The following is a 57671-nucleotide window of genomic DNA, read 5'->3' as shown; positions in this document are numbered from 1 at the left end:
CGACCCGGTCGATCACGTGCGCCAGCGCGTCCAGCGTGTCCGCCGCCGCGCCATAGCCGGCGAGGTCGAGCACGCGACGGTACCAGCCCTCGTCGTCGGTCGGGGTCGCATCCACCGCTGGCGCCACGAACACGTCGCTGCGGATCGGCACGTCGTAACGCTCGCCGGCCGTCTTCCGTGCGAACTGCAGGCGCTGCGCGTGATTGTCGGTGCCGTCGCGCTCGTCGAACCGCACGCCGATCCGCTCCGCCGCGGCCCAGGCGGCCGCCGCGAGCTCGGCGGCGGACCATGCCACGCCGTCCGCGTCGTCGTGCGCGCCGAAGAAGCGCTCCAGGTCGGGGGAGCCGGCTCCGCGCACGGGTGTCGCGCCGTGGCCTGCCGCCGTGACCGCGTCGAGAGCGGTGCCGATCGCGGTGAGCATCCCGAAGTGGCCCTGCGCATTCAGCGGGTCGTGGGCGAGCCAGGGGAGGTGCCGCTCGATGAGGGTGAGCGCACGGGCCTCGTTGCCGCTCAGCGCGCAGAACCGGATGCTGTTCGCGATCGCGGTGAGCAGATCGGGGTTGTCCTTCGCGAGCCGGTAGCTGCGCAGATGCGCCGCACGCGCCTGCTCGCCGCGGCCGAGACGCAGGTACGGCAGCAGCGACATCGAGAGGGCGTGCTCTGGCTCCTCGCCGCAGGAGAAGCCACCCTCGAGCATCTCCTCGACGAGCCGGATCGCGTCCTCGTCGCGGTCCGTGTCGGCGAAGAACCCGGCGACCTGGCTCCGGCCGCACGCGTCGCAGTGGCTGTGCGAATCGCGCGGCGTCGCCTCCAGCTGCACGCGCAGTCGTTCCGCATCATCCATCCGCCCTGCCGCGTGCGCATCCTCGAAGCGCGCCATCAGCACGCCGCTCATCCCGAGCCCCGCGGTGCGGTAGTGCGCCTCCATGTCGTCCAGGACAGCCGTGATCTGCTCCGGGGAGAACGCGGGCGAGCTGCGCAGCGACGACGCCATCCACTTGAACTGCCACATCAGGTCGGCCGCGCCGTTGTCGATGTCGGCGGGGAAGCGGGCCGGATCCGCGTCGTGGTGCGTGAGGCACCAGGCGAACGAGCTCAGCATCAGGTCGGTGAGCCCGCCCATGTTCGCCGACGCGGTCTGCCGCATCCGGGCCTGGTACTCGAGCTGCTCATCTCCGATCTCCTGCGCGAGCGCGACGGCCTCGGCGACGAGAGCCTGCTCCTGGGGCCCCCAGGGCGTGCGGTCGATCTCTTCGAGGAGCCGGTCCAGCTCCGCGTTCTGTCCTGCCATGTCTTCCTCCGGATGTGCGGACCCGCCGGGAGCGGGTGAGGTGCTGTCCCGCCGTCGGCGGGAGGTGCGCCCCGCCGTCAGGACGGGGTGAGGGGATCGGGCTCGTCGGCCAGTGGGGGCAGCTCGAGGCCGGTCACTCCGGCCGAGAGGGCGAGGAGGTCGGACAGTGCGCCGGTCATCAGCGTCCGGTCGGCGTCGCCGAGTGGGCGGTGTCCGGCGAGCAGCGCCTGGATGTAAAGCAGCTGCACGGTCCGTGCGAACACCGCGTCGTCGGCGACAGCCCTGAGCGATCGCACCACGCGGTTGCCCCAGTTCAGGCACAGCCTGGCGGCGAGGTCGTCGTCCCGGACCTCGCCGACGGCGCCGTCGATGCGGTCCAGCACCCCGCCCCAGAGCGCCCCCGCGATGCCCTTGGTCCTGGTGCGGTCGATGCGGCGCAGCACGGTGGGATCCGCGACGTACAGCGACGGAAGCTCCGGCTGGTCGATGGTCCGCACCACGACGGCGCAACCGACCTCTGCCAGCACCGCGGCCGCACGGTCCTCCAGCGCGATCGCCGCGGCCCTGTCGTCGAGCGGCGGCGGATCCAGCCGGTCCAGCTCGTTCACGACGTCGACCCGCTCGATCGTCACGGCCGGGTACAGCTCAGGGAGGCGACGGATCAGATCCGCGTCGTACAGGTAGCCGCCGTTCACCAGGATCTGCTCGGTACGGCTGATCCCGGCGACCTGGCGGAACTCGTCGACGGTCTCCGCGTAGCGGATCCGCTCATAGCGCTCGACGAGGTCCCCGACGCTCATCGTGCCGTGCGTGGTCTCGACGGTCAGCCAGCGCGTGATGAACCGGGCGAGCTCGTCGTCGTGCCGGATGAGCGACTTCAGCCCCACCTCGTGCACCGCGACGAACTGGGCGAGCCGGTGCGGCGCGCTCAGTCCCAGCTCGAGCACCCAGCGCCTGAGCGTCCCTCCGAGCTGCTGCCGCACGAGGGCGAGCGCCTCGTCGTCGACCAGCGACTCCCGACTCGCGGTGGGGTTCAGGCCCGTCGAGTCGATCACGGCCCGCACGAAGAACGCCCACTCCGGCAGCACGTCGTCGGCGCGTTCGGAGAGCAGCATGCGGCCGAGGTACATCCGCGTCGCCTGGCGTGCGCCGGGCGGGGGAGCGAAGGGCAGCACGTACGCGACGCCGCGCGTGCCGGTGGCGGGCTCGGCGAGCTCGATGACGTCGAGGGGAGCGGATCCGATCAACTCCCGGCCGTACGCGGCCGTCCCGGCCGGATCCCGCCGCGGGTCCAGGAACGGCGCGTCGTGCGTGATCTGCACGTCGCCGCCGGGCAGCTCCAGCAGCACGGTCGTGGGCAGGAACTCGGCGAAGGTCGTGGCGAGCTCGCGCACGGCGTCCGCCCGGAGCAGATCGCCGGCGTCGAACCGCGGCACGAGGTGCACGCTCGTGCCGAGGGGCAGGTCTTCGTCGAGCTCGCGCACCCGGAAGGTGCCGTCGGCGGATCCGACCCACTCGACTCCGCGGCCGCCGCGGGCGCTGCGGGAGCGGATCACGATCTCGTCCGCCACCATGAAGCAGCTGAGCAGGCCGATGCCGAACTGACCGAGATAGTCGCTGCGGGGCAGGTCGAAGATGTCGCGCTTGGAGCTGCGCCCGACGGTCGCGAGCAACTCGGCGACCTCGCTCGCCGTGAGTCCGACGCCGTCATCGGTCAGGACGAACTCGCCGCCCTCGGCCGGGAGCGGCCTGATCCGTATCGTGCCGCCGAGTCCGTCGACCTCGCGCCGTGCGGCGATCGCGTCGCGGGCGTTCTGCAACAGCTCTCGCAGGTAGACGCGGGGCCCGGAATAGATGTGCCGGCTGAGCAGGTCGACGACGCCGCGCAGATCCACCTGGAACTGCTGTGATTCCRCGCGTGCCGGATCGTCCGCCGCCATCGATTCTCCCTCCGCGGCCGCAGTGTCCAGGAGGGATGAGCGGCCTTGAGGCGAGCCTAACAACCATGCGTCGGACCTCGCCGTGCGGTGCGGGCGCGGAGGCCTCGGGGACGGGCGTGCCGCGCCCGGGATGCGGCCCCGGTTCGGAGGGTCGGTGCGGATGCCGTACACTGGACCAGCAGTTGTTGTCTGCATTCTTTCGCCGTGCCCCGGGTCTCCCGGAGCGTGGACAGGATGCGGACAGAGATCTCCGGATCTCTAGGGCGGTAGCTCAATTGGCAGAGCAGCGGTCTCCAAAACCGCAGGTTGCAGGTTCGATTCCTGTCCGCCCTGCGCGTCGGCGTGCAGCCGGCACACGAAAGGTACTCGAGGATGGTTCAGGACGCATCGGGCGCTGTGGTTCCCACGGCGAACGGCGGCGCGAGCCGTGACAAGAAGCTCGGCTTCTTCGGTCGCATCGCGCTGTTCTTCCGTCAGGTGATCGCCGAGCTCCGCAAAGTGGTCACCCCCACGCGCAAGGAGCTCGTCAAGTACACCCTGGTCGTGCTGGGGTTCGTCATCGTGATGATGGCCCTCGTGTACGGGCTCGACATGGCCTTCTCGTGGCTGACGACGCAAGTCTTCGGGGTTCCCGGGAAAACCGCGTGATCCCGCGGCCCGGCGGCATCTGACCCCTGGCCGAACCTGAAGGAGAGAAGAACCAGTGTCCGAACGCGAACGATACCTCGGAGACGACGTCGACTGGGCGACCGCCGCTGAGCAGTCCAGCGAGGACGACGAGGCCCAGGAGGGCGACATCCTCGCCTCCGAAGAACGAGCCGTCACGCCTGCGGAGCACGTGGCCCTGCACATCGAGGGCGACGAGGACGACGACGTGGACGAAGAAGACATCGACATCGACGAAGACCCGGAGGCAGACGCGATCGTGAACGACGCTCTCAACCTGGACGAAGCAGCCGAATCAGAGGCTGCCGCAGAGGTTCTCAACGACTCCGTGGCCGAGGAAGCCGCCGATCGTGAGGCCGCGGCCGCAGACGAGGTCGCCCCCTACGACGGTCCCGACCTGAACGCCGACGAGGATCAGGCGGACGACGAGGCCGTGGAGGAGGACCCGTACGAGTCCTTCCGCATGGACCTGCGCATGCTCCCCGGCAAGTGGTACGTCCTGCACTCCTACGCCGGCTTCGAGCGCAAGGTGAAGGCCAACATCGAGCAGCGCAAGTCGACGCTCGAGGTCGAGGACGACATCTACCAGATCGAGGTCCCGATGGAGGACGTCGTCGAGATCAAGAACGGTCAGCGCAAGATGGTCACGCGCGTCCGGATCCCCGGCTACGTGCTCGTGCGCATGGAACTCAACGAGGACACCTGGTCCGTCGTGCGGCACACGCCCGGCGTCACCGGCTTCGTCGGCAACGCGCACAACCCGACTCCGCTCCGCTTCGAAGAGGCCTTCAACATGCTGAAGTCCCTCGTCGAGGTCAAGGACGTCCCGACCGCCAAGGCCGTCACGGCCAAGGGCGGCGTCGCCGTGGCCCGCCCGCTCGCGGCCGAGGTCGACTTCGAGATCGGCGAGACCATCACGATCAAGGAGGGCTCGTTCGCGGGTCTTCCCGGTTCGATCTCCGAGATCAAGCCGGAGAGCGGCAAGCTCACCGTGCTCGTCTCGCTGTTCGAGCGCGAGACCCCGGTCGAGCTGTCGTTCGACCAGGTCACCAAGATGATCTGACGCTTCTCCGGAAGCGCATTGCGGAACGGCCGTCCCTCGGGGCGGCCGTTCTCGTGTGTCCCGCGGGCTCGGTGACCGCGGCCTCCGTGGCACGCTTGCACGACCCCGCAACGGATGCACGACGGATCCGCCGGAACGGTCGTGCATCCGTATCCGGATCGTGCAGCCGCCAGGCTCGGGGCTGCGATGCGAGAAGGCCCGGGATCCGGTAGACTTCTATGGTTTGTGCGTCGCCTCGGTCGGTTCCTGAGCTTGTCGAAGGACGCGCGAACATCACCGCGATCCGGAGATGCCGGATCCGCGGGAGAGGGATGTCCCCAGGGCATCCGCTCGAGAAAGGAACAACTATGGCACCTAAGAAGAAGGTGACCGGCCTGATCAAGCTTCAGATCAACGCCGGTGCAGCCAACCCGGCGCCGCCGATCGGCCCCGCGCTCGGTCAGCATGGCGTCAACATCATGGAGTTCTGCAAGGCGTACAACGCCGCGACCGAGTCGCAGCGCGGCAACGTCATCCCCGTGGAGATCACCGTCTACGAGGACCGCAGCTTCACCTTCGTCCTGAAGACCCCGCCGGCGGCCGAGCTGATCAAGAAGGCTGCGGGCGTGCAGAAGGGCTCCGCCACTCCGCACACCGTCAAGGTCGCGAAGATCAGCGCCGAGCAGGTCCGTCAGATCGCCGAGCAGAAGCAGGCCGACCTGAACGCGAACGACATCGACGCCGCGTCCAAGATCATCGCCGGAACCGCCCGTTCCATGGGCATCACGGTCGAGGGCTGAGGGAGATAAAAATGGCTACCAAGTCCAAGGCTTACAACGCCGCCGTCGCGAAGATCGACGCGGACCGTTTCTACACCCCGACCGAGGCTGTCACCCTGGCGAAGGAGACCGGCTCTGCGAAGTTCGACTCCACCGTCGAGGTCGCGCTGAAGCTCTCCGTCGACCCGCGCAAGGCGGACCAGATGGTGCGCGGCACCGTCATCCTCCCGCACGGCACCGGCAAGACCGCCCGCGTCATCGTGTTCGCGACGGGTCCGGCCGCTGAGGCCGCGATCGCCGCGGGTGCGGACGAGGTCGGCGGCGCCGAGCTCATCGAGAAGGTCGCCGGCGGCTGGACCAACTTCGACGCGGCTGTCTCCACGCCGGAGCTCATGGGCCAGGTCGGCCGTCTCGGCAAGGTGCTGGGCCCCCGTGGTCTGATGCCGAACCCGAAGACCGGCACCGTGACCCCGAACCCGGCCAAGGCCGTCGAGGAGATCAAGGGCGGAAAGATCGAGTTCCGCGTCGACAAGCACGCCAACGTGCACTTCGTCGTCGGCAAGGCCTCGTTCTCGGCCGAGCAGCTCGACGAGAACATCAAGACCGCTCTCGAGGAGATCGTTCGCCTCAAGCCGTCCAGCTCCAAGGGCCGCTACATCCAGAAGGGTGCGGTGTCGACCACGTTCGGCCCCGGCATCCCGCTGGACGTCAACGCCATCTGAGCCCTTCGACAGGCTCAGGAGACGCTCTTCGGAAGACCCTCACCCCTCGGGGTGGGGGTCTTCCGCATTCCCGGGCGGGTGCGGCCGTGGTGATCGCCGCTCAGCGCACCACCAGGGCGACGCACAGCAGCACCAGCGCGAGTCCCTGCAGCGTGGCGCGCAGGGGGATGATCGACTCCCACCGATCCTGCAGCGCCCGGGCGTCGGCGGGCACGGTACCGTCGAGCGCGGCGGCGGTGAGGGTGGCGTTGATCGGCTTCGCGACGCGGGCGAACAGCAGCAGCCAGAGGAGCAGCACGGCGAGTGCGGCGGCGGCGAGAACTGCGGCGAGCACGCTTCCCCAGAACAGCGAGAGCGCGGCTGCCGCCGCGGTGAGCACGACGCTTGCGATGCCGACGATCGGCAGGCGGCGGTCGCCGTAATGGTGCCCGCGGCCGACCACCTGCACGAGCGTCTGCTCGTCGACTTCGGCATAGACGGGGCGCAGCACCACAGCGGCGAGCACATCGGTGCCGAAGATGACGGCGATGGCGGCGATCGCGCCGATGGCGGCGACGATGATGGCGATGGACATGGCTTCTCCTCACGGTTAGCGGCGCTAACAGTTAGCGATGCTAACATCACCGTATGAGCCCGTCAACGCCTCCACGCGCCGACTCCGGCGACCGTTCCCGCGCGATCGTCGCCGCCGCGCGTCGTGTCGCTGAGACCGAGGGGTGGCCGGCGGTGACCGTCCGGCGTCTGGCAACCGAGATCGGCTTCAGCCAGCCGATCCTGTACCGCTCCTTCCCTGGCGGGAGGGATGAGATCGTCGAGCAGGTGATGATCGAAGGGTTCATCGCGATGGCGGATCAGCTCGCGGATCCGAGCGACGCGGATCCGCTCGCATACCTCGTCTCCGCCTACCTCGCGTTCGCTCGCGCCCACCCTGCCCTGTACGAGGCGATGTTCGAAGCGCGCACTCGCATCGCCTTCGCTTCCGAGCAGACGCCCGCGCCGCTGCGTGCTGCATTCGATCCGTTCCTGCGCGCGGTTTCGGCGGACGGGATCGATGAGCGGACCGCGGTCGTGCGGGCGGAGCTGCTGTGGAGCATGCTGCATGGGGTCGCGCGGCTGGCGGCGTCGGAGCGGCTCGACCTCGCGCTGGAACAGGCGCGCCTCGAGACCATCCTCGCGCTGTTCCGACGCTGAAGGCGTCGGCGTGGTCGCGGCGCATCGGGTGCCGCATGCGCAGTGCGGCCGGTGACCGGTGCCGGCACGCAAGAGGCTCAGGACGCCGCGCCCCCGAGGACCGCCCACCAGGCCAGAAGCATCGTGGCCAGGAAGCCGCACACGTAGTTCAGGGCGAGGAAGCGATGCCACCCGCGATTCGTCGTCGCGGACCCGGCGTCCGTCACGGAGCGGAACGGCCACGCCGCGGCGATGTAAGGCAGCGCGAGCATCGCGGCCAGTGGGCCGGGCCAGGTCGTGAACAGCATGAGCGTGCCGGAGAGCATCCACATCGACAGCGCGAAACGCACGGTCCTCCTGGCGCCCAGGACGGTCGCGATCGAGGCGATCCCCGCCTCCCGATCGGGCAGCACGTCCTGCACCGCGCCGAACGCGTGGCTCGCGACGCCCCACGCGAAGAAGGCGAGCAGTAACATCACGAGCGCGGGGGTCGGCGTCGCGCCCGCGAGGACGAGCCCGTACACGGCCGGTGAGACGAAGTGGACGCTCGAGGTGATCGAGTCGAGGAACGGAATCTCCTTGAACCGCAGCGTGGGGACCGAGTAGGCGACGACCGCGAACAAGCTGACCGCCAGTACGAGCCAGGACAGCGGGTCCCCCAGCGCGACGAGTATGACGAGGAAAGGCACGGGCAGCAGCAGAGACCACGCCATCACGAGGCGGTGCCTGGCGGGGGAGAGCACCGCCCCCTCGGCCCCGCCCTTACGTGGATTCGCGAGATCCGAGGCGTAGTCGAAGACGTCGTTGATCCCGTACATCGTGAGGTTGTACGGAACGAGGAAGAACAGTGTGCCGATCACGAGGGCAGCGTCCACGCGGCCGGTCGTCAGGAGATAGGCGGCCGCGAAACCGAAGGCGGTGTTGATCCAGCTCAGCGGGCGGGAGGCGAGCAGGAGGTCGCGGGGCAGAGATCGAGCGGCGCTCGTGCTCATCGACGGGGCTCCTCGGACGTTGGGGCGGTGGGATCCGACTCGCCCCGACCCCGCCGGCTCTCGGGCGAGCTGCGACGGTGGTTCCATACGGCCGAGCCGAGCAGGGCAGCGGCGATCGGGTAGGCGAGGTCCTCGACGGGGGCCAGGCCGATCCTGATGCCGCTGATCCGATCGGAGGCGTAAGTGAAGAGTCCGCCCGCGATCATCAGGGAGTCGAAGACGGCCGTCAGCGCCACGAGACCGAGGATCGCGACCACCAGCGCCGGACCGTGCCGCGGAGGGCGCCGACGCCACGTGAGCGTCTGCACGAGCGCGCACGGCGCGAGGAAGGCCGCGTCGACGATCAGGTACGTGGCGTTCACCGACGCCGCTCCTCGCGGGGCTGCAGGATCCGCCGCGCTCCGGTGTAGAGCACCATCGTCACCTGCACGAGGAACAGCAGGAAGACCGGCTCCTCGATCGGCAGATGGGGAGCGAGGAGTGCGCCCGTCGAGAGGGGGTTGGTGTCACGCGAGAAGATGCCCGTCGCGATCCCCACGACATCCCAGAGCAGGAGCATCGTGAAGCCCGCGAGGAGGACGAGCAGCGCCCGTTTCGGTGCGGCCCAGAGGAACAGTCGCCAGCGCGCATCGACGAGACCCACGCAGATCATCGAGACGAGCAGCAGGCCGAGGTAGAGGAAGTTCATCGCGGCTCCGCCGGGACGGGCAGCGGGCCGCTCGTGCGGTCGCCGCGGAAGGCCTTCAGGACGAGCTCGGCGCTGATCAGGCACATCGGAAGGCCGATGCCCGGAAGCGTGGTCGCGCCGGCGTAGAAGAGCCCGCGCGTCGTGCGGGAGCGGGTCCGTCCGCGCAGGAACGCGCTCTGCCGCAGCGTGTGCGCCGGGCCGAGGGCCGACCCCCGGAACGAGTGCAGGTCGCGCGCGAAGTCGGCAGGCCCCACCGTGCGCCGCACGACGATGCGTTCGGGGAGGTCCGGGGCGCCGGCGTGCGCCGCGAGCGCGGTGATCGCCCGGTCGGCGACGCGCTCGACCGCCGAGGCCCCCCGTCCGTCGAGGCCCCCTGCGCCGATCGTGGGATCCGCCGGCACCGGGATGAGCAGGAACAGGTTCTCATGGCCGTCCGGAGTGACCGTCGGGTCGGTCGCGCTGGGCATACACGCGTAGAACGACGCCGGCTCCGGCACCCGCGGTGCGGATCCGAAGATCGCGTCGAAATTGGCGTCCCAATCGTCGGTGAAGACCAGGTTGTGGTGTGTGAGCCCTGGCAGCCGTCCGCGGATGCCGAGCATCGCGAGCACGGCTCCCGTGCCGGGGTTCATCCGCTTCCAGCGCGCCGCGGACCGCTCTCGGGCAGTCGACGGCAGCAGGGCGGTGTCGCTGTGGTGCATGTCCACCGTGCTCACGACGCGGTCGAAAGCCTCCTCGTGCAGGACGCCGTTCCTGGAGACTGCGATGCCGTGCACCGCGCCATGTTCGACGAGGATCCTGTGTACGCGTGCACTCGTGTGCAGTTGTGCACCCGCGGCACGAGCCCTCCGGGCGAAGGCATCGATGACCGTGGTGAAGCCGCCCCGGGGGTACTGGACTCCGTCCTCGAGGTCGAACGTGCTCATGAGATGGAACAGTGCAGGGGCGAGCGCGGGCGCCCCGCCGAGGAAGACGGCGGGGTACTGCAGGATCTGTCGTAGCCGGCGATCCGAGAACGATGCCTCGACCATGTTCTGCAGCGAGGTCCCCAGCAGCGTCGCCAGTCGCGGGAGCTCTCCCAGGTCGCGCCCCGGCAGGAAGGCCCGCGGATGCGAGAAGTCCGTGTACAGGAACCGGTCGTTCGCGATCCGTGCGGTGCGCGCCGCCGAATCGAGATGCCGGGCCAGTGCAGCCCCGGCGCCGGCCTCGACCGCCTCGAACAGTGCGAGCGAGCGCTCGCGCGCGGAATGCACGTCGAGGGGAGCGTCATCCTCGGAGAAGACCCGATAGGCGGGTTCGAGACGTACGAGGTCGAGTTCGGCCGCGGCACTCGTGCCCAGGAGGCGGAAGCAGTGGTCGAACACCTCGGGCATCAGGTACCACGATGGGCCCGTGTCGAAGCGGAATCCCTCCTGCTCCCAGAGTCCCGCACGGCCACCGAGCCGATCGGACTGCTCGAAGAGGGACACGTCGTGACCGTCCGCGGCGAGCAGCGCGGCCGAAGCGATCCCGGAGATGCCGCCCCCGAGCACGGCGACCCGGCTCACTGCGGGCCTTCGCCGCGGAGCATCGCCCGCACGAGCAGCGCGGCCTTGCGCGACGCCGGCACACGGATGCGCCGCGCGACGAGCACGGGCGCCGGCGTGCGCCGCAGTCGCGCGGCGAGCTCTGCGTACAGCAGATGTGCGGCGGCCACGGCGCGGCGGGACGACGTCGGCAGCTCGCCGATCACGGCGTCGGCGATCGAGAGCTCCGCCTCGACGCGGTCCAGGATGCGATCGCGTTGGGCATCGGTGAAGCCGTGCGGATCGATGCCGGGGAAGTAGCGCCGCCCGAGTCCGTCGGCGTCCTCGCCGAGGTCGCGGAGGAAGTTCACCCGCTGGAACGCCGAGCCGAGCGCGATCGCGCCGCGATCCCAGCGGGCGTCTCGCACGGGCTCCGGTGTCAGCCCTCGGCGGAAGGAGGCGAGGCACATGAGCCCGACGACCTCGGCGGATCCGTGCACGTACTCGTCGAGCTCGCTCTCCTCCGTGAACACGAGAGGAGAGAGATCGCGGCGCATCGAGGCGAAGAACGGTCGGGTCAGGGCTGTCCCGATGCCCGTCGCGCGGGCGGTGGCGGCGAACGCATGCACGACGAGGTTGGCGCTGTAGCCCGACTGCAGCGCCGTCTCGACCTCTCTCTCGAGCCCGTCCAGCACCTCGCGGCACTGCGCGGAGGAGAGCCCCGCCCGCGCGGCGCACCCGTCGACGATCTCGTCGGCCACCCGGACGAGCGCGTAGATGGCGGCGAGGTCGGCGCGCACGGCCGGCGAGCACAGCCGGCTCGAGAGCCGGAACGACGTCGAGTAACTGTCCAGGACCTGAACGGACCCGCGGGCTGCGGTGCGATCGTAGAGCGCGAGGCCGGCGTCGGCGGTCATCGGTGGCGCTCCGTCGCGCCGGCGATGACGTGCTCCAGGTCTTCGATCAGTCCTGAGGGGAGGGCGGTGAGCCGCATCGAAGCACGAGCCTCGGCGACGAGGCCCGAGATCACGGCCTCCGTGCGGGCGAGCCCGCCCGAGCGCTCGATCGCGGTGCGGAGCATGTCCGCCTCTGCCTCGCCGAGATCGGGATCGCCGAAGTGCGCCGCCGCGGCTTTCCAGGCGGGATGGTTCCTCGCGTGCGCGATGAGCAGCGTGACTTTGCCCTCGCGCAGATCGGAGAGGACGGATTTTCCGGTCTGCTGCGGATCGCCGAAGACGCCGAGCACGTCATCTCGCGCCTGGTACGCGATGCCGATCGTCGTGCCGATGAAGCCCAGCGATTCGACCGCGCTCGGAGAGGCGCCGCCGAGCAGCGCACCGATCCGCAGGGGAGCGCTGAACGAGTAGCGGGCCGTCTTGAACTCCATGGTGCGCAGGATCGCCTCCTCGCCCGCCTCGCCGCGGACGCCCGTCAGGATGTCCGCATGCTCGCCGACCACGGCCGCGTCGATCGCATCGCCCAGGATCCTCCTCAGCGCGGCCCGGTGCTCCCGCGGCGGTTCGAGATCGGCGATGAGCCGGTGCGCGGCGGAGAGGAGCAGATCGCCCGCCAGGATCGCACAGCTCTCGCCGTAGCGGAGCGCGGTGGCCTCGTCGGCGCCGGCGGCGCGGGCCGCATCTCGGCGCAGGGCGACCAGGTTGGGCCCGCCGCGCCGGACGAGGTCTCGGTCGATGACGTCGTCGTGCAGCAGGAACGCCAGATGCAGCAGCTCGAGTGCGGCCGCGGCGCGCACCGCGCTCTCGGAGGGTTCGTCCGCGAACGCGCGACACGCGGCGAGCAGCAGCCGCGGGCGCAGCAGCTTGCCGCCTTCGGCGCCGCGACGGGCGTGATCCCAGACCGCGTCGAAGCCCTCGACGTCTCCGATCCGGTCCGACACCTCGCGGAAGCACTCATCGATGACGGCCTCGACGTCGGCGAGCACATCGGCCGAGAGCACGCGGTCGATCATGAGGCCAGCTCCTCGAGCCCGGTGCCTCCGCCCAGGAACGGCAGCAGCTGCGCCTGCAGCACGAGCCAGGGGCTGAACGCCCACGGGGCACGGCGCACCGCCTGCTCGAGGTCCTCCGCATCCACCCAGCGATACTCGATCACCTCGTCCGGGTGCGGGCGAGGCTGGTGCGCGGTCGTGGCGATGTACACGGGGCAGATCTCGTTCTCGACGATTCCTGCGGCGTCGGTCGCGCGGTAGCGGAAGAACGGGAGCACCGGCTCGACCGTGGCGAGCGTGAGTCCGAGCTCGTGCTCGGCCCGGCGCCGGACGGCGGCCAGGAGGTGTTCGCCGGGGGTCGGGTGTCCGCAGAACGAGTTGGTCCAGACGCCCGGCCACGCGGTCTTGGTCAGCGCGCGCCGGGTCACCAGCAGGCGACCCCGGGGATCGAACACGTGGCAGGAGAAGGCGAGATGGAGTCTGGTGTCGGCGCCATGGACGCTGTGTTTGGGCGCAGCGCCGATCTCGGCACCGTCGGCGTCCAGAAGCACGACCATATCGGCGTCAAGGGTCACGATCATCCTTTAGCTAACTAAGAAACTTACTTACCTGGTTAGCGATAACCATATGGCATAGAGTCCTCCCGTGGAAGTTCCCGAATCCGAACGCCGCATCGATCGGGCGATGATCGACCCCCGTCTCATCGACCCCGCCGTCGAACTCGTTCGGCGCGCGCACCTCTCGGATAGCGAGATCGACGAGATCGTCGAGCTGATGGCGGCCCTGCACGCCTGGCACGCGGCGGCCGCCCGGATGAGTGCGGCATCCCGGCGGTACATGAATCTGAATCAGAACGACATGCGTGCCGTGCGCTTCATGATCGCGGCGGAGAACGCGGGAGAGGTCGCGACGGCCCGGGCTCTCGCGGATCACCTCGGTATCAGCACCGCGGCGACGACGAAGATGCTCGATCGGCTCGAGCGCGGAGGGCATGTCATCCGCCGCCCGCATCCGGTGGATCGGCGTGCGATCGCGCTGACCGTCACTCCGTCGACGCGTCAGGCCGCGCGCGAGGGCGTGGGGCGTCTGCACGCGCTGCGCTTCGACGTCGCCGCCCGGATGTCCGCAGACGAACGCCGTATCGTCACAGGGTTCCTGCACGAGCTGGCCGCAACCGAGGAGGACGGCACGGGCGGCCCCGAGAGGACCGTCGCGGGATAGCGCGCTGCTCGCGTTCGGGCGGCGATCGCCGTCGAGACCGCGGCGGCGCGGCGGTCGGCGTAGGGCGGGTCTCAGCCGAAGAAGACCGGCAGCACCAGACTGATCCCCATCACGACCAGCAGTGCGGCGATCGCGGTGTCGAGGATCCGCCACGCGCGCGGGGTGCGCAGCCAGCGTCCGAGGTGGCGCGCCCCGAACCCCAGGGCGAAGAACCAGGTGATGCTGGCGATGACGGCACCGGCCGCGAACAGCCAGCGGCCGTCGCCGTGCGTGGCTGCGACCCCGCCGATGAGCAGCACCGTGTCGAGATAGACGTTCGGGTTCAGCCAGGTGAAGGCGAGCGTCGCCAGGATCACGGGCGCGAGCGGAGCCGTGCGGGTCAGCGTCCCGGTGCCGGCGGGGGCGTCCGGGCCGCTCGACGGATGGGTGTCATCCGCGCGGTCCGCCGCGCTCGGGTCGGCGAGCAGCGCCTCGCCGCCGGCCTTCCATGCGCGGCGGGCCGCCAGCGCGCCGTAGGCGACGAGCGAGATCGCGCCCGCCCAGCGCGCCACCACGATGAGCCAGGGCAGGGATTTCACGAGGTAGCCGAGCCCCGCGGTTCCCGCGAGCACCAGCGCGGCATCGGAGGCGGCGCAGATCAGGACGACCGGCAGCACGTGCTCGCGGCGCAGCCCCTGGCGCAGCACGTACACGTTCTGCGCGCCGACGGCGATGATGAGCGAGAACATGAGGCCGAGGCCGGAGAGCAGGATGAGCACGGATCGAGAATAGAGTCYGGGGCGGATTCAGCACCAGCGAAGATTCCTTAAGACAGATTAGAATCACTCATGTGCAGGTGGATCCGGAATCCGCGCGTACCGTCGCCGCGGTGCTCGACGAGGGCAGCTTCGACGCGGCCGCCCGAAGGCTGCTCCTGACCCCGTCGGCCGTGAGCCAGCGGATCAAGACCCTGGAGCAGCAGCTCGGCCGGATCCTACTGGTGCGCAGCAAACCGGCGAGGGCGACCGAGGCGGGAGAGGCCGTCGCGCGGTTCGGTCGGCAGATCGCCCTCCTGGAGCGCGATGCGATCGCCGGCTTCGGTCTGTCCGCGGAGGGTGGGGGAACGCGGATCAGGATCCCTCTCGCCGTCAACGCAGACTCGATGGCGACCTGGTTCCTGGCACCGCTCGCCCGGCTCTCCGAGCAGTACGACGTCGAGTTCGATCTGCACCGCGACGACCAGAACTTCACCGCACGACTGCTGGAATCGGGCACGGTGATGGCAGCCGTGACGAGCGAGTCGGAGCCGGTCGGAGGGTGCCGGGTCGAGCCGCTCGGCGCGCTGCGTTATGTCGCTGCGGCATCTCCGGGCTTCGCACGGCGCTGGTTCCCCGATGGCGCGTCGGCGGAGGCGCTGGCGCGGGCACCGTTCGTGGACTTCGACCGGCGCGACGTGCTGCAGCAGGACTGGCTGCGTGAACGCGGCATCGATCCGTGGCCGGTTCCGCGGCATCACGTGCCAGCCTCGGCCGACTTCTCTGTCGCTGTGGAGCTGGGGCTGGGGTGGGCGCTGCTTCCCGTCCCTCATGCGGAGGCCGGCCTCGCCGACGGACGCCTGGTGCGGCTCGACGACGAGGAGGTCGCCTCGCCGCTGTTCTGGCAGCAGTGGAACCTGCGCTCCGAGCTACTGGACGCGATCGCGGCGGAGATCCGCGCCGAGGCCGATCGCGTGCTGCGCTGAGGGTGTTCGGGTTATGGTCCTCTGCGACACCTGCACGACCGAACGACGGATGCACGACAGAATCCGGGATCCCGTCGTGCATCCGTCACCTTGGCGTGCAGGCGTCGCGCCATGCCGCCGCGCCCGGGGGAGCGCTGGCGCGCCGTCGGCGCCGCGTCCTAGGGTCGAGTCATGGCATCCGAGCGCATCACGCTGACCGTCCCCGGCCCCGACGGCGACCGTTCGCTGGACATCTCCAGTCCGAACCGTGCGGTCTGGCCGGACGCGGAGGGCGGCCCCATCACCAAGGCTGAGCTCGCCGAATACGTGCAGACGGTGTCGACGCCGTTCCTCGCCTCGACCGGCGACAGGCCCGTCTCGCTCGAGCGCTACCGCGACGGCATCGACGGCGAGAGCTTCTTCTCGAAGAACCCGCCCAAGGGCACCCCCGACTTCGTGCAGAGCGTGATGTGCACCTACAACAGCGGGCGCAAGCACCCGCAGATCGTGCTCACCGAGGCGGCGGCGATCGTCTGGGCCGTGCAGATGAACACGGTCGTGTTCCACCCCTGGGCCTCGCTCGCATCGAATACGGACAACCCGGTGGAACTGCGCATCGACCTCGATCCGCAGCCGGGCACGGGTATCGCGGAGGCCGTCCCCGCGGCGCACGAGCTGCGCGCCGTGCTGCGCGAGGCGGGGCTCGCGGCGTTCATCAAGACCAGCGGCAACCGAGGACTGCACGTCTTCTGCCCGATCGTGCCGGAGTGGGAGTTCCTCACCGTGCGGCATGCCGTGATCGCGGCGGGGCGCGAGCTGGAACGGCGGATGCCCGATCGCGTCACCACGGCGTGGTGGAAGGAAGAACGAGGTGAGCGCATCTTCGTCGACTTCAACCAGGCCAACCGCGACCGCACGATGGCGGGCGCCTACAGCCCGCGGGCGCTGCCCTCGGCGACCGTTTCGACCCCGATCTCGTGGGATGAGCTGGACGAGGTGGATCCGAAGCGCTTCACGGTGCGCACCGTGCCGCAGCGCCTCGCCGACCTCGGCGATCCGTGGGCGCGGATGCAGGAGGATCCCGGACGCATCGACACGCTGCTGGGCTGGTGGGACCGCGACGTCGAGAACGGACTCGGCGAGATGCCGTTCCCGCCGGAGTTCCCCAAGATGCCCGGCGAGCCGCCGCGCGTGCAGCCCTCGAAGAAGGTCGCCGCGAACTGGGACGAGAACGGCGATCGCGTCGAGGAGTGACGGATGGCGGTCGCGGGGCGTCCTTCGTCTCGTCGCTGCGCTCCTCGCTCAGGAACCGGTGCGTCGGTCCCTGAGCGAGCGGAGCGAGACGAAGGGCGCTCAGGAACCGGTGGTATCGGTCCCTGAGCGAGCGGAGCGAGACGAAGGGCGCGTCGTCGGGGTCAGTCGATGACGTCGGCGAGGTCGTAGCCGTCGACCGTCTCCAGCTGCTCGTACGTGCAGGAGCGGGGATCCCGGTCGTCGCGCCAGCGTTCGAACTGCACGGTGTGCCGGAAGCGCCAGCCCTCGAGCTGGTCGTAGCGCACCTCGAGCGCGCGCTCGGGGCGCAGACGTACGAACGAGGTGTCCTTCGACGCGCTGAAGCGTGAGCGCTCGCCGTCGCCCGTCACTGCGGCGCCCGACTCGTCCCGCTCCACGAGGGGCGCGAGGTCCTCGACCAGCTGCCGGCGCATCGCGTCGCTCCACGCGGCGACGCCGCCCACCTGGCGCAGCACGCCGTCCTCGCCGTACAGGCCGACGAGAAGGGATCCCACTCCGGATCCGCTCTTGTGGACGCGGTAGCCGAGCGCGACGACGTCGGCCGTGCGGGCGTGCTTGACCTTGAACAGGGTGCGCTTGTTGGGCGCGTACGGCTGGTCCAGTGGCTTGGCGACGATGCCGTCGAGCCCCGCGCCCTCGAACTCGGCGAGCCAGCGGCGGGCGGTGTCCGGATCCGTCGTCGTGCGCGTGAGATGCAGGGGGTGCGGCACGTCGGCGAGCAGGCGCTCGAGCCGAGCGCGGCGCTCGCCGAAGGGCAGCGCCTGCAGATCGTCGTCGCCGGCCGCGAGCAGATCGAACGCGATGAACATCGCGGGCGTCTCCGCGGAGAGCTTCTGCACCCGTGAGGCGGCGGGGTGGATGCGCTGGCTCAGCGCCTCCCAGTCCAGCCGCTGCGAGCCCTCCGGTCCGGTGGCGACCACGATCTCGCCATCGAGAAGGCACGGACCGGACAGCAGTCGCGGGATCGCTTCGACGAGCTCGGGGAAGTATCGGGTCAACGGCTTCGCCCCGCGGGATCCGATCTCGACGTTCTCGCCGTCCCACGACACGAGTCCGCGGAAGCCGTCCCACTTCGGCTCGTAGAGCAGGCCGTCGGGGAACTTCGCCGGATCCGGCACGGTGGTGGCGGCCTTCGCGAGCATCGGTGCAGGGATCTCGTAGCGCATGGATCCCATCCTGCCGCCCGGATCAGGATCCGAACAGGTCCCCGAGGTCGACACGCTCTCCGGTATCGGCCAGCGCGGTGCGCGCGGCGTGCCAGCCCGCCATGAAGTTCACCCCGGGGCCGGGCGGCGTCGCGGCCGACGCGAGGTAGACCCCGGGCATCGGGGTGCGCCACGGCGTGGGGGAGAGGACCGGCCGCACCACGGCCTGGCGCATCGTGAACGCGCCGCCGAAGATGTCGCCGCCGATCTCGGCCGGATTGAGATGCGCGCGCTCGCGCGGCGTGACGGCATGGCTCGCGAGGATGCGGTCGCGGAATCCGGCGGCGTATCGCTCGATCTGCCGGATGACGAGCTCTGTCGCGTCGACGTCGGAGTTCGCAGGTGCGTGGATGTAGGCCCACAGCACCTGCTTCCCGGCGGGTGCCCTGCTGTCGTCGAGCACGGAGGGCTGCGACACGAGCACGTACGGACGCTCCGACACCCGGCCCTGGGCGACGGCGTTCTCGCTCGCCCACACCTCGGCACGCGTGCCGCCGATGTGCACGGTCGGGGCGAGGGCGACGCCGGGGTTCGTCCAGGGCACCGGCCCGTCCAGCGCGAAGTCCACCTTCGCCGCCGCCGCGCCGTAGCGGTACGCGCGGACCGCCTTCGCATAGTGCGGAGGCACGTCGCGGAGCGTCAGCGCCAGCCGCGGGGAGGTGTTGAGCAGCAGCAGGTCGCCGCGCTGCGGATCCCCCCAGTCCAGCGCGGACAGGTCGACCACACGCGTGCCGGTGCGGATCGTGCCGCCGTGCGCCCGCAGATCCTCGGCGAGCACGTCGGCGATCCGCTGGGCGCCGCCGCGGGGGTACGCCCAGCCTCCCGCGTGCGCCTGGGCCATGAGCAGCAGGCCCGCCGCGGCGCCGCTCAATGCGGGCAGAGCGGAGTTCGCGTGCGCGACCACCCCCGCCACGAGTGCGGCCGCCTCCGGGGTGCGGAAGGTGCGCTTCGCCATCGCCGAACCCTGCTCGAGCGCGCGCAGCCCGTAGCGCACCGCGATGACAGGATCGCGGGGGATCCGCAGCAGGGATCCGCCCGTGAAGTCCAGGACGCCGTCGATGTGCGAGCTCAGCGGCCGCAGCATCGCGCGCCAGGCGCGGGCGTCGGGGCCGAGCGCATCGGCCGTGCGCTCCAGGTCGTGCCACGCGATCCCGGCGCGTCCGTCGTCGAGCGGATGCGCATATGCCGCTTCGGGAATGATCCAGTCGATCCGGTCGCGGCCGAATGCGCGGAGGAACGGCGAGGAGTAGGCGGCGGGGTGCACGGCCGAGCACACATCGTGCATGAATCCGGGCCGTGTGACTTCGGCGCTGCGCACGCCGCCACCGATCGTCGCGCCGGCTTCGAGCACCTCGACGGCGTAGCCGGCTCGGGCGAGCGAGACGGCCGCGGCGAGCCCGTTCGGCCCGCTTCCGATGACGGTGGCGCGGGGCATGCGGCCAGTCTTTCACGCACGCAGGCTGCGCCGAGCAGAACGTGGGATCCTTGAAGCAATATGAACGAAGTTCAGGGTCCCACCCCCACTGGCAGTTCCCGTCCCTACAAGTCGCTCGCCGAGGCACTGCGCGGTCAGCGCATCGACCCGGTGAACCACGACTTCATCCGTGCGATCGTCGAGGCCGTCGACATCAGCACGCTCATCGACCGCGGCCGCTACATCGAGGCGGTCCGGCGCGGCGAGGGCGCGGCCCTGCACATCGGGCGCACCTACACCAACGGCTTCACCGAGGAGGAGCAGGTCATCGTGGCCGGGCGCGTGCTGCCCCTGTCTCCGAGCGAGGGGCGGGCGCCGTACTTCTACGTCACGCACCCCAGCGAGCTGATCGATGCGCCGGCCGGCGCGCCGCGTTCGGTGCGCGCTGCCGGTACCCGTGCCCCGGCGAAGCCGAAGCCGGAGCCGCGCGCTCCCAAGGCGACCCCGCGCGAAGAGCGCGACTACGGCATCTGCAACGTGTGCTTCATGGTGAAGACGCCGTCCGGAGGCTGCGGCTGCGACTGAGCCTCATCACGGGCCCGCCCTTCGTCTCGTCGCTGCGCTCCTCGCTCAGGGACCGACGAGGGGCGACCGGGGCCCTCGTTGCGCTCCTCGCTCAGGGACCGATGAAGGGCGACCGTCAGGCGAAAGCGCTCATCCCGGTGATGTCGCGGCCGATCAGCAGGGCCTGCATGCTCTCGGTGCCCTCGTACGTGTGGATCGCCTCGATGTCGGCCATGTGCTGCATGACGCCGTTCTCGAGCAGGATCCCGTTGCCGCCGAGGAGATCGCGGGCGATCTGGGCGACCCGCCGCGCGGCACGGGTGTTGTGGAACTTCGCGAGTGACGCCTGTGTCGGGCGGAGCGTGCCCGCCTCGTCCATGTCGGCCATCCGGCGGCAGTACAGCTGCATCGCGGTGAGCTCCTCGAGCATGTGCGTGAGGCGCTCCTGGACCATCTGGAACTTCGCGAGCGGCTTGCCGAACTGCACGCGCGTCTTCGCGTAGGCGAGGGCAGCCTCGTAGCACGCGGTCGCGTGCCCGAGCGCGGACCAGGCGACGCCGGAACGCGTCGCGTACAGCACGGTCGAGGCGTCCTTGAAGCTGCGCGTGCCCGGCAGCACGGCGTCGAGGGGCACGCGCACATCGTCGAGGCGGATCAGCGCCTGGTGGATCCCGCGCAGCGACACCTTCCCGGTGATGACGGTGCCCTGATATCCGGGGCGCTCCTGCTCGACGAGGAAGCAGCGCACGGTGCCGTGCTCGGCGGCGCCTTCGTCGTCCACGCGTGCCCAGACGAAGGTGATGYCGCCGGAGGCGCCGTTGCCGATCCACTTCTTCGCGCCGCGCAGCACCCACTCCTCCCCGTCGCGGCGCGCGACGGTCTCGAGCGAGACGGAGTCGGATCCGTGATCGGGTTCGGTGAGCGCGAAGGATCCGAGCACGGAGCCGTCGGCGAGCGGGACGAGCCAGCGCTCCTGCTGCTCCGGGCTGCCGAACAGGGCGAGCGTGCGCAGGGCGAGTCCGCCCTGCACGGCGAGGACGGTGCCGAGGGAGCCGTCGCCGCGGGAGATCTCCATGTTCACGAGGCCCGCCGCGAGGGGGCTCATCAGGGTGAGCGCGGGGTGGACGATGCCGTCCACGACGAGGTCCATCTCGCCCATCCGGTGCGCGACCGCGAGCGGGTACTCCGCACGGTCCCACGCGTCCAGCATCTGCGGGCCGACCTCGTCGATGTAGGCCTGCGCGCGCTCCCAGTGCGCCCGGTCGGCGGCGGGGATGTCGGAGAAGACCTCGTAGTAATCGGTGCCGCAGCGTCCTGTCACGTCGTAGGAGGTGACGGCTTCGCCGGGGAAGACGGCGTCGTTGCTCATGGGGTCTCCATCCGGGGAGTGAGACTCAGTCTCAAGATTCATGAGACAGCGTACCGCCAATCGTCTGAATCCCGCGCACGCGGGAGCGCACGCGGGAGCGCACGCATGAGCGCACGCCGACGGGACCCGCCGCGGCTGCGGGCGGTCGGTCGGGGCGCGGGATCAGTCCAGTTGGTCGCGGAGGCGGCGGGTGATCTCGGCCATCGGCATCGAGCGGGGGAACACCGCCACGACGACCGCGTCCTCGCCCGGATCCGCCGCGGTGTCGGGATGGACCCCATAGCGGCGCAGCACGTCGTCGAGGGCGCGGCGCAGGGCGGCGGCCGACGTGCGGGATCCGCGGAGCAGCCGGCGCAGCACGTGGTTGTGCACGGCCGTCACGAGCGCGGCGAACCCGACCGCGTCGAGGGGATCCAGGTCCGGCATCGAGCGGCGCAGGTACTCGTCGAACAGGCGCTCGTAGCGGAACACGGTCACGATCTCGCGGTCGCGCAGTGTGGGCACCTCGCGCACCACCTGGTAGCGCAGACGCGCCATGTCCGGGTCGGCGGCGAAGGCGCGGAACACCATCAGCGACGCGTCGCACACGGCCGTCCACGGGTTCGCGTGCGGACGCTCCAGGTAGCGGCGCAGCCCGCCGAGGAGCTCCTCATGGTCGGCGAAGACGACATCGTCCTTGCCGCCGAACTGACGGAAGAACGTGGAGCGGGAGATGCCTGCGGCCTTGGCGATCTGCTCGACCGAGGTCGAGTCGAAGCCCTGGGCGGAGAACAGCTCGAGCGCAGCGCGCACCACGGCGGTGCGAGCGGGGGACACGTCGGCGTGCTCGGTCATAGGAGGAGCCTAGTTGTCCGGATCCTGCGCGGGGGCGTCGAGTCATCCGACGTCTCGGTGGCCAGACAGGCGGCGGTACACACGGTCAGGAAGCGTGATTCCGCGGTAGTAGGCTGGCCTATCGGGTCGACTCACATCGACACCCGACAGCATTTCCTGTCGCGTCCCATTCGTCGCAACCAGCGAAGGACTGCACGTGGATCTCTACGAGTACCAGGCACGAGACCTTTTCGAGAAGTACGGAGTGCCGGTCCTCGCCGGCATCGTCGCCGACACCCCCGAGGAGGTGAAGGCAGCGGCGGAGAAGCTCGGTGGTGTGGTCGTCGTCAAGGCGCAGGTCAAGACCGGCGGCCGCGGCAAGGCCGGTGGCGTGAAGGTCGCCAAGAACCCCGACGAGGCGTACGAGGCCGCCAAGGCGATCCTGGGTCTCGACATCAAGGGCCACGTCGTCAAGCGCGTCATGGTCGCCGCCGGCGCCCGCATCGCCCGCGAGTTCTACTTCTCCGTGCTGCTGGACCGCTCCAACCGCTCCTACCTGAGCCTCGCCTCGGTCGAGGGCGGCATGGAGATCGAGCAGCTCGCCGTCGAGAAGCCCGAGGCGCTCGCCCGCGTCGAGGTCAACCCGCTCGAGGGGATCACCCCCGAGAAGGCGCTCGAGATCGCCAAGGCCGGAGGCTTCGAGCCGGGCCTTGCCGAGAAGGTCGCCGACGTCTTCGTGAAGCTGTACGAGGTCTACAAGGGCGAGGACGCGACTCTGGTCGAGGTCAACCCGCTCGTGCAGACCGAGGAGGGCGACATCATCGCCCTGGACGGCAAGGTCACGCTCGACGACAACGCCTCCGAGGTGCGTCACCCCGAGCACGAGGAGCTCGCCGACAAGGCGACCGAGAACCCGCTCGAGGCCAAGGCCAAGGAGTCGGGCCTGAACTACGTCAAGCTCGACGGCCAGGTCGGCATCATCGGCAACGGCGCGGGTCTGGTCATGTCGACCCTCGACGTCGTCGCCTACGCGGGCGAGAACCACGGCGGCGTGAAGCCGGCGAACTTCCTCGACATCGGCGGCGGCGCGAACGCGCAGGTCATGGCTTCGGGCCTCGACGTGATCCTCGGCGACGAGCAGGTCAAGAGCGTCTTCGTCAACGTCTTCGGCGGCATCACCAGCTGCGTGGCCGTGGCGGAGGGCATCGTCAAGGCCCTCGAGATCCTCGGCGACGCGGCCACCAAGCCGCTGGTCGTTCGCCTCGACGGCAACCAGGTCGAGGAGGGTCGCGCGATCCTCACGGCCGCCGCCCACCCGCTCGTCACGCTCGCCGCCACCATGGACGAGGGCGCCGACAAGGCCGCCGAGCTGGCGAACGCCTGACCTTTCGACAGGCTCAAGGACCGGAAAAGGAACAAGGAACATGTCGATCTACCTCAACAAGGACTCCAAGGTCATCGTCCAGGGCATCACCGGCGGCGAGGGCACCAARCACACCGCGCTCATGCTGAAGGCGGGCACGGACGTCGTCGGCGGCGTCAACGCGCGCAAGGCCGGCACCACGGTCTCGCACACCGACAAGGACGGCAACACCGTCGAGCTGCCGGTGTTCGGATCCGTCGCCGAGGCCATCGAGAAGACCGGCGCGAACGTCTCGGTCGCCTTCGTGCCGCCGGCGTTCACGAAGGACGCCATGATCGAGGCCATCGACAGCGAGATCCCGCTGCTCGTGGTCATCACCGAGGGCGTTCCGGTCGGCGACTCCGCCGAGGCGTGGGCGTACGCGACCGCCAAGGGCAACAAGACCCGCATCATCGGTCCGAACTGCCCCGGCATCATCACCCCGGGCGAGGCTCTCGCGGGCATCACCCCGGCGAACATCACCGGCAAGGGCCCGATCGGCCTCGTCTCGAAGTCGGGCACCCTGACCTACCAGATGATGTTCGAACTGCGCGACCTGGGCTTCTCCACCGCGATCGGCATCGGTGGCGACCCGGTCATCGGCACCACGCACATCGATGCGCTCGCCGCGTTCGAGGCCGACCCCGAGACCAAGGCGATCGTCATGATCGGCGAGATCGGCGGCGACGCCGAGGAGCGTGCGGCGGAGTTCATCAAGGCCAACGTCACCAAGCCGGTCGTCGGCTACGTCGCGGGCTTCACCGCTCCCGAGGGCAAGACCATGGGCCACGCCGGTGCCATCGTCTCCGGCTCCGGTCCCTGTCAGCGCACCCTGGAGCGTGCGCTGACAGGGACGACTCCGTTCAGGACGGATCCGCGAAAGCTCGGCGGTGGGTGCCGGGGGTCGTGCCGTAGCGCGCCCGGAAGTGGTGTCGCAGCGTCACGGCGCTGCCGAACCCCGTGCGATGCGCGACGGCGTCGACGGGCAGGGCGGACGTCTCGAGCAGCCTGCGCGCCTCGTCGAGGCGCCGCTGCAGCAGCCAATCCCCGGGGCTCGTGCCCGTGCGATCGCGGAAGCGTCGGGTGAACGTCCGGCGCGAGAGGTGCACGGCCCCGGCCCAGGTGTCGATCGGGGTGGGCTCGGAGAGCCTCCCCAGTGCCCAGGCGATGGCCTGGTCGATCTCGTCGCCGTTCCGGTCGGCAGCGAGCGGACGGGAGAGGAACTGCGCCTGCGAACCCTCCCGGTGCGGGGCCATCACGAGGAAGCGCGCGAGGTCGGCGGCGACCGCACTGCCCAGCTCGGTGCGGACCATGTGCAGGCAGCAGTCCAGGGCCGCGGCGACTCCGGCCGACGTGACGACGTCGCCGAGATCCGTCCACAGCGCCTCGCAGCGCACGGTGACCTCGGGATGCCGCGCGGCGAGCCGTGGCCCCGCGGACCAGTGCGTGGAGACCTCCCTGCCGTCGGCGATGCCGCTCGCGGCCACGACGAACGCGCCGAGGCACAGGCCCAGGATCCGCGCGCCGCGGGCATGCGCCGCGCGCACCGCGTCGAGGAGGGCGGGGCTGGGCGCGACCTCGGGGTCCCAGCTCGGGATCACGACGAGGTCCGCGGTCGCGACAGCGTCGAGCCCGTCGACCACGACGAGGTCCAGGCCGGCCGCCGTACGCACCGGTCCAGGGACCTCCGCCACGGTCACCGTCCGGTAGGCGGCCTCGACCGAGCGCACGCCGACGCCGCCGAAGACCATGAGCGGCACGGACAGATGAAAGGGGCTGATCCCGGGGAAGGCGAGGACGGCGGCGGTGCGCATGGCCCGATCTTATCGAAAGGTGTCATCAGGGCCACTCTTACCAGGAGAGAGATGCGGACACGATGGATGCATGACCGAGAACTCCGTGACCCTCACCCTCATCGGCGGCCCGACCGCGATCATCGAATACGCGGGCCTGCGCTTGCTGACGGATCCGACGTTCGACGCGCCGCGCAGTTACGAGGGCGGCATCGCGCTGCACAAGCTGAGCGGGCCCGCGCTCGGCGCGGACCAGGTGGGCGCGATCGATGCCGTGCTGCTCTCGCACGACCAGCACCCCGACAACCTCGACGAGGCGGGGCGCGCCTTCCTGCCCCGGGCCGGCGCGGTGCTGTCCACGCCGGAGGCGGCCGGACGCGTCGACGGGGTGACCGGCCTCGCGCCGTGGCAGGCGCTTCGGCTCGGCGCCGTCGAGGTGACCGCGGTGCCGGCGCTGCACGGGCCGGAGGGCGCGGAGGAGCTCTCCGGCACCGTGACCGGCTTCGTGCTGAGCGCGCCGGGGGCTCCCGTGCTCTACGTCTCTGGCGACAACGCCTCGGTCGAGGTCGTCGCGGCCATCGCGGAGCGGATCGGGCGGATCGACCTCGCCGTGCTGTTCGCCGGAGCGGCCAACGTCGGACGCTTCGGCGACGCGGATCTCACGCTCAACGCGCGCACCGCGGTCGCTGCGGCGCGGGAACTGGGCGATGCCGTGATCGTGCCCGTGCACGCCGAAGGCTGGCACCACTTCTCCGAGACCCGCGAGCGCCTCGTGCGCGAGTTCGGCTATGCGGGCCTCGCGGATCGGCTGCGCGTGCCGGAGGCCGGAGTGCTCCTCGCGCTCTGACGGCGCGGGCCGTCCGTGCCGGTCGAGGCCGTCGGTGCACGTCGAGGCCCCCTCTGCGCGTCGAGGCCCCCTCGCCGTCGCGCCTCCCTGAGGGGGCTTCGACGGTGCGAGGGGGCCTCGACGTGTTGTGGGCGCGGCTCAGCGCAGCAGTGCCTCGATCGGGCCGCGCACGAAGTAGATCACGAAGCCCAGCGTCACGATCCAGAGCAGCGGGCTGATCTCGCGGAGCTTCCCGGAGAACGCGCGCACGAGCACCCAGCTGATGAAGCCGGCGCCGATGCCGTTCGCGATCGAGTAGGTCATCGGCATCACCGCAACCGTGACGAAGACGGGGAACAGCGCCGAGAAGTCAGTGAGGTCGATGTGCCGGATCTGGCTCATCATGAGCGCCCCGACGATCACCAGGGCGGCGGCGGCGACCTCGGTCGGCACGATCGAGACCAGCGGTGTGAAGAACATCGCGACGAGGAACAGCAGACCGGTCACCATGTTCGCGAGCCCCGTGCGCGCCCCCTCGCCGATGCCCGCGCCCGACTCGATGAACACGGTGTTGGACGAGCCGGATGTGAGACCGCCCGCGACCGCGCCGACGCCCTCGACGATGAGCGCAGAGCGCAGCCGTGGGAACTCGCCCTTCTCATCGGCGAGCCCTGCCTCCTTGGAGAGCCCGGTCATCGTCCCCATGGCGTCGAAGAAGTTCGTGAACACCAGCGTGAACACCAGCATGAGCGCGGCGACGGCCCCGATCCTGCCGAAGGCGCCGAACAGGTCGACGTGCCCGATCAAGGACAGATCGGGGATCGCGATGAGGTTCTTCGGCAGCGTCGGCTCGGTCAGCCCCCAGCCGCCGGGGTTGATGGTGTCCCCGTTCACCTTCGGTCCGAGGTGCCAGATCGCCTCGACGATCACCGAGATGACGGTGCCGGTCACGAGGCCGATCAGGATCCCGCCCTTGACCCGCATCGCGACCAGGATCGCGGTCAGCAGCAGCGTGATCACGAAGATCAGGGTCGGCACGGTCGCGACCGAACCGCCGATGCCCAGCCCTACCGGCGGGGAGTCGCTCTTGGTGGAGGTCACGAAGCCGGCGTTCACGAAACCGATGAACGCGATGAACAGGCCGATGCCGACCGTGATCGCGATCTTCAGCTGCATCGGCACGGCCGTGAAGATCATCCGGCGCAGGCCCGTCGCGCTCAGCAGCACGATGACGAGGCCGTTGATGACGACCAGGCCCATCGCCTCGGGCCAGGTGACCTCGCCGACGACCGAGAACGCGAGGAACGCGTTGATGCCCAGCCCGGCGGCGAAGCCGAACGGGAGGCGGGCGATGAGGCCGAACAGGATCGTCATGACGGCGGCGGTGAGGCCGGTGACGGCGCTCAGCTGCGCGAAGCCGAGCTGCGTGCCGGCGATGTCCTTCGACGTGGACAGGATGATCGGGTTGAGGATCACGATGTAGGCCATCGTCACGAAGGTGACGACGCCGCCGCGGACCTCGGCGCCGACGGTGGATCCGCGCTTCGTGATCTCGAAGAAGCGATCGACCGCGTTCTTCGGCTCGGGAGTGGTCTGGTCGGACACGGGCGGGGGGACTGTTGTCATGGGGGACCTCCGCGGAAAACCGTATCGCCCGGAAGACCCTCCTGTCCTCACCGCGCCGATCCGCGTGCCCCGCCGGGCCCTCGGGTGTTGAGCACGTAGGCTCGAAGCCGTCATGCAACGCCTCCTCATCGTGCTCCTGGCGGCGGTCGATGCGATCGTCGCGGCGGCCATCGGCCTCGCCGTGCTACTCGCGCCCCTCGCGGTGATCTGGGCGGTCGCCTTCGGCACGAACGCCGACTGGGGCGCGCTCTGGCCGAGCGCCGCGACGCTGTGGCAGTTCGGCCACGGCGTCCCGCTCTCCGTCGCCCTTCCCGACGCGCTGGTGAGCGCGGTCGGTCTGGATCGGTCCGCGGCGTCCTTCGCCCTCTCCGTGCCACCGCTGCTGTTCCTCGGCTTCACCGCGATCTTCGCGGCGCGCTCCGGGCGCAGGGCAGCGCTCGCCGGATCCTGGATCGCCGGCGTCCTGAGCGGAACGGCGACGTTCATGGTGATCTCCGCGCTCGCGGCGCTGACCGGCGGACTCGGAGTGCTGAAGGCGCCGCTCTGGCTCGCGATCCTGTTCCCGCCGCTGGTGTTCCTCTGCGGCGCACTCGCCGGGGCCGTCGCGACGGCATGGAGTGAGGGCGACGGCGGCGTCATCGACCGCGTCCAGGACGCGCTGGACCGCTGGCCCGACTGGGCCCACGTGCCGGGCGAGATCGTGCGCGGAGCTGCGGCCGCCGTGGCCGGCGTCCTCGGAGCCGCGGGTCTCGCGGTGGCCATCGCCGGAATCGTCCGCGGCGGGCAGAGCGTGGCGCTGTTCGAGTCGCTCCGTGCCGACGGCCTCGGCGTGATCGTGATCGGCCTGGCTCAGCTCGCGTACCTGCCGACGCTCGTGGCCTGGGCGGTGGCGTGGATCGCGGGCCCCGGCTTCGCGATCGGCGCGGGCACCGCCGTCTCGCCCGCGGGTACCGTGCTCGGCGTCGTGCCAGGGGTGCCGCTGCTGGGTCTCGTGCCGGACAGCCCCTCGCCGTGGGCGCTCATCGTCGTGCTGGTGCCGATCGCCGCAGGGGCGTTCGCGGGATGGGTGATCCGCTCGCGTCAGGTGTCGGCGGGAGCGGAGGCCGGGATCGGATCCCGCGCGGCGACCGCCGTCGGGATCGCTGCGCTCGCCGGCGGATTCGGAGCGCTGCTCGCGGCGCTGTCGCATGGATCCCTCGGCCCGGGACGGCTCGCCGTCGCCGGACCTGATCCGGGTCCTGTGGCGCTCGCCCTCGGCCTCGAGGTCCTCGTCGGCGCCGCGATCCTGCTGCTCGCACCGCGCCGCCACGGCCACGTCGACGCGGCCTGGATCGACGACGAGCAGCACCGATCGGCGGACCGTCTCGCGTGATCGGCGGCCGGGGCCTCCCGGCTAGACTGTCTGGGTGCTGACGGTCGCCGTACTCATCTCGGGCACCGGCTCGAATCTTCGTGCCCTCCTCGACGCGGCCGCCGACCCCGGATTCCCGGCGCGCATCATCGTGATCGGGGCCGATCGCGAAGCCGACGGGCTCGCGCACGCCGAGGCCTTCGGGATCCCCTCCTTCGTGGTCCCGTGGGAAGCGTTCGACAGCCGTGGGGCATGGGGCGCGGAGCTCGACGCGCAGTTGAAGGTCTGGCGACCCGACCTCATCGTGCTCAGCGGGCTCATGCGCCTGCTGCCGCGCGACGTCGTGGCGGCTTGGACTCCGAACATCATCAACACGCACCCGGCGTTCCTGCCCGAGTTCCCCGGAGCGCACGGCGTGCGCGACGCGCTCGCGGCCGGCGCGAGCGAGACCGGCGCCAGCGTGATCGTGGTCGACGACGGCGTCGACAGCGGACCGATCCTCGCGCAGGAGCGCGTGCCGGTGCAGCAGGGCGACACCGAGTCCTCCCTGCACGAGCGCATCAAGCCCGTCGAGCGACGTCTGCTGATCGACGTCGTCCGCCGTATCGCCGAAGGTTCCCTCGAACTCGGCGCCCGCCCCCACGATCTCGGATCCCCGCGGCCGCTGGCCGCCGACGAGAACTGACGCCTACCCGGAAGGAAACCCGATGGCCGGTCCCGCCCACGACCCGTCCCTCTACCGCCCCCGCGATGCCGTGCGCATCCGTCGTGCACTGGTGTCCGTCAGCGACAAGACCGGCCTCGTGCCGCTCGCGCAGTCGCTCGCCGACAACGGCATCGAGATCGTGTCGACCGGCTCCACGGCACAGGCCATCCGGGACGCGGGCCTCGCGGTCACCGACGTCGCCGCTGTCACGGGCGTCCCCGAGATGCTGGACGGGCGCGTGAAGACGCTGCACCCGGCGATCCACGGCGGCCTGCTGGCCGATCTGCGCCTCGAGGACCACGAGCGTCAGCTCGCGGAGCGGGGGATCAGCCCGTTCGAGCTCGTCGTGGTGAACCTCTACCCGTTCGTGCAGACCGTCGCCTCCGGCGCTGTCGGTGACGACGTGGTCGAGCAGATCGACATCGGCGGTCCTGCCATGGTGCGCGCCGCCGCGAAGAACCACGCCAACGTGGCGATCGTGGTGTCGCCGGAGTCGTATCCGTCGCTCGTGCGCTCGCTCGACGAGGGCGGCACCACGCTCGCCCAGCGCCGTGAGCTCGCGGCCCGCGCCTTCGCGCACACGGCCGCCTACGACACGGCCGTCGCGCAGTGGTTCTCCGACGGCACGCTGTCGAGCGAGAGCGAGCTGCCAGAGCACCTCACGATCAACGCGGAGCGCCTCGCCACCCTGCGCTACGGCGAGAACTCGCACCAGCGCGCCGCGATCTACACGCGCGCGGGCGGACACGGCATCGCTCAGGCGACGCAGCTGCAGGGCAAGGAGATGTCGTACAACAACTACGTCGACGCCGATGCGGCCCTGCGCGCGGCGTACGACATGGTGCACCCTGCTGTCGCGATCATCAAGCACGCCAACCCATGCGGCATCGCGACGACGGCGCCCAACGCCCTGGATCCGATCGCGAGCGCGCACCTGCGCGCCCACGAGTGCGACCCGGTCTCGGCCTACGGCGGCGTGATCGCCGCGAACGGCACCGTGACGCTGAAGATGGCGGAGAACCTCAAGGACATCTTCACCGAGGTCATCGTCGCCCCGGCCTTCGAGCCGGCGGCGCTCGAGGTGTTCAAGGCGAAGAAGAACCTGCGCCTGCTGCAGCTGCCCGACGACTGGCAGCAGGAGCAGATGGACGTGCGTCTCGTCTCCGGCGGCCTGCTGCTGCAGGACGCTGACCGGTTCCCCGACGACATCGCTTCGGTCGCCAAGAACTGGGAGCTCGTCTCGGGCGAGCGCCCGGACGACCTCGAGATGGAGAATCTCATCTTCGCGTGGAAGGCATGCCGCGCCGTGAAGTCAAACGCGATCGTGCTGTCCAAGGGGAACGCCACGGTCGGCGTCGGCATGGGTCAGGTCAACCGCGTCGACTCGTGCCGCCTCGCGGTCGAGCGCGCCGGCGACCGCGCGGCCGGATCCGTCGCCGCCTCCGATGCGTTCTTCCCGTTCGCGGACGGCGCCCAGGTGCTCATCGACGCGGGGGTCACCGCGATCGTGCAGCCGGGCGGATCCGTGCGGGACGAGGAGGTCGTGGACGCCGCCCGTAAGGCCGGCGTGACGATGTTCTTCACGGGCGAGCGCCACTTCTTCCACTGAGCGCGGCGGGCCGCCCCGTCTGAACTCTGCAGGACGATTGCACGTCGGCAGGACGGATCCACGGATCCTGTCCTGCCGACGTGCAATCGTCCTTTGTTCTTGTGCCGAGGATCCCGGACGAGCGCGCACTGTCGTGTCCGATTTCCGCGAGCCTGCGGGATTCGGACGTGTCAGAGTGGAGGCATGAGCTTCCCCGGAATGACCTTCGACGAGCGGTATCGCGCGATCGACGCGCGAGACACCCGCTTCGACGGACAGTTCGTCACGGCCGTGCGCTCGACCGGGATCTACTGCCGTCCGAGCTGTCCTGCCCGCACTCCCAAGCCCGAGAACGTCACGTTCTTCCCGACCAGCGCCGCCGCGCACGAGGCCGGCTACCGCGCATGCAAGCGCTGCCTGCCGGAGGCGGCCCCCGGTTCGCCGGAGTGGAACCTGCGCGGCGACGTCGCCGCCCGCGCGATGCGTCTCATCGCCGACGGCGTCGTCGAGCGCGAGGGGGTGCCGGGGCTCGCCGCGCGGCTCGGCTACTCCTCGCGCCACCTCACGCGGCTGCTCGCAGGGGAGCTCGGGGCGGGGCCGCTCGCGCTCGCCCGCGCCCACCGCGCGCACACCGCCCGGATGCTGCTGGTCGGCACCGATCTGCCGATCGCCGACGTGGCGTTCTCGGCGGGGTTCGCGAGCGTGCGCCAGTTCAACGACACCGTGCGCGAGGTGTTCGGCCTCGCGCCGGGGGAGCTGCGCGCCCGGCGCCATGGGCGCGATGCGTCCGCCGCCGCGACCGCGGTGCCCGGTGAGATCGACCTGCTGTTGCCGTACCGCAAGCCGTTCGACGCGGACGGCCTGTTCGCGTGGATGCGCGCACGGGCACTTCCCGGCGTCGAGGAGGCCGGCGAGCGCCGCTTCTCGCGGCAGCTGCGCCTCGACGGCGGGCCTGGCTGGTTCGAGCTGAGCCTCGACGCCGCCGACCGCCTGCACCTGCGCGCCCGCCTGGCGCAGCTCGGCGACCTCGCGCCCCTCGTCGCCCGCGCTCGGCGCCTGTTCGACCTCGACGCTGATCCGCTGGCGGTCGACGCCGCGCTGTCCGCGCATGAGCCGCTCGCGCCCCTCGTCGCCCGCGTTCCCGGCATCAGAGTGCCCGGCGCGGCGGATCCGCACGAGATGCTCATCCGCGCGATGATCGGGCAGCAGATCACGGTCGCCGCGGCGCGCACCGCGCTGACCGCGCTCGCCCAGGAGCTCGGGGAGCGGGTCGGATCCGTCGACGACGCACAGGGGGAGAGGATCCTCTTCCCGACCATGGCCGCGATCGCCGAACACGGGCATGAGGTCCTGCGAGGCCCCGCGGCCCGGATCAGAGCCGTGACCGGCGCCGCCGCCGCCCTCGCCGATGGCTCGCTGCAGCTGACGCTCGGCGACGACGGCGAGGCCCAGCGCGCCGCGCTGCTCGCGATGCCGGGGATCGGGCCGTGGACGGCCGACTATGTGCGGATGCGCGTGCTCGGCGATCCCGACGTGTTCCTGCCCGGCGACATCGCCGCCCGCGCGGGTGCCGGCGGCGCGGGGCTCCCCTCCGAGGCCCGGCCCCTGGATGTCTGGGCTGCCCGCACGGCGCCCTGGCGCAGTTACCTCACCGCGCACCTGTGGCGCGCGGTGCCGCCGAAGGCTGCGAAGAACGGCGTGCTCGTTGCGAAAGCCGCGCGCACGCCGAGCGCGGTGGATGCCGACCCCCTGGGCGTCCGCACCCCGACCACCAAGACCACCCCGACCGCCAAGACCACCCCGACCGCCAAGACCACCCCGATCACGGAAGGTTCGAAATGACCGCCATCATCCAGACCATCGACACCCCCGACGGGCCGTTCACGATCCTCGCCGATGAGCAGGACCGCGTGCTCGCGTCCGGATGGACCGCCGACCACGAGGCGATCCTGCACCGCATCGCCGAGAAGAACCGGCCCACGGAGATCGCCGAGGGCGCCACCACCGCGGCCGCCGCCGTCACCGCGTACTACGCGGGCGATCTCGCGGCGATCGACACCGTCCAGGTGCGCCAGTTCGGCACCGGCATGCAGAGTGCCGGATGGGAGGTGCTGCGACGGATCACCCCGGGCGAGCCGCTCACCTACACCGAGTTCGCCGTCGCCCTCGGCAAGCCGGGCGCGGTGCGCCCCGCCGCCTCGATCTGCGCACGCAACGCACCCGCCCTGTTCGTGCCCTGCCACCGCGTGCTGCGCACGGACGGCACCCTCGGCGGCTTCGCCTGGGGCGAGGACGTCAAGCGTCGCCTGCTGGACCGGGAGGCCGCGCACGCGATCGCGGCGTGAGCGGAGCCGGATCCGTCGGCCCTGTGTCGCCCGCGCCCCCTCCTGTGATCCGCGCCCCCTTCTGGGGGCGGCGACAGGAGGGGGTGCGGACGCGCAGAGGGGGCTTCGACGTGCTGGCGGTGTTCCGGCCCGCGGACGAAGCTACGCTGGGGGAGCGATCCCGCCCGGATCGCTCGAGCCGGAGGATCCATGAGCCGCGCCCTTGTCATCATCGACATCCAGCGGGACTACTTCCCCGGTGGCGCTTTCCCGCTCGTCGCGCCGGAGGCTGCGGCGACGGCGGCCGCGCGCGTGCTGGAGGCGTTCCGCGCGGCCGGCGAGCCGATCGTCCACGTGCGCCACGTGTGGGATGCGCCGGATGCGACTTTCATGCGTCCCGGCACGGAGGGCATCGAGATCCATGAATCCGTCGCACCGGCGCCCGGCGAACCGGTGCTCGACAAGACAGAGCCGAACGCGTTCCTGGGCACCGACCTCGAGGAGAGGTTGGACGCGCTCGCTCCCGACGAGGTCGTCGTCCTCGGCATGATGACGAGCATGTGCATCGACTCGACGGTGCGCGCCGCCGCGGAGCGGGGGCATGCGGTGCGGGTCGTCGCGGACGCCTGCGCCGCCCCCGACCTCGCGTTCGGCGACCTCGCGCTGCCAGGGGCGCAGGTGCACGCGACCTTCCTCGCAGCCCTCGCAGACGGGTTCGCGGCGATCACGACGGCCGACGACCTGATCAGGGCAATGCGCCGGATCGGGTGATCTCAGCGGAGCGCCGTCGCGGACGAGGCTGCATCGCCCGACCGCGACGACGTGAGCGTCTGGCCGCCGGCACCAATGACGCTCGTCGCCGTCGTCCGACCGGATGAACCTCCCCCTCCGCGCTCGCCGTAGGCTCGGCCCGTTCGGAGGAGGACGATGCCTGACATCGAGGAGTTCACGGCCGCGCTGCGCGGTCGGCTGGGTGCCCTGCGGGGTGCGCATGGTGTGCCGGCGGTCTCGGTCGCACTCGCCGTCGGGGAGCACACGGCGACGGCCGCGGACGGGATCCTGAATCTCGGCACCGGAGTGCCCGCGACGACGGACGCCGTGTTCCAGATCGGCTCGATCACCAAGACCTTCACCGCGACGCTGGCGATGCAGCTCGTGGATGACGGACTGCTCGATCTCGATCGTCCGATCGGCGAGGTGCTGCCGGGGCTGCGACTCTCGGGCGCCCCCGCGGATCCGGGCATCACCGCTCGCCGGCTGCTCAGCCACAGCGGCGGATTCGAGGGTGACGTCTTCGATGACACCGGAGCCGGTGACGGCGCCCTCCGCGAGTACATCGGACTGCTCGGCGACCGCACGCCTCGGCTGTTCCCGCCCGGGGCGTTGTGGTCGTACAACAACGCCGGCTACTGCGTGCTCGGCAGGATCGTCGAGGTCTTCCGCGGTCAGAGCTACGAGAGCGTGCTTCGTGAGCGGATCCTGGAGCCGCTGCGGCTCCGTCATGCGGCCGTGGATGCCGCGGAGGCCATCCTGCAGCGCACCGCCGTGGGCCATCTGACGCCGACGGCCGGGACGATGCCCACTCCCACGCCGATCTGGTCGATGGGACGATCGAACGGCCCCGCCGGCTCGATGCTCGCCATGCGCGCGGCCGATCTGGTCGCCTTCGCGCGGATGCACCTGAACGGCGGTCGGGCGGCCTCCGGAACCCGACTGCTCTCGGCCGCGGGCGTCGCGGCGATGCGGACGAGCCAGGTGCGCCTGCCGGATATCGCCCAGGGCATCGGCTGGGGTCTCGGCTGGGAGCTCTTCGACCACACGGGCGTCGCCCTGTTCGGCCACGACGGCAGCACGATCGGTCAGTCGGCACTGCTGCGGATCGAGCCCGGGCACGGAATCGTCGTTGCCGTCCTCGCCAACGGCGGGGGAGCACGGGGTCTCGCCGCAGAGATCCTCGGCGATGTGCTGCAGGAGTTCGCCGGGGCTGCTCGTCCTGGACTCCCCGTCCCCTCCGGTGAGCCGCTCGGCGACACCCGGCGATGCGAGGGGCGCTACGCCTCGGCGACGAGCGAGACCGAGGTCGTGCGTAGGCAGGACGGCTCGCTGATGATGCATCGGGTGCCCATCGGCGTGGCCGCGGAGGTGGGGGATCCGTCCTATCGCACGGCACTCGCGCGCTGGCGCGGCGACGTCTTCCTGCCCGTCGAGGCGGAGGGCGGCGTACGCCGGCCGGTGGCCTTCCTCGGCGACGACGGGTCTGGTCGCGCGCAGTTCCTGCACGCGGGCAGGGCGGATCGGCGGGTGTCCTCGTGACCGTGCTGCCCTTCGCGAGAGCCCTGCATCGGCGCGCCGTGGTCGCGGACGCCCACAACGATCTGCTCTGCGCCGTCGTGGCACGCCCGTCCGAGCGCTGGGGGAGCTTCTTCCGGGAGCGCTGGCTGCCGCAGCTCGAGGCGGGCGGCGTGGACCTGCAGGTGCTCCCGGTCTTCATCGAGGATCCGTACCGCCCTGAGGGGGCCCTGCGCCGCACCCTGCGCATGATCGAGGCCGCTCATCGCCTCACCGAGGAGAACGCCGGACGCGTCGCCCTGTGCCGTTCCGGCGAAGACGTCGACCGGACGATCGCGGACGGGCGGATCGCCCTGGTGCTKGCGCTCGAGGGCATGCCGGGGCTCGACGCCGACGTCGAGCTGATCACGACGATGCACCGCCTCGGAGTGCGCGTCGGCTCGCTGACCCACTTCGGCCGCGGCGCCTTCGCGGACGGATCCGCGGAGGACGCTGCCCGCAGCCGGCTCACCGGCGCGGGGGTCGCGGCGGTGAGCGAGATGGAGCGGACCGGGATGCTCGTCGACCTCAGCCATCTCGGCGCCGCGGGCGTCTCGCACGTGCTGGAGATCGCGACCCGCCCTGTCATCGCGACGCACTCCTCGGCGCGGGCGCTACGCGACCACCATCGCAATCTCTCGGATGAGCACCTGGCCGCGATCGCCGCGGGCGGCGGCGTGATCTGCGCGAACTTCTTCGCGCCGTTCCTGGACGACGAACCCGCCACGATCGACCGGCTCGTGGATCACCTGGAGCACATCGCGGCGATCGCGGGGAGCGAGCACGTGGGCCTCGGGCCCGACTTCGTCCAGGAGGTCATCGCCGAGACCACGCCGCCGTGCTGTGCGGTCACCGAGGTGCAGGGCGTCCCCGCCGATGTGTATCTGCCGGGGCTCGAGGGGCCCGAGGGCCTGCCTCTGGTCACGGWGGCGCTGCTGCGCCGCGGGTGGGCCGAGGCCGATATCCTCGGCGTGCTCGGCGGAAACCTGCAGCGGCTGTTCCGAGAGCAGCTCGGACGACCCTCGGTCCGCTGAGACCTCCGGAGGGTGCGAATCGTCCCGAAGAACGAACGGGGAATGCTCGGTTCGATCGAGTGGACGAACCCGGCGCGACCGCAGTGTCGCAGGATCATGGAAGAACAGGGCCGGCCGCGTGGAGCGGCAGGCGCAAGGGAGCGCGCAATGCTGACGATTCGAGACCTTTCGGTCGAGATCCGCGCGGGAGAACGGACCGTGCGTCCGATCACCGGCGTCGATCTCGACCTCGCGCGCGGCGAGACGCTCGGCATCGTCGGCGAGACCGGATCGGGAAAGTCGATGACCGGCCTGTCGATCATGGGGATGCTGCCTGGCGGATCCGTGATCACGAGCGGCTCCATCCGGTTCGACGGCGAGGAGCTCGTCGGCGCGGATCCGCATGCGTACCGGGCGCTGCGCGGGCGCCGGATCTCGATGGTGTTCCAGGATTCGCTGACGGCGCTGAACCCCACGAAGCGTGTGGGTGACCAGGTCGCGGAGCCCTTGCAGCTGCACGGCCTGGCGCGCAGGTCCGAGGCGCTGCGCCGGGCCGAGGAGATGCTGGCCCTGGTCGGCATCCCGCGACCGTCCGAGCGCATGCGCGACTATCCGCACCAGCTCTCCGGCGGCATGCGCCAGCGAGTGATGATCGCGATGGCCCTCATCACCGAACCCGATCTGCTCATCGCCGATGAGCCGACGACCGCCCTCGACGTCACGATCCAGGCCGAGATCCTGGACCTGCTGGGCCGGCTCAAAGAGCAGCTCGGCATGGCGATGATCCTCGTCACGCACGACATGGGCGTGGTCGCCCGTCACGCCGACCGGGTGGGCGTCATGTACGCCGGACGCCTCGTGGAGACCGGTCCGACCCGGTCCCTCTTCCGGAGCACGCGGCACCGCTACACCCGCGCGCTGCTCGACTCGATCCCGTCGCTCGAGCAGGATCGCGGCGTCGAGCTGTTCTCGATCCCCGGCTCGCCGCCGGATCCCGCTGAGACGGTTCCCGGGTGCCGTTTCGCGCCGCGCTGTGCGGCCGCCACGGATCGCTGCCGGACCGAGCGCCCGCCGCTCGAGGGCGAGGGAGGGCATGTCTTCGCCTGCTGGAACCCTGTCTCGGGCGCGTCGGCGGTGGCACCGGGCCGATCGCTTCCGCCCGCACCCGCGGAGGCGGGGTCCGCGGAATCCCGGCTCGAGGTGATCGATCTCGTGCAGGAGCATCCCGTCTCCGGCTGGGCTCCGAGGGGTCGCCGGCGCACGGTCAAGGCGGTCTCCGGGGTGAGCTTCGCCGTGCGGGCGGGGGAGACCCTCGGCCTCGTCGGAGAGTCGGGGTGCGGCAAGTCGTCGCTCGGACGCATGCTCGTCGCGATGGACCGGCCCACGGCGGGAGAGGYGCGACTCGAAGGGGCGAAGATCTCCGGCGTGAGCCGGCGCGAGCTCAGCGCCCGCCGAGCGAAGTTGCAGATGATGTTCCAGGACTCCGGCGCCGCCCTCGACCCGAAGATGACGATCGGCACGATCCTGCGCGAGCCGCTCACGATCCAGGGCGTCGGCACCGCGGCCGAGCGCACCGAACGGGTGACCGCGCTGCTCGACAGCGTCGGCCTCGGCCCGTCGATCCTGGAACGGTATCCGCACGAGCTCTCCGGCGGGCAGCGCCAGCGCATCGGGCTCGCCAGGGCTCTCGCGCTCGACCCTGACGTCCTCGTCGCCGATGAGCCGGTGAGCGCCCTGGACGTCTCGATCCGTTCGCAGGTGCTCAACCTCATGCGCACGCAGCAGCGTGAGCGCGGGCTCAGCAGTGTCGTGATCTCGCACGACCTCGCCGTCATCCGCTACCTCTCCGATCGGGTCGGGGTGATGTACCTCGGCAAGATCGTCGAGGTCGGGGCGACGGACGAGGTCTACGAGCGGCCGGCGCACCCGTACACCGCCGGCCTGCTCGCGGCCGTGCCGATCGCGGATCCGGATGCTCCGGCGCAGGACGGCGCGGGGCGCGTGCGCGGCGAGCTGCCGAGCCCCCTGGATCCCCCCAGCGGCTGCCGGTTCCGCACGCGATGCCCGCTCGCGACCGAGCTGTGCGCGACCGTGGAGCCGACGCTGGAGGCGGTCGGCGCCGGCCATGATGTCGCCTGTCACTTCCCGCTGCAGCCCAAGACCGGTGAGAAGGGCGACGCGCAGACCCTTGAAGCGGACCCGACCGAGACGGAGGCGGCGGCATGATCTCGTACCTGCTGCGGCGGATCCTGATCTCGCTGCTGGTGCTGATCGGCATCTCGATCGTGATCTTCGTGATGCTGCATTTCATCTCCGACAGCCCGGGTCGCGTCGTGCTCGGACCGCAGGCCTCGGCCGCCGCGGTCGAGGCGTTCAACCGCGAGAACGGCTTCGACCGCCCGCTGTTCGCACAGTACGTCGACTACGTCGTGCAACTGCTGCACGGCGACCTCGGGCGCTCGTACAAGCTGAACGAGGAGGTCTCGGTGCTGTTCGCGCAGAACGCCGGACGCAGCGCGGTGCTCTCCTTGTCCGGCCTCGTGATCGCACTGCTCATCGCGATCCCGCTCGGGATCGTCCAGGCCGTCCGACGCAACACCATCGTCGACCGCGCCGCCACCGGCATCGCCTATCTGCTCTATGCGACGCCGTCGTTCCTCGTCGCGCTCCTGCTGATCGCGCTGCTCAGCCAGCTCGTGCCGCTGTTTCCGGCGGAGGCCTCGCAGTCCACCTCGCCCTGGGTCGTGTTCACCGATCCGCGCGCGATGGCGCTCCCGCTGATCACCCTCGCCCTCACGAACGTCGTCGTCTTCTCGCAGTATCAGCGCTCCGCAGCGCTCGAGCAGCTCGGCATGGACTACATCAAGGTCGCCCGCGCCAAGGGAGCCCCGGAGCGGATCGTGCTGATGCGGCACCTGTTGCGCAACGCCTGCATCCCGCTGATCACCCTCGTCGGCGTCATGATCCCGACGCTGCTGGCGGGCAACCTCATCGTCGAGTCGGTGTTCAACTACCCCGGTCTCGGCCTCCTGTTCCTGAACAGCCTGCACCGGGAGGACTATCCGGTGCTGCTGGCCTACACCCTCATCGGTGGCGCCCTCACCGTGCTGGGCAATCTCCTCGCCGACCTCGTGGTCGCACGCGCGGACCGACGGATCGAGCTGAGCAGATGACCACCGCACACCCAGAGCTGTCCGAGAAGACCGAGGCCATCGTCCAGGCCGCGACCACGGCGCGACCTCTCCCGGCCCGCGCCGTGCTGCGTGCGCTGCGGCGCAGCCCGATGGCGGTGGCGGGGGCGTCGCTGCTCGCGCTGCTCGTGCTGTTCAGCTTCGTGGGACCGCTGCTGTATCCGACGAACCAGACCGACGTGAACCCGCTCGACGCGCTCCTGCCGCCGGGCGAGGGCTACCCGCTCGGCACCGATCCGAACGGCTTCGACGTACTGGGCCGGCTCATGCTGGGCGGGCAGGTGTCGCTCGAGATCGGTCTGCTCGCCGCGGTCTTCGCGACCACGCTCGGCACGATCTACGGCGCCGTCGCGGGGCTCGCCGGCGGCGTCGTGGACGGGATCATGATGCGGTTCGTGGACGTGCTGCTCGCGATCCCGTTCCTGTTCTTCGTGCTCATCATCGCGGCGCGATTCACCGCGACCCCGCTCACGCTGAGCCTCGTCATCGGCGGCTTCTCCTGGCTCGTGTCGGCGCGGCTCATCCGCGGCGAAGTGCTGTCGCTGCGGGTGCGCGAGTTCGTGCAGGCCGCGCGGCTCATGGGCGCGGGGGATCGCCGGATCATCTTCACGCACCTCATCCCGAACACGTTCGGCGTGATCATCGTGAACCTCACCTTCCAGGTCGCCGACGCGATCCTCGTGATCGCCGCGCTCGGATTCCTCGGCTTCGGGCTGAGCTATCCGGTCACGGACTGGGGCAGTCAGCTCTCGAGCGGCGTGGCCTACATCGCTGCCGGCAACTGGTGGCTCATCTACCCCGCGGGGCTGTGCATCGTGCTCGTGGTGCTCGGGCTGAACCTGCTCGGCGACGCGTTGCGCGACGTGATGGATCGGCGACGATGACCCGGCGCCGGGGTGTGTGTGTCCAGACAGGCGCGCCTCGCTGAAACTGTCCGGATGTCTGAACCGGCGGCTACCGGGGTCCTGCACTCTCGAAGCACGAGGATCCGAGTCGTCGTGGGCCCGCCCTGATCCGCACCACCCGACCGGCCCCCCGAAGAACCCGAAGAACCCGAAGAAGGAGCACAGCATGAACGCGCAGGTTCCCCGGAGGCGACGAAGCCTCCTGATCGCGCTCACGGTCGCGGCCGCGCTGATCACGACCGGTTGCACCGCCGGCGCCACCAAAGTCGACCCGTCGCAGTACCGCACCATCCCCGCGGCGAGCGGCAAGGCCGTCGACGGCGGGGTCGTCACGATCGCGATGACGCCGGGCCTCGCGCCGAACTACATCTTCCCGTACCCGCCGGCCGCGGCGAACGGCGCGGTGATCGGGAACGACCTGCTGTGGCGGACGCTCTACCGGGCCGACGTCGACGGCAAGAGCAATGCCGACACCAGTCTCGCCGCGGCGCCGAGCTACGCCGGCGACGGCCGCACCGTGACGATCACGATGAAGAAGAACAGCTGGTCCAACGGCAAGCCCGTCACCGCCGGCGACGTCGTCTTCTCGCTCGACATCCTCAAGGCCGCCGTCGCGCAGAGCGCAGCCAACTGGGTGTTCTACACGCCGGGGCAGTTTCCGGATGGAGTGACCGCGTCCGCCCAGGGATCCGACACCGTCGTGCTCACTCTCGAGAGGGCGTACAACCCCGCCTACCTGGAGTCGCTCCTGCAGCAGCTCGTCGTCATCCCTTCGGCGGACTGGAGCATCGCAGCGACCGGGGGACCGGTGCTGGACTACACGGATCCCGGGAACGCGAGCGCGATCTACACGTTCCTCACCGCACAGTCCTCCGACCAGGCCACGTTCGCCACCAACCCGCTGTGGCAGGTCGTGAACGGTCCGTATTCGCTGAAGAGCTTCGAGCCGACGACCGGTTCGTTCTCGTTGGCGCCCAACAAGGCCTACACGGGCCCGGGGAAGCACACGCTCACGCAGGTGGACTTCAAGGCGTTCACCTCGGCCGCGGCGATCTACAACCAGTATCAGGCCGGCACGATCACGGTCGGGCGCTTGGACTCCAGCTATTCCTCCAAGATCGAGGACCTGCGCAAGAAGGGCTACAACGTGTACGCGGCCCCGGCCCCCGCCCGTTCGGATCCGCTCGTGATCAACTTCGCGAACACCGCAGGCGGCTTCGACAAGATCATCGCCCAGCCCTACATGCGCCAGGCGCTGCAGCACCTCGTCGATCAACCCGGCTACATCAAGAGCCRCGGCATCTACAACGGCGCCGCGAGCGAGAACTACGCCACGGTCGGCCTGGGGTCGGCCTTCCCACCCGACTTCGGCGACAAGGCGCCGTACCCGTTCGATCCGAAGGCGGCGGAGAAGCTGCTGACCGCACACGGCTGGAAGGTCGACAAGTCCGGCACCACATGCGAGAAGCCGGGGACGGGATCCGACCAGTGCGGCGAGGGCATCGCACAGGGGCAGAAGATCTCGTTCACTCTCGCCTCCGCGAGCTCGCCGAGCTACGTCGGCGCGCGTGACCTCGCGTTCTCCTCGGAGGCGAAGAAGGTCGGGATCGACGTAAAGGTCCTCTCGAAGTCGCTGAACTACATGTACGAGAACTACACGAACCCCGGAGCGCCGGCGAACACGAACGAGTGGGCCATGCAGGACAGCGGCCCACTGGTCACGGGCTCGTACCCGACCGCGAACAGCGTCTTCAACACCGACGGCAGCTTCAACCTCGGCAGCTACAGCGATCCCGCGGCGGACAAGGCGATCGAGGCGAGCGTGTTCGGGTCCGACCCGAAGGCGCTGAGCGCGGAGACGACCCTGCTGTCGAAGGACCTGCCTGCGCTGTTCCTGCCCACCCCCGACAACCTCATCGTCTGGAAGAGCACGCTCGCCGGTCCGCCTGACACGTTCGAGGGCCTGCTGAAGTTCATCTACTCCCCTGAGCAGTGGTACTTCACCGAGAAGCAGAAGTAACCGTTCCGTAGACGGGGCCGGTCGAAGGAGGCCGGTCCCCTCGCGGTGAGAGGATCATCCCCGATGAACGAGAGCGCTCGGACGTACGCCCGCCCGCTGCCGACCCCCGGCGAACCCTGGGACGCTTCGATCGTGCGCGATCTGATCGGTGACGCGCGGATCGTGCTGCTCGGCGAGGGTGCGCACGGGATCGACGACTTCGCCAGGCTCGGTGACGGGTTGTTCCGCACGCTCGCGACCGCGCTCGGGTTCACCGCCTTCGTCCGGGAGTCGGGCTTCGCGGAGGGGCTGACGGTGGACGCCTGGATCCAGGGCGGTGCGGGCGAGGTCGAGGAGACCGCCCGCACCGGGATCACCTACGGTTTCGGCGAGTCCGACGCCGTCAGGACCCAGCTGACGTGGATGCGCGCGGAGAACGCACGTCGTCGGGGATCGGAAAGGCCGCCCTTGCACTTCTGGGGGATGGATCTGCCCGGCTCTTCCACCTCGCCGGGCGCGGCCGTGCGGGCATGCCTCGAACGGATCCCCGCTCGCGAGGGCGATGAGGAGCTGCGGCGCACGACCGATCTCGGCGGGCGCACCGCGGCCGCGATCGCCTGGGACGGCCTGGACGACGAGGCGCGGGATCGGATCCGCGACGGCATCACCGGCCTGTGCGCGCGAGTGGACCACGACGGCGACGACATCGCACGGCGCAGCGCGGCGACGCTCGGCGCGTTCCTCGCGGAGCTCTCCTGGGACGGCGAGTCCGGCGCGTACCCGCGCGAACAGCTCATGGCTGACACCGTGTCCTGGATCGCGGAGCGCGAGGAGCGGATCCTGGTGCTGGCGCACAACGCGCACGTGCGCCGCGAGCCGTTGCACGCCAGACCCGCGCTCGGCACGATCCTGCACGAGAGGTTCGGCGACGCGCTGCGGGTGATCGGCATGACCTACGGGCACGGACCGGTCGTGTCGTTCGCGGAGCGCTCGCCGCGCCCGTTCGACTGGGAGGCGACGCTTTCGGAGCGGGATCCTGCACCGGGCTCGCTCGAACACGCGCTGGATCCGCTCGGCGACGTGCTCGTCGACCTGCGCACGGCGCCCTCGGCGCTGTGGGATGGGATCGAGGGCACGTACGCGGGCGGCGAGATCGATCCTCTCGTCGACGTGGCGACCGCGTTCGACGCGATCGCGCACCGGCGCAGGGCTTCGCTCGTTCCGGGACATTTCGAGCGGCTGCGGGCCGAGTTCGAACCCGGCGCCCCCCTGGCCGATGCCGTGCCCCAGGTCTCCGCGACGATGGTAGCCGCGGCGCGAGAGGACGCCGAATGAGCGCCGCACCGATCGCCCGCGCGGAGGACACGGTGGAGATCGTCGCAGGCATCGCGGTGCCGGATCCGTATCGCTGGCTCGAGGCCGACGCCTCGGCGCCGGGCGAGGTGGCCGACTGGCAGCGGGCGCAGGCGGCCCACGCCGAGGAGATCATCTGGTCGGGCCACGACCGCGATGCGATCCGCGCCGTGGTCGAGCGCAGCCACACGGGCGCCTGGCCGGAGTTGCCCCGCAGCGCGGGCGGGCACTGGTTCCGCCCCGAGGGGCGCGTCCTCCTGGTCGCGGACGAACCTTACGGCCCTGGTCGCACCCTCGTGGACCTCACCCGCTTCGACGGCCCGGGGCGCACGGCGGTGCTCAGCTGGTTCGCCCCTTCGCCGGATGGCGCGGTCCTCGCGCTCGGCGTCTGCACCGACGGCAGCGAGCACAACAGGGTCGAGCTCGTCGATGTGCAGACGGGCGTGCTGCGCGACGACGCTCCGCCGGAGCTGCTGCACAGCTCGTGGGGCGGCGRGATCTCGTGGTTCCCCGGCAGCACGGGCTTCGCGTTCCTCGGCCTCAGCAGCACCGCTCACGACTTCCGCCAGGTCGTGTACCGCCGGATGCTCGGCGCTCATGGCCCTTCCTCGATCGAGGACGTGCCGGTGCCGGAGGGCTCCCGTGAATACACCAGGATCCAGTTCTCGATGAACGGACGCTGGGCGGTCGCCGCCCACCGGGTCGGCACGCCGTTCCCCGTCGCCGTGCGCGATCTCGCCGATCCCGATGCCGAGTGGAAGCCGTTCCTCGCTCCGGGGCCCGAGACCGTCGTGGGGCACATCGTCGGGGACCGGTACGTCGCCGTGACCGACCTGGACGCGCCGCGGCGCCGGCTCGTCTCGATCCCGCTGGACGCCGCCGATCCGGCGGATCCGTCCGGCTGGACCGAACTCGTACCCGAGGGCGACGCAGTGCTGCGCGCGGTTCTCCCCGTGGGCGATGCGCTGTACCTCAGCGAGTTCCACCGCACCGCCGCGCGGGTGCGGATCCTGGACGCGGACGGCGCGGAACGGGGCATCGTACCCCTGCCAGGCCAGGGCGCGCTCGCCGCGTCGTTCTTCCCGCTCACCGGTCTCGCGGCCGAGAGCAGAGACGGATCCTTCCTCTTCGCGTTCTCGACGCTCACCTCGTCCTGGGGCGTCTACCGGCATCGTCCGGGCGGCGCGCTCGAGGTGCTTCAGGAGCCGGAGATCGTGATCGATGCGACCGTGGAGATGCGCGAGGCGACCGCGCTCGACGGCACCGCGATCCCGTACCACGTCGTGCACCCGCGCGGCTCCGCGGGCCCGGCTCCCGTGCTGATCTCGGCGTACGGCGCGGCGGGCATCCCCACCCTTCCGCAGTACCAGCCGGATCTCGCGGCGTTCCTCGCCTCGGGCGGCACAGTCGTGCAGGCGTACCTGCGCGGAGGCGGAGAGTTCGGCAGCGCCTGGTTCCGCGCCGCGGATCGGGAACGGCGCGGAACCCGCGACGGAGATCTGATCGCGGTGGCCGAGCACGTGGTCGGAGAGGGCATCGCCGCCCCCGGCCGGCTCGCGCTCACCGGCGGTTCGGACGGCGGCCTCATGTGCGGCAACGCGATCACCGCGCGCCCGGATCTGTGGTGCGCGGTGCTGCCGCGCGCCCCGCTGCTCGACCTCGTCGGCGGGTTCCGCAATCCGTATCTGAAGTTCGTGATCCGCAAGGCCTGGGGCGATCCCGATGATCCGGTCGATGTGGCCCGCATGATCTCGCTCTCTCCGTACGAACGCGTGCGCCCGGCCGAGTATCCGCTGCTATACGTCGAGGCGGGGGCGAACGACCCGCGCTGCCCTCCGTGGCAGGCGCGCAAGTTCGTCGCGCGGATGCAGGCGGCCCAGCGCGGGCCGGCTCCGATCCTGCTGCATGTCTACGAGCACGCGGGGCACGGATCCGGAACGGGGCACGACGTGATCGTTGCCCAGGACGCGGCGTGGCTGGCGTGCCTCCTGGGCGCGCTGGGTCTGCCGGACCCTGTCGTGGCGGTTCCTGATCCGCGTCCCTGAGGCGGATCCGGCCGAGACGGATACGGACCCGCGGTGCCGCTCAGCGCTCGGGGTTGATGGCCCGCAGGCGCAGTTGCATCATCGCGCCGAAACGGGCGTTCGGGTCGTCGAGGTCGATCCGGCCGACCTCCGCGACGCGGCGCAGGCGATAGCGGAACGTGTTGGGGTGCACGAACTTCGCGGCCGCGGCGACGCCGACGTCTCCGAAGGCGTCGAGCCAGGCCTCGAGCGTCTCGGTGAGGCTGCTGCCGTGCGTCTCGTCGTAGGCGAGCAGTCGTGCGAGCGGCCCGGACGGGATGTCCCGCGCAGGCCCCACGAGTTCGAGCAGGAGGGCCTCGGCGTGCACCTCGTCGAGGCGGGCGACCTGCCGGTCCACAATGCCGGCCCGCAGCACCCGCAGCGCGCGGTCCGCGCTCGCCCGGGAGCGGGGGAGGAGCGCGGTCTCCGCGACCACGATCCCGACTCCGATGAGCGGCCGCAGGGCGGAGCGGATCCTGGCCAGGAACTCCGTCGCCACGCGTACGGCGCTGTCGCCCTCATCATCGGCGTCCGCCGCGGATGCGAGCGGCAGCACCCCATAGGCCACGTCGCCCACGAGGCCCGAGACCGAGCGAGGGTGCGCGAACGACAGATGCACGGCGAACGCATCGGCCACGCGCTTGCGTTCCGCGGCGAGGTGCGCGTGCGAGAGCTGCTCGCGGGCGGGATCGTGCAGGGTCAGCGCCAGCACGACACACGCTTCCTCGCGCAGGCCGAGCCGATGCACAGCCTCCCCGGCGGAGGGGCCGCCGCCGAGCGCGGTGCGCAGCAGTTCCGCACGCAGCCGGCGCTCGACGTCGGCGTCCGTGCGCTGCCAGACCATGTGCATCGCGACGAGCTTCGCGGCGTCGTGCAGAGAGGCGCTCCGCTCGGCGGTGAGCGCGCCCGCGGTCCAGATCGTGCCGAGCACCTCGTCCCCGGCGCGCACGGCGATCGCGGTGCGCACCTCGTCGCCGGCGGATCCGGTGGCGACCTCGACGGGCCACTCGCTCCGGGCGATCTGGGCGAGCGTCCCGCTCTCCTCGAGCGCCCGCACGTCCTGAGACGGCAGCGGGCGCGCGCGGATGCCCGGAGCGCGCTGCTGCTCCGGGCCGTTCGAGAAGGCCAGCAGCTGCGCGTTGCGGTCCTCGATCGTGACGGGCGATTCCAGCAGTGCCGCGATCGCATCCGCCACGGCGAACAGATCGCCCGCGAGGATTCCGCCGAAGGTGACCGGCCGCGCCTCGTCCGGATCGCCCGGCGTCATGAGCGAGCGGAGCATGCCGGCCAGGTGCGCCCAGGTCGTGCTCGGGTTCAGGGCGAGCACCACGACGCCCGTGGCCTCGGCCTCCGTGCGCAGTGCGTCGTCGGCGGTGAACGGCGCGCGCACCACGAGGGCGGTGACGCCGGCCTGCGCGAGCAGGGGGAGCAGGTTCCGCACGAGCGCGGGATCCTCCACTCCGACTCCCATCACGAGCGAATTGCGAGGGGCGTCGGGCTCGTCACGGGGATCGTGGATCACGATCGCCTCGATCGTGCGCTCGCGGGAGACTCTGCCGCAGACGATGGTGAGCAGAGTGGTGTCCAGCGCCTCGAGCACGCGCACCAGGGTGACCTGCGGGCGATGGTTCATCGGGGGCACCTTCGCGACGCTAGCACGCGTCGAGAGCGGCTTCCGGGGCCCTCCGGCACGGTCTCGCGCGTGCCAGGGTGAGCCCGGAAGGCTGCGCCGCCGCCGCCCGCTCCGCCGCCCGTTCCGCCGCTCATGATGCGAGCGGGATCCAGGCGCGCGAGATGGTCACCTCGTCGAGCACCGCGGCATCGGGCGTCACGCCGATGCCCGGCCCCGTGGGCACGGTCATATGCCCGTCCTCGAGCCGGAACGGCGGCGTCAGATCGGTCTCGTAGTAGCGCTCGGAGGCCGACGTGTCGCCGGGCAGGGTGAAGCCCGGGAGGGCGGCGAGCGCGAGGTTGGCGGCGCGGCCGACCCCCGTCTCCAGCATTCCGCCGCACCACACCGGAACGCCGTGCGCGACGCAGAGGTCGTGGATCCGGCGGGACTCCAGATAGCCTCCGACGCGACCCGGCTTGATGTTCACGATGCTGCAGGCCCCGAGTTCGATCGCCTGCGCGGCGTGCTCTGCGGACAGGATCGACTCGTCCAGGCAGATCGGCGTGCTGATCCGCCGCGCCAGCATCGCGTGGCCGGCGAGGTCATCGGCGGAGAGGGGCTGCTCCAGCAGCGACAGGTCGAACGCATCCAGCCCGGCCAGGTGCTCGACGTCGGCCCGGCCGTAGGCCGCGTTCGCATCGACCTGGAGCAGGATGTCGCCGAAGCGCTCGCGGACGGCGCGGACGGGCTCCAGATCCCAGCCGTGCTCGATCTTCAGCTTGATCCGCACGTATCCGTCGGCGAGGTACCCGTCGACGGCGTCGAGCAGCGCGGGGATCGTCGGGGTGATGCCGACGGAGACGCCACAGGCGACCCGGTCCTTCACCGCGCCGAGGTGGTAGGAGAGCGGCACATCGCGTGCGCGGAGGTCTGCGTCCAGGATCGCGGTCTCGAGCGCGGACTTGGCCTGGCGATGGCCCTTGAAGGGCGACAGGACCCCGGCGACCCGGTGCGGATCCAGATCGGCGCTGCCGCTGAGCGCCGGCACGAGTACGTCGGAAAGCACTGCGGCCGCCGCCGGCGTGTACTCCGAGCTGTAGAGCGGCAGCGCGCTCGCGCCGCACTCGCCCCAGCCCTCGCCGTCGGCCCCGACCGCTCGCACGAGCATCGCCTCGCGCACCGTCTCGGTGCCGAACGAGGTGCGAAACGGCGATACCAGCGGCATCCGGATCGTGCGGATCTCCACGCCCTCGAGCTTCATGACTTCTTCTTCCTGTCGATGATGTACCAGCCCGCGCGATCGAAGCCGCGCACGGTCGCGCCGTCTGCGAGCAGCGCGCCCATGACGTCGCGCAGGGCGAGGCGCCAGTCGGCGGCGCGCTGCGGATCCGTCTCGCGCATGCCCTCGATGTCGGCCGGGACGCCGACCAGCACCGTTCCGCCATCGAGCGCGCCGAGTCGCGGGGCATCGCCGTCGTCGGGCTGCAGCGCGACGACGGCGCCGTCGGCCAGGGCCGCGGCCGCCTCGACCATGAGCGGGCGGTGCTCTGCGGCAGCGACGACCTGCGGGGAGCGCAGCTCCCAGCGCACCAGGATCCGGTCGGTCTCGTCGCCGCGGTTGATGCTGTCGTCCAGGGAGCCGTAGAGGCGCGGCAGGTACGTGCCGACCGAGGCGGCCAGCTTGCCGAGGTTGAAGTGTGCGTTGCGGCGGATGAGGGGATCGTAGGTCCACGTGATCGTGTCGATGTCGCGGTGCAGAGCCCAGGCGCGCTGATGCAGCTTCAGGGCGAAACCGAGGTGCCGGCCTCGCGCGCGCGGGATCGTTCCGGCGATGTGGCTGTGCAGGGTGCGCGCGGCGGGCGGGCCGAAGAAGCCGAAGCAGGCGCCGACGAGGTGGCCCCCTTCCGCGGCGTCGTCGAACGCGCCGGAGACGTAGTTGCCCGCCTGCACGAGAGCGCGAAGCATGTCGGCGGTGACCGGCGGGTTCGTCGGACCCGTGTCCCAGATGCCCTCGTACAGGGCGCGCACGGCCGCGAGCTCCCGGACGTCGGCGAGCAGTCGGATGTCGACGCCCGACGTCGCCTCGGCCGCCGCTGCCGCGCGGTCGGCGCCCTCTGTCACATTGTCCTGCTCTCCGGTGACGACGGCGGCGGTCCCGCTCATCGTGCGGAAGCCGTGATCGGCATGGAGGCGGTCGGAACGGGTGACGCGGATGCGGTCGGAACCGGCGACGCGGAAACGGTCGGAACCGGCGGGATCGGCGGCGTGGAGCGGATGTCCTCGATGAGGCCGGCCAGCAGACGCGTCCGCGGCTCCAGCTCGGCGATCAGCACGTGCTCGTGCGCGGCGTGCGCACCGCCGCCGACCGCGCCGAGGCCGTCGAGCGTCGGGGTGCCGACGCCGGCGGTGAAGTTGCCGTCCGAGGCCCCGCCCACGCTGACGCCGGTGAGCGGCGGCAGCGCGAGGCGGTCCGCGACCCGCTCCGCCCGCCGGAAGAGCTCGGCGGAGGAGTCCGCGGCGAGCGGGAAGCGGTTGATGCCGCCATCGACCACGACGCGGGCGCCGTCGATCCGCGGGGCGAGCGCGAGCATCCCGGCGTGCACCCGCTCCTGCTCCGCCCCGGAGAGGGCGCGCACATCGACCGAGAACGAGGCCTGCGCGGGGACCGTGTTCGTCGTCGTGCCGGACGTGGTCCGCGTCGGGGTGACCGTGGTGCCTGCGCCGGCGTCTCCGAGCAGCGCCACCGCCTGCACCTGGTGCGCGAGCTCGAGGGTCGCGTTCACGCCCTGCTCCGGATCGAGCCCGGCGTGCGATGCGCGTCCGTGCACGGCGATCTCGTAGCGCGAGACGCCCTTGCGGGCGATCTTGAGGGCGCCGTCCGGGCCGGCGGCCTCGAGCACGAGGGCGGCGGTCGACTCTCGTGCCTCGTCCTCGATGAGCGCTCTCGAGGTCGTCGAGCCTGGCTCCTCGTCTCCTGTCACGAGCATCGTGATCCCGGCGAGGTCGGTCAGCTGCGCGAGTGCATGGAACGCGATCACGAGTCCGGCCTTCATGTCGAAGCACCCCGGGCCCGCGAGCGTTTCGTCGTCGGCCCTGGCGGGTAGCTCCTCGAGCGAGCCGACGGGCCAGACGGTGTCGTGGTGGCCGAGCACGAGGATCCTCGGTTCGCCGGGGAAGCGCCACCGCAGGTGGGTGCGGCCGTCGATCACGATCCGTTCCGGCGCCGCACCAAGGCGGGTCGTGCCCAGCTCGGCCACGACGTCGGCGCTGCGGGCGACGGCGGCGAGGTCGTCGGACGGCGACTCGCAGCGGACGAGGCGCAGGATCTCTGCGACCATCGTCTCGACTGGTTCCGGCATAGCGGCTCCTTCGGAATCGGATCGTGCTCCCATCCTGCTGAGGCTGGTCCCGCGTCCGGCTGTCCGCTCGGCCGAAACCCGATGCCCCGGTTGATCCGATCCGACGATCGGGGGTCCGGTCGCGGTCGGCGCGTGAGCGGAGCCGGATCCGCGTGGCCCCCCTTTCGTCCGCGGCCCCCTTCTCGCCCGCGCACCCTTGTCTCCGGCGCCCCCTTCTCGCCCGCGCCCCCTCCTGTGATCCAGACCCCCTCCTGCGGGCGGCGACAGGAGGGGGCGCGGACGCGCAGAGGGGGCTTCGACGTGCTGGCGATTCCGGCGGATCGGGAATGGATGCTGCGTGCCGGACGCTGCCTTCAGCATCGGGAATCAGCCGGGCGCGGACGCGCTGGCCGGTGTCACGAGGATCGTGAGATCGGTTTCGGGAAAACGCTTGCGTTCAGGCGGTTCATAAACATAGGCTGGACGGCTGTCGCGTCAACCGACCGGCGGCCGTCGAACCGAGGAGGACACCATGCCCACGATCAACATTGCGTCGTCGATCAGCGCTGTCGCCGGTTCGCCTTTCCTTCCGGCCGAGGACTGACCGCTCCCGGTCCCCCTCGGCCCACATCGGCCGCTCATCGCACGGATGCATCGCATCCGCTCCTTTTCGTCCCCTGTTTCGTCCCCTGCCATCCCCTGATGCGATACGTCACTGCTGAGAATCATGCCTAAAGAATCCTTGTCATCGTCCACCGTGCCCCTTTCCACACCGCGCGCGCTCGCGCGACTGGCGCCGTTCGTGAAGCCGGTCGCCGGACGCCTCATCGGCGGTGGGCTCTCCGCCCTCGCTGCGGCCGTGATCGCCCTGTGCGTGCCGCTGCTGCTGCAGGTCGTGCTGGAGGGCCCTATCGCGACCGGTGAGATCGGCGCCATCATCTGGGGCGCCGTCGCCGTGACCGTGCTCGCCCTCGGCGAGGCCCTCATGGTGTGGCTGCGCCGGCAGTTCGTGCTCAACCCCGCCACGCAGGTGGAGTACCGGATGCGCACCCAGCTGTACTCGAGCCTGCAGCGCCTGCCGGTCGCGTTCCACGACCGCTGGCAGTCGGGCCAGCTGCTCAGCCGCATGATGCAGGACATCGGTCTCATCCGCCGCTGGCTCGCGTTCGGCCTCGTGCTGCTGGTCGTCAACCTGCTCACGATCGTGATCGGCGCGGCCCTGCTCTTCCGGTGGCACTGGCTCCTCGGCACGATCTTCCTCATCACCGCGGTGCCGCTGTGGATCTCGGGCTTCCTCTTCGAGAAGCGCTACGGCGCGCTCACCCGGCGCAGCCAGGACCAGGCGGGCGACCTCGCCACGAGCGTCGAGGAGAGCGTGCACGGCATCCGCGTGCTCAAGGCGTTCGGGCGCGGCAAGCACGCGCTCGTGAAGTTCGCGCGCCAGGCCGAGTCGCTGCGCGAGACGGAACTGAGCAAGGCCCGCTCCGTCGGCTGGATCTGGTTCTGGCTCGTGCTCATGCCCGAGATCGCGTTCGCGCTCAACCTCGTCGCCGGAATTTGGCTGATCGCCCAGGGAGCGCTGAACGCGCCGGAGCTGTTCGCCTACTTCGCGATGGCGACCGTGCTGCGCTGGCCGATCGAATCGATCGGCTTCCTGTTCTCGTTCATGCTCGATGCGCGCACGGCCACCGACCGCGTGTTCGAGATCTACGACGAGCAGAACACGATCACCGATCCGGAGCGCCCGGTCAGCATCGCGGCGCCCCGCGGCGAGCTCGCGTTCGAGGGCGCCCGCTTCCGCTACCAGGACGCCCGCCCGCACGAGCGCGACCTGCTCGACGGCATCGACCTCGTGCTGCGGCCCGGCGAGACCATGGCGCTGGTCGGCATCACCGGATCCGGCAAGACCACGCTCACGACACTTCCGACGCGTCTGTACGACGTGACCGGGGGACGGGTGACACTCGACGGCGTCGATGTGCGAGACCTGACGCTGGCCGAGCTGCGCACCCATATCGCGATGGCGTTCGAGGACGCGACGCTGTTCTCGGCCACCGTGCGCGAGAACGTGCTGCTGGGCCGGGCCGATCTGGACGTTCACAGCACCGAGGCGGAGCAGGTGCTCCGCGAGGCGCTCGACGTCGCCCAGGCCGGGTTCGTCGACACGCTCCCCGAGGGCGTCGAGACGATGATCGGCGAGGAGGGGCTCAGCCTGTCCGGCGGACAGCGCCAGCGGCTCGCGCTCGCGCGCGCCGTGGCGGCCAAGCCCAAGGTGCTCGTGCTGGACGACCCGCTGTCGGCGCTCGACGTCGACACCGAGGCGCTCGTCGAAGAGGCGCTGCGCCACGTGCTCGCCGAGACCACGGCGCTCATCGTCGCGCACCGCCCGTCGACCGTGGCCCTCGCCGACCGGGTGGCACTGCTGCAGGACGGGAAGGTGACTGCCGTGGGCAGGCACTCGGAGCTGCTGCGCACGAGCGCGCACTACCGGCACGTGATCTCGAGCCTCGAGGCCGAGGAAGCCGCGCGCACGGGAGCGATCCCCGTGGTCGCGGGCGCCTCCGCGACCTCGGTCGCCGAGGCGGTCGCGGAGGCACCAGGGGCGGTTCACGGAACACCGCCGTCGCCGGACAGCGCGGCCGACGATACCCACGCCGAGAACGAGGAGGTGCAGGCATGAGCGTCATCGGAACCCAGGACGAGGACCGCTCCGACCTCACGAACGAGGAGAGCACGGCGATCCGTCGTCGCTCGCTGCGGCTGTTCGGATCCTTGATCGCGCCGCTCAAGGTGCAGATCACGCTCACCGCCCTGGTGCTGGTGATCTCCACGGCCGCGCAGGTCGCGGGCCCGGCGCTCGTCGCCTACGGCCTGAACACGGCGCTGCCGGCGGTGCTGAAGCACGCGAACTGGATGCCGACCATCATGGTCGGGATCGTGTTCCTCGTCGTCGGCGCGGTCGGATCCGCGCTGATCGGCTGGTACGCGGTGCTCACCGCCCGCATCACGCAGGCGGTACTGCTCGATCTGCGCAAGCGCATGTTCCTGCACACCCAGCGACTGAGCCTCGAATTCCACGAGAGCTACACCTCCGGCCGGATCATCTCGCGCCAGACCAGCGACCTGGACTCCATCCGTGAGCTGCTCGACGGCGGCCTGAACCAGCTCGTGTCCGGACTCCTCTACGGCCTCTTCACGTTCATCGCACTCGTGCTCGTGGACTGGGAGTCCGGCGTCGTCCTGGTGCTCGCCGGCATTCCGCTGATCTACTTGATGCGCTGGTTCTACCAGCGCTCGCAGCTCGTGTACCGCGAGTCGCGGGTGATCAGCGCGAAGGTCATCGTGCAGTTCGTCGAGACCATGACCGGAATCCGCGCCGTGAAGGCGTTCCGCAAGGAGCCCCGCAACGACGTGTCCTTCCAGGAGGTCGCCGGAGACTACCGTGACGTGAACCGCCGCTCGATGCTGCTGTTCGGCACGTTCGAGCCCGGGCTCATGGCGGTCGCGGCGCTGACCCTCGGTGTCGTGGTGGTGTGGGGCGGGAGCCGCATGGCGAGCGGCGAGATCCAGGTCGGCATCCTGCTGGCCGCGGTGCTGTACGTGCGTAACTTCTTCGCGCCCATGCAGGAGATCGCGATGTTCCTGAACTCCTTCCAGTCCGCCACGGCGGCGCTGGAGAAGGTGTCGGGCGTGCTCGACGAGGTTCCGACCGTTCCGGATCCGATCAAGGCCGTCGACCTCTGGGAGTCGAAGGGACACGTGCGCTTCGACGACGTCGAATTCGGATACGCCCAGGATCGGGTGATCCTGCCCGACTTCTCCCTGGACATCCCTGCGGGGCAGACGATCGCGCTCGTCGGCACGACCGGCGCGGGCAAGTCCACCCTGGCGAAGCTCGTGTCGCGCTTCTACGACCCGACTGCCGGTGCGGTGACGCTCGACGGTGTGGATCTGCGGGATCTGCACCCGAAGGACCTGCGCCGCGCGATCGTCATGGTCACGCAGGAGGCGTACCTGTTCAGCGGCACGGTCGCCGACAACATCGCGCTCGGCAAGCCCGACGCGACGATGGAGGAGATCCGCGCCGCGGCGCGGGCGGTGGGCGCCGACGCGTTCATCGACTCGCTCCCGGACGGTTACGACACCGACGTGAACAAGCGCGGCGGCCGCGTCTCGGCGGGACAGCGACAGCTGATCTCGTTCGCGCGCGCCTTCCTCGCCGACCCCGCGGTGCTGATCCTCGACGAGGCGACCGCCTCGCTGGACATCCCCTCGGAGCGGTTGATCCAGGACGCGCTGCAGACCCTGCTCGCCGACCGCACCGCGATCATCATCGCGCACCGCCTGTCGACCGTGGCGATCGCCGACCGGGTGCTCGTCATGGAACACGGCCGCATCATCGAGGACGACGCCCCCGATGTCCTCATCGCCGGCACGGGCAAGTTCGCCCAGCTGCACGCCGCCTGGCAGCAGACGCTGGTGTAGGGACTCGGGCGCCGCAACTCTGCAGGACGTCTGCCCTTCCGCAGGACGGATCCGGATGGATCCTCCTGCGGAAGTGCAAACGTCCTGTCTTTGTGAGGAGGACGGGACGAATCCGTGCGAGAGCGGGCTCATGCGCGCACCGGGGCGAGGTGCGCGCCACGGCCGATGGCCGCGATGAGGATCCGCTCGACGCCCGGCCAGTCGTGGATGATCTGGGCGTAGGAGAACCGGAGCACGGTGTAGCCACGCAGGTGCAACTCGGCGTCGTGAGCGATGTCTCGCGTGCGATCGGCCGACGTCGAGTGGTACGCCCACCCGTCGACCTGGACGATGAGATGCGTGCCGATGAGGAAGTCCACGTCGTGACCGGCGAGGCGCACCTGGAAGCGCAGTCGCACGCCCCAGCCGCTCAGTCGCACATGGAAGATCGTCTCGAGCGAGGATCCGGTGTCCCCGCGCGTGTGCTCGGCGACCCTGCGGGCGGCGCTGCTGCGCCAGTTCACCCGCCGGAGCGACTCGAGGGAGATGGCCTCTGTGCGGATCGCCGACTCCCAGATCGCGGTCGCCTGATCGAGAGCGAAGCACTGGGCGGCGTGGGCGAGCGCGTCTTCGACGGACGTCTCCAGCGACCGCGGCCGTTCCGGGCCGAGCGGCTTCGCCCAGTGCGCCGTCACGCCGTGGTCGCGCACCGACGCATGCCGGGGAAGGTGCAGATGCAGAGCCTCGTCGACCCCCGGCGGCACCCACCACTCCCGGCGCCGGGCCAGAGACACACAGGTCAGCGCGCCGCCGGTCCTCGCGGCGCGAACCAGTTCCATAGGGGCCGAGTGCAGCGCGATCCACTTGGCCCTGATGCGCTGCACGGCGCCGTCGCGGATGGCGGCGCGCACGCGCGTGGGCGAGAAGCCGGCCGCCGCGGCGTCGTCGCGATGCCCGATGCCGCTGCGAAGGGAGAGCCAGGTGTACAGGTCCATGTCCACAGCCTGGGCCGTGGCCGAGGCGCGTGGGAGGCGATGCGCGGGATCGGTGTGGAAGAGCCGGCCGTCGCCGTCTGTGGAGGACGACATGCCTCCGCGGGTTTTGCAGGAAGACCGCAACTCTGCAGGATGGATCCGGAGGATCTGTGCAAATGTCCGGTGGAGTTGTGGGCGCCGCTGTCCCGAGCCTTGAGCTCGGAGCGGCCGGATCCGTGGACGTCGTGCGCGGATCCCGGATCGGTAGGCTCGAGACGTGGATCTCTTCTGGGCGGTCGCCGCGGAGTTCTGGTGGACGGCGCCGGTCATCGCCGGCGCGGGTGCGCTGATCGTGCTGGGCGCTCGCCGCGGGGCGGCAGGCGGGGGACGCCGGCTCGGCTATGACGCCGCACGCCTCGACCTGCAGTCGGCGCAGCGGGCGGCGACCGAAGCGCGCCTCGCGGTGCGCGTCGCCCGGGCCGAGCTGCCGAGCT

At 70.7% G+C, this 57671-nt stretch carries 49 protein-coding genes, 1 tRNA gene and 2 pseudogenes (1 of these 52 running past the window's edge); 30 read left to right on the top strand and 22 right to left on the bottom strand.

What is annotated here, in order from left to right; translation table 11 throughout:
• Together AC1DG4_RS18110 and AC1DG4_RS18105 are read right to left on the bottom strand one after the other, a co-directional pair.
• Nucleotides 1–1291: the 5' portion of a hypothetical protein gene (locus AC1DG4_RS18110; protein WP_477380119.1), read on the bottom strand. It extends 1535 nt beyond the left edge of the window; the window shows 1291 of its 2826 coding nt (coding positions 1–1291); the start codon lies at nt 1289–1291; its stop codon lies off the left edge, out of view.
• Nucleotides 1292–1368: 77 nt separating this feature from the next.
• On the bottom strand, nt 1369–3231 hold the full coding sequence (locus AC1DG4_RS18105; protein WP_477421396.1) for an HSP90 family protein: 1863 nt from the start codon (nt 3229–3231) through the stop codon (nt 1369–1371).
• 260 nt (nt 3232–3491) lie between these two features.
• Here AC1DG4_RS18105 and AC1DG4_RS18100 point away from each other — a divergent pair.
• The 5 genes from AC1DG4_RS18100 (at nt 3492) to rplA (ending at nt 6440) form a co-directional block, all read left to right on the top strand.
• Nucleotides 3492–3564 (top strand) — tRNA-Trp (locus tag AC1DG4_RS18100).
• 39 nt (nt 3565–3603) lie between these two features.
• Nucleotides 3604–3879: a preprotein translocase subunit SecE gene (gene secE / locus AC1DG4_RS18095; protein ID WP_045250801.1), complete on the top strand. Its 276-nt coding sequence runs from the start codon at nt 3604–3606 to the stop codon at nt 3877–3879.
• Between the two features lie 55 nt (nt 3880–3934).
• Entirely contained in the window at nt 3935–4960 is a 1026-nt protein-coding gene (gene nusG / locus AC1DG4_RS18090; RefSeq protein WP_477380115.1) for a transcription termination/antitermination protein NusG, read from the top strand.
• Between the two features lie 347 nt (nt 4961–5307).
• Nucleotides 5308–5739: a 50S ribosomal protein L11 gene (gene rplK / locus AC1DG4_RS18085; RefSeq protein WP_345183528.1), complete on the top strand. Its 432-nt coding sequence runs from the start codon at nt 5308–5310 to the stop codon at nt 5737–5739.
• 11 nt (nt 5740–5750) lie between these two features.
• A complete protein-coding gene (gene rplA / locus AC1DG4_RS18080) occupies nt 5751–6440 on the top strand; it encodes a 50S ribosomal protein L1 (RefSeq protein ID WP_477380113.1) in 690 nt (229 codons plus the stop codon).
• A gap of 100 nt (nt 6441–6540) precedes the next feature.
• On the opposite strand, the gene AC1DG4_RS18075 is transcribed toward rplA, so the two are convergent.
• Nucleotides 6541–7014, bottom strand: coding sequence for a DUF1772 domain-containing protein (locus AC1DG4_RS18075; RefSeq protein WP_477380111.1), 474 nt, complete (start codon nt 7012–7014; stop codon nt 6541–6543).
• A 53-nt stretch (nt 7015–7067) separates the two neighbouring features.
• On the opposite strand from AC1DG4_RS18075, the gene AC1DG4_RS18070 reads away from it, so the two are divergent.
• Entirely contained in the window at nt 7068–7631 is a 564-nt protein-coding gene (locus AC1DG4_RS18070) for a TetR-like C-terminal domain-containing protein (protein WP_477380109.1), read from the top strand.
• 77 nt (nt 7632–7708) lie between these two features.
• Here AC1DG4_RS18070 and AC1DG4_RS18065 read toward each other — a convergent pair whose 3' ends face one another.
• The 7 genes from AC1DG4_RS18065 to idi are packed head-to-tail and all read right to left on the bottom strand — an operon-like array spanning nt 7709 to nt 13318.
• A complete protein-coding gene (locus AC1DG4_RS18065; protein ID WP_477380107.1) occupies nt 7709–8602 on the bottom strand; it encodes a prenyltransferase in 894 nt (297 codons plus the stop codon).
• Entirely contained in the window at nt 8599–8964 is a 366-nt protein-coding gene (locus AC1DG4_RS18060) for a lycopene cyclase domain-containing protein (RefSeq protein WP_477380105.1), read from the bottom strand. Before AC1DG4_RS18060 ends, AC1DG4_RS18065 begins: the two co-directional genes overlap by 4 nt.
• The gene (locus tag AC1DG4_RS18055) at nt 8961–9290 is read right to left on the bottom strand and encodes a lycopene cyclase domain-containing protein (protein ID WP_477380103.1); all 330 of its coding nucleotides are present in this window, start codon (nt 9288–9290) and stop codon (nt 8961–8963) included. Before AC1DG4_RS18055 ends, AC1DG4_RS18060 begins: the two co-directional genes overlap by 4 nt.
• Entirely contained in the window at nt 9287–10837 is a 1551-nt protein-coding gene (gene crtI, locus AC1DG4_RS18050; RefSeq protein ID WP_477380101.1) for a phytoene desaturase family protein, read from the bottom strand. The genes AC1DG4_RS18055 and crtI overlap by 4 nt, the downstream gene beginning before the upstream one ends.
• Nucleotides 10834–11712: a phytoene/squalene synthase family protein gene (locus AC1DG4_RS18045; protein ID WP_477380099.1), complete on the bottom strand. Its 879-nt coding sequence runs from the start codon at nt 11710–11712 to the stop codon at nt 10834–10836. The genes crtI and AC1DG4_RS18045 overlap by 4 nt, the downstream gene beginning before the upstream one ends.
• Nucleotides 11709–12764, bottom strand: coding sequence for a polyprenyl synthetase family protein (locus tag AC1DG4_RS18040; protein ID WP_477380097.1), 1056 nt, complete (start codon nt 12762–12764; stop codon nt 11709–11711). The genes AC1DG4_RS18045 and AC1DG4_RS18040 overlap by 4 nt, the downstream gene beginning before the upstream one ends.
• A complete protein-coding gene (gene idi, locus AC1DG4_RS18035) occupies nt 12761–13318 on the bottom strand; it encodes an isopentenyl-diphosphate Delta-isomerase (RefSeq protein WP_477380095.1) in 558 nt (185 codons plus the stop codon). Before idi ends, AC1DG4_RS18040 begins: the two co-directional genes overlap by 4 nt.
• Nucleotides 13319–13388: 70 nt before the next feature.
• Between idi and AC1DG4_RS18030 the strand changes: the two genes are divergently transcribed.
• On the top strand, nt 13389–13964 hold the full coding sequence (locus AC1DG4_RS18030) for a MarR family winged helix-turn-helix transcriptional regulator (RefSeq protein ID WP_477380093.1): 576 nt from the start codon (nt 13389–13391) through the stop codon (nt 13962–13964).
• Between the two features lie 71 nt (nt 13965–14035).
• Here AC1DG4_RS18030 and AC1DG4_RS18025 read toward each other — a convergent pair whose 3' ends face one another.
• Complete coding sequence (locus AC1DG4_RS18025) at nt 14036–14722, bottom strand: LysE/ArgO family amino acid transporter (protein ID WP_477380091.1); 687 nt, start codon at nt 14720–14722, stop codon at nt 14036–14038.
• A gap of 71 nt (nt 14723–14793) precedes the next feature.
• Here AC1DG4_RS18025 and AC1DG4_RS18020 point away from each other — a divergent pair, with 71 nt between their 5' ends.
• Together AC1DG4_RS18020 and ligD are read left to right on the top strand one after the other, a co-directional pair.
• Nucleotides 14794–15684 (top strand): LysR family transcriptional regulator ArgP, encoded by an 891-nt coding sequence (locus AC1DG4_RS18020; protein ID WP_477380089.1) that lies wholly within the window; start codon nt 14794–14796, stop codon nt 15682–15684.
• A gap of 171 nt (nt 15685–15855) precedes the next feature.
• Nucleotides 15856–16917, top strand: coding sequence for a non-homologous end-joining DNA ligase (gene ligD / locus AC1DG4_RS18015; protein ID WP_477380087.1), 1062 nt, complete (start codon nt 15856–15858; stop codon nt 16915–16917).
• A gap of 161 nt (nt 16918–17078) precedes the next feature.
• Here the strand turns inward: ligD and AC1DG4_RS18010 are convergent, their stop codons facing one another.
• Complete coding sequence (locus tag AC1DG4_RS18010) at nt 17079–18122, bottom strand: ATP-dependent DNA ligase (RefSeq protein WP_477380085.1); 1044 nt, start codon at nt 18120–18122, stop codon at nt 17079–17081.
• 22 nt (nt 18123–18144) lie between these two features.
• On the bottom strand, nt 18145–19596 hold the full coding sequence (locus tag AC1DG4_RS18005) for a phytoene desaturase family protein (protein ID WP_477380083.1): 1452 nt from the start codon (nt 19594–19596) through the stop codon (nt 18145–18147).
• Between the two features lie 60 nt (nt 19597–19656).
• Here AC1DG4_RS18005 and AC1DG4_RS18000 point away from each other — a divergent pair, with 60 nt between their 5' ends.
• Nucleotides 19657–20160, top strand: coding sequence for a hypothetical protein (locus tag AC1DG4_RS18000; RefSeq protein ID WP_477380081.1), 504 nt, complete (start codon nt 19657–19659; stop codon nt 20158–20160).
• A 115-nt stretch (nt 20161–20275) separates the two neighbouring features.
• On the opposite strand, the gene AC1DG4_RS17995 is transcribed toward AC1DG4_RS18000, so the two are convergent.
• On the bottom strand, nt 20276–21508 hold the full coding sequence (locus AC1DG4_RS17995) for an acyl-CoA dehydrogenase family protein (protein ID WP_477421395.1): 1233 nt from the start codon (nt 21506–21508) through the stop codon (nt 20276–20278).
• Between the two features lie 162 nt (nt 21509–21670).
• The gene (locus AC1DG4_RS17990) at nt 21671–22342 is read right to left on the bottom strand and encodes a TetR/AcrR family transcriptional regulator (RefSeq protein WP_477380077.1); all 672 of its coding nucleotides are present in this window, start codon (nt 22340–22342) and stop codon (nt 21671–21673) included.
• 196 nt (nt 22343–22538) lie between these two features.
• On the opposite strand from AC1DG4_RS17990, the gene sucC reads away from it, so the two are divergent.
• A complete protein-coding gene (gene sucC / locus AC1DG4_RS17985; protein WP_477380075.1) occupies nt 22539–23705 on the top strand; it encodes an ADP-forming succinate--CoA ligase subunit beta in 1167 nt (388 codons plus the stop codon).
• 40 nt (nt 23706–23745) lie between these two features.
• A pseudogene (gene sucD / locus AC1DG4_RS17980) lies at nt 23746–24594 on the top strand (succinate--CoA ligase subunit alpha); the annotation flags it as partial.
• Here sucD and AC1DG4_RS17975 read toward each other — a convergent pair.
• Complete coding sequence (locus tag AC1DG4_RS17975) at nt 24587–25537, bottom strand: GlxA family transcriptional regulator (protein ID WP_477380071.1); 951 nt, start codon at nt 25535–25537, stop codon at nt 24587–24589. The pseudogene sucD and the gene AC1DG4_RS17975 overlap by 8 nt on opposite strands.
• Nucleotides 25538–25607: 70 nt before the next feature.
• Between AC1DG4_RS17975 and AC1DG4_RS17970 the strand changes: the two genes are divergently transcribed.
• Nucleotides 25608–26363 (top strand): MBL fold metallo-hydrolase, encoded by a 756-nt coding sequence (locus AC1DG4_RS17970; RefSeq protein WP_477380069.1) that lies wholly within the window; start codon nt 25608–25610, stop codon nt 26361–26363.
• A 138-nt stretch (nt 26364–26501) separates the two neighbouring features.
• On the opposite strand, the gene AC1DG4_RS17965 is transcribed toward AC1DG4_RS17970, so the two are convergent.
• On the bottom strand, nt 26502–27968 hold the full coding sequence (locus AC1DG4_RS17965; protein WP_477380067.1) for an NCS2 family permease: 1467 nt from the start codon (nt 27966–27968) through the stop codon (nt 26502–26504).
• A gap of 112 nt (nt 27969–28080) precedes the next feature.
• Between AC1DG4_RS17965 and AC1DG4_RS17960 the strand changes: the two genes are divergently transcribed.
• The 14 genes from AC1DG4_RS17960 to AC1DG4_RS17895 all read left to right on the top strand — a co-directional run bounded on the left by AC1DG4_RS17960 (nt 28081) and on the right by AC1DG4_RS17895 (nt 46771).
• Nucleotides 28081–29340 carry a cell division protein PerM gene (locus AC1DG4_RS17960; protein ID WP_477421394.1) on the top strand — a complete coding sequence of 420 codons (1260 nt, stop codon included), beginning with the start codon at nt 28081–28083 and terminating at the stop codon, nt 29338–29340.
• Nucleotides 29341–29374: 34 nt separating this feature from the next.
• The gene (gene purN / locus AC1DG4_RS17955) at nt 29375–30004 is read left to right on the top strand and encodes a phosphoribosylglycinamide formyltransferase (RefSeq protein WP_477380063.1); all 630 of its coding nucleotides are present in this window, start codon (nt 29375–29377) and stop codon (nt 30002–30004) included.
• A gap of 22 nt (nt 30005–30026) precedes the next feature.
• Nucleotides 30027–31634, top strand: coding sequence for a bifunctional phosphoribosylaminoimidazolecarboxamide formyltransferase/IMP cyclohydrolase (gene purH / locus AC1DG4_RS17950; RefSeq protein ID WP_477380061.1), 1608 nt, complete (start codon nt 30027–30029; stop codon nt 31632–31634).
• 183 nt (nt 31635–31817) lie between these two features.
• Nucleotides 31818–33455, top strand: a complete 1638-nt coding sequence (locus AC1DG4_RS17945; protein ID WP_477380059.1) for an AlkA N-terminal domain-containing protein — start codon at nt 31818–31820, stop codon at nt 33453–33455.
• Nucleotides 33452–33958, top strand: coding sequence for a methylated-DNA--[protein]-cysteine S-methyltransferase (locus AC1DG4_RS17940; RefSeq protein ID WP_477380057.1), 507 nt, complete (start codon nt 33452–33454; stop codon nt 33956–33958). Before AC1DG4_RS17945 ends, AC1DG4_RS17940 begins: the two co-directional genes overlap by 4 nt.
• Nucleotides 33959–34147: 189 nt before the next feature.
• Complete coding sequence (locus tag AC1DG4_RS17935; RefSeq protein WP_477380055.1) at nt 34148–34708, top strand: cysteine hydrolase family protein; 561 nt, start codon at nt 34148–34150, stop codon at nt 34706–34708.
• 156 nt (nt 34709–34864) lie between these two features.
• Complete coding sequence (locus AC1DG4_RS17930; protein WP_477380053.1) at nt 34865–36250, top strand: serine hydrolase domain-containing protein; 1386 nt, start codon at nt 34865–34867, stop codon at nt 36248–36250.
• Nucleotides 36247–37299 (top strand): dipeptidase, encoded by a 1053-nt coding sequence (locus AC1DG4_RS17925; RefSeq protein ID WP_477421393.1) that lies wholly within the window; start codon nt 36247–36249, stop codon nt 37297–37299. The genes AC1DG4_RS17930 and AC1DG4_RS17925 overlap by 4 nt, the downstream gene beginning before the upstream one ends.
• Nucleotides 37300–37446: 147 nt before the next feature.
• Nucleotides 37447–39504 (top strand): dipeptide ABC transporter ATP-binding protein, encoded by a 2058-nt coding sequence (locus tag AC1DG4_RS17920; protein ID WP_477421392.1) that lies wholly within the window; start codon nt 37447–37449, stop codon nt 39502–39504.
• On the top strand, nt 39501–40451 hold the full coding sequence (locus AC1DG4_RS17915; RefSeq protein ID WP_477380047.1) for an ABC transporter permease: 951 nt from the start codon (nt 39501–39503) through the stop codon (nt 40449–40451). Before AC1DG4_RS17920 ends, AC1DG4_RS17915 begins: the two co-directional genes overlap by 4 nt.
• Nucleotides 40448–41353: an ABC transporter permease gene (locus tag AC1DG4_RS17910; RefSeq protein WP_477380045.1), complete on the top strand. Its 906-nt coding sequence runs from the start codon at nt 40448–40450 to the stop codon at nt 41351–41353. Before AC1DG4_RS17915 ends, AC1DG4_RS17910 begins: the two co-directional genes overlap by 4 nt.
• Before the next feature lie 187 nt (nt 41354–41540).
• Nucleotides 41541–43394: an ABC transporter substrate-binding protein gene (locus tag AC1DG4_RS17905; protein ID WP_477421391.1), complete on the top strand. Its 1854-nt coding sequence runs from the start codon at nt 41541–41543 to the stop codon at nt 43392–43394.
• A 63-nt stretch (nt 43395–43457) separates the two neighbouring features.
• On the top strand, nt 43458–44708 hold the full coding sequence (locus AC1DG4_RS17900) for an erythromycin esterase family protein (RefSeq protein WP_477380041.1): 1251 nt from the start codon (nt 43458–43460) through the stop codon (nt 44706–44708).
• Nucleotides 44705–46771, top strand: coding sequence for a prolyl oligopeptidase family serine peptidase (locus AC1DG4_RS17895; protein ID WP_477421390.1), 2067 nt, complete (start codon nt 44705–44707; stop codon nt 46769–46771). Before AC1DG4_RS17900 ends, AC1DG4_RS17895 begins: the two co-directional genes overlap by 4 nt.
• A gap of 40 nt (nt 46772–46811) precedes the next feature.
• Here AC1DG4_RS17895 and AC1DG4_RS17890 read toward each other — a convergent pair whose 3' ends face one another.
• From AC1DG4_RS17890 to AC1DG4_RS17875, 4 genes are all read right to left on the bottom strand, one after another.
• The gene (locus AC1DG4_RS17890; protein WP_477380037.1) at nt 46812–48422 is read right to left on the bottom strand and encodes a PucR family transcriptional regulator; all 1611 of its coding nucleotides are present in this window, start codon (nt 48420–48422) and stop codon (nt 46812–46814) included.
• A gap of 130 nt (nt 48423–48552) precedes the next feature.
• Nucleotides 48553–49662: an o-succinylbenzoate synthase gene (gene menC, locus AC1DG4_RS17885; RefSeq protein WP_477380035.1), complete on the bottom strand. Its 1110-nt coding sequence runs from the start codon at nt 49660–49662 to the stop codon at nt 48553–48555.
• Nucleotides 49659–50564, bottom strand: a complete 906-nt coding sequence (locus AC1DG4_RS17880; RefSeq protein ID WP_477380033.1) for a GNAT family N-acetyltransferase — start codon at nt 50562–50564, stop codon at nt 49659–49661. Before AC1DG4_RS17880 ends, menC begins: the two co-directional genes overlap by 4 nt.
• Nucleotides 50561–51760 carry a M20/M25/M40 family metallo-hydrolase gene (locus tag AC1DG4_RS17875; protein WP_477380032.1) on the bottom strand — a complete coding sequence of 400 codons (1200 nt, stop codon included), beginning with the start codon at nt 51758–51760 and terminating at the stop codon, nt 50561–50563. Before AC1DG4_RS17875 ends, AC1DG4_RS17880 begins: the two co-directional genes overlap by 4 nt.
• 706 nt (nt 51761–52466) lie before the next feature.
• On the opposite strand from AC1DG4_RS17875, the gene AC1DG4_RS17870 reads away from it, so the two are divergent.
• Entirely contained in the window at nt 52467–54419 is a 1953-nt protein-coding gene (locus AC1DG4_RS17870) for an ABC transporter ATP-binding protein (RefSeq protein ID WP_477380030.1), read from the top strand.
• Nucleotides 54416–56224, top strand: a complete 1809-nt coding sequence (locus AC1DG4_RS17865) for an ABC transporter ATP-binding protein (RefSeq protein WP_477380028.1) — start codon at nt 54416–54418, stop codon at nt 56222–56224. Before AC1DG4_RS17870 ends, AC1DG4_RS17865 begins: the two co-directional genes overlap by 4 nt.
• 128 nt (nt 56225–56352) lie before the next feature.
• On the opposite strand, the gene AC1DG4_RS17860 is transcribed toward AC1DG4_RS17865, so the two are convergent.
• Entirely contained in the window at nt 56353–57291 is a 939-nt protein-coding gene (locus tag AC1DG4_RS17860) for an endonuclease domain-containing protein (protein WP_477380026.1), read from the bottom strand.
• Nucleotides 57292–57454: 163 nt separating this feature from the next.
• On the opposite strand from AC1DG4_RS17860, the pseudogene AC1DG4_RS17855 reads away from it, so the two are divergent.
• Nucleotides 57455–57671 (top strand): annotated as a pseudogene (locus tag AC1DG4_RS17855) (hypothetical protein); the annotation flags it as partial.

This window comes from Microbacterium sp. 05N427 (assembly GCF_056397105.1).
The sequence above is the reverse complement of the archived record's forward strand: the minus strand, read 5'-3'. Positions and strand labels throughout refer to the sequence as shown.

Coding starts and splice junctions, on each gene's coding strand:
- AC1DG4_RS17915 (WP_477380047.1), top strand. CDS start 39,501: ATGATCTCGTACCTGCTGCGGCGGATCCTGATCTCGCTGCTGGTGCTG.
- AC1DG4_RS17970 (WP_477380069.1), top strand. CDS start 25,608: ATGACCGAGAACTCCGTGACCCTCACCCTCATCGGCGGCCCGACCGCG.
- AC1DG4_RS18010 (WP_477380085.1), bottom strand. CDS start 18,122: ATGCGCTACGAGATCCCTGCACCGATGCTCGCGAAGGCCGCCACCACC.
- ligD (WP_477380087.1), top strand. CDS start 15,856: ATGGCATCCGAGCGCATCACGCTGACCGTCCCCGGCCCCGACGGCGAC.
- purH (WP_477380061.1), top strand. CDS start 30,027: ATGGCCGGTCCCGCCCACGACCCGTCCCTCTACCGCCCCCGCGATGCC.
- AC1DG4_RS17910 (WP_477380045.1), top strand. CDS start 40,448: ATGACCACCGCACACCCAGAGCTGTCCGAGAAGACCGAGGCCATCGTC.
- AC1DG4_RS17935 (WP_477380055.1), top strand. CDS start 34,148: ATGAGCCGCGCCCTTGTCATCATCGACATCCAGCGGGACTACTTCCCC.
- AC1DG4_RS17930 (WP_477380053.1), top strand. CDS start 34,865: ATGCCTGACATCGAGGAGTTCACGGCCGCGCTGCGCGGTCGGCTGGGT.
- AC1DG4_RS17900 (WP_477380041.1), top strand. CDS start 43,458: ATGAACGAGAGCGCTCGGACGTACGCCCGCCCGCTGCCGACCCCCGGC.
- AC1DG4_RS17890 (WP_477380037.1), bottom strand. CDS start 48,422: ATGAACCATCGCCCGCAGGTCACCCTGGTGCGCGTGCTCGAGGCGCTG.
- AC1DG4_RS17990 (WP_477380077.1), bottom strand. CDS start 22,342: ATGACCGAGCACGCCGACGTGTCCCCCGCTCGCACCGCCGTGGTGCGC.
- AC1DG4_RS18040 (WP_477380097.1), bottom strand. CDS start 12,764: ATGATCGACCGCGTGCTCTCGGCCGATGTGCTCGCCGACGTCGAGGCC.
- AC1DG4_RS18055 (WP_477380103.1), bottom strand. CDS start 9,290: ATGAACTTCCTCTACCTCGGCCTGCTGCTCGTCTCGATGATCTGCGTG.
- AC1DG4_RS17945 (WP_477380059.1), top strand. CDS start 31,818: ATGAGCTTCCCCGGAATGACCTTCGACGAGCGGTATCGCGCGATCGAC.
- AC1DG4_RS18075 (WP_477380111.1), bottom strand. CDS start 7,014: ATGTCCATCGCCATCATCGTCGCCGCCATCGGCGCGATCGCCGCCATC.
- AC1DG4_RS17965 (WP_477380067.1), bottom strand. CDS start 27,968: ATGACAACAGTCCCCCCGCCCGTGTCCGACCAGACCACTCCCGAGCCG.
- AC1DG4_RS18005 (WP_477380083.1), bottom strand. CDS start 19,596: ATGCCCCGCGCCACCGTCATCGGAAGCGGGCCGAACGGGCTCGCCGCG.
- menC (WP_477380035.1), bottom strand. CDS start 49,662: ATGAAGCTCGAGGGCGTGGAGATCCGCACGATCCGGATGCCGCTGGTA.
- AC1DG4_RS17880 (WP_477380033.1), bottom strand. CDS start 50,564: ATGAGCGGGACCGCCGCCGTCGTCACCGGAGAGCAGGACAATGTGACA.
- AC1DG4_RS17870 (WP_477380030.1), top strand. CDS start 52,467: ATGCCTAAAGAATCCTTGTCATCGTCCACCGTGCCCCTTTCCACACCG.
- AC1DG4_RS17975 (WP_477380071.1), bottom strand. CDS start 25,537: ATGCGCACCGCCGCCGTCCTCGCCTTCCCCGGGATCAGCCCCTTTCAT.
- AC1DG4_RS17865 (WP_477380028.1), top strand. CDS start 54,416: ATGAGCGTCATCGGAACCCAGGACGAGGACCGCTCCGACCTCACGAAC.
- AC1DG4_RS17860 (WP_477380026.1), bottom strand. CDS start 57,291: ATGTCGTCCTCCACAGACGGCGACGGCCGGCTCTTCCACACCGATCCC.
- AC1DG4_RS17940 (WP_477380057.1), top strand. CDS start 33,452: ATGACCGCCATCATCCAGACCATCGACACCCCCGACGGGCCGTTCACG.
- AC1DG4_RS18045 (WP_477380099.1), bottom strand. CDS start 11,712: ATGACCGCCGACGCCGGCCTCGCGCTCTACGATCGCACCGCAGCCCGC.
- AC1DG4_RS18070 (WP_477380109.1), top strand. CDS start 7,068: ATGAGCCCGTCAACGCCTCCACGCGCCGACTCCGGCGACCGTTCCCGC.
- AC1DG4_RS18065 (WP_477380107.1), bottom strand. CDS start 8,602: ATGAGCACGAGCGCCGCTCGATCTCTGCCCCGCGACCTCCTGCTCGCC.
- rplK (WP_345183528.1), top strand. CDS start 5,308: ATGGCACCTAAGAAGAAGGTGACCGGCCTGATCAAGCTTCAGATCAAC.
- rplA (WP_477380113.1), top strand. CDS start 5,751: ATGGCTACCAAGTCCAAGGCTTACAACGCCGCCGTCGCGAAGATCGAC.
- AC1DG4_RS17875 (WP_477380032.1), bottom strand. CDS start 51,760: ATGCCGGAACCAGTCGAGACGATGGTCGCAGAGATCCTGCGCCTCGTC.
- AC1DG4_RS17960 (WP_477421394.1), top strand. CDS start 28,081: ATGCAACGCCTCCTCATCGTGCTCCTGGCGGCGGTCGATGCGATCGTC.
- secE (WP_045250801.1), top strand. CDS start 3,604: ATGGTTCAGGACGCATCGGGCGCTGTGGTTCCCACGGCGAACGGCGGC.
- AC1DG4_RS18000 (WP_477380081.1), top strand. CDS start 19,657: ATGAACGAAGTTCAGGGTCCCACCCCCACTGGCAGTTCCCGTCCCTAC.